Below are 57,425 nucleotides of genomic sequence, written 5' to 3' on the forward strand. Positions count from 1 at the left end.
TCTCGTCGCCGGTCGTCAGGTCGAGCGCGATGTCGTAGCTGTCGACGTCGACGAGCGCGGCACGCTCCTGCGCTTCGGCGCGGGTGAGGTTCTCTCCGGGCACGCGGGACTCCTTGTGGTCATGGTGTGACTGGTGCGACCAGCGTAGTGCCGCGCGCCAGGGCGACGGCCGGGGCACCGGGGCCCGAGACGGTCCCCGGCGCTGGCGTCGCGGCGGAGGTCCGCAAGGGCCTCCGCTCTTCGCTCCAGCGCGCGGATAGCATCGAGGCATGACTCAGCAGCGCGTGCGCATGTGGTTCGACCCGACCTGCCCCTGGGCATGGATGACCTCCCGCTGGCTCGGCGAGGTCGCCGAGGTGCGCGGGTTCGAGGTCGACTGGCAGGTGATGAGCCTGGCCGTGCTCAACGAGGGCCGCGACCTGCCCGAGGCCTATCTCGCGCGCATGCCGCGCTCCATGCGCATGACGCGACTGGTCACCGCTGCTCGCGCGGCGGGCGGCGACCAGGTCGTGAAGCCCCTGTACGACGCGCTGGGGGAGCGCATCCACCACCAGCGCCGCAAGGACGACGACGCCATCATCGCCGAGGCGCTCGACGCGGTCGGCCTGGATGCGTCGCTGGCGGTCGAGCACGACGCTCACGACGCGACGCTGCGGTCGACGCACCAGGCGGCGATCGACCTCGTCGGCGACGACGTGGGCACCCCGGTGGTCGCGGTCGACGACGTCGCGTTCTTCGGCCCGGTCGTCAGCCCCGCACCCACAGGCGAGGAGGCCCTGCGCCTGTTCGACGGCGTGGTGGCCGCGGCCTCGGTCGACGGCTTCTTCGAGCTGAAGCGCTCCCGCACGCGCGGGCCCGTCTTCGCCACCGACGCGGTCCTGGCCGCAGGACCGCAGGAGGCATGATGCGCATCCACGTCGCGACCGACCACGCCGGCTTCGAGATGTCGAAGCGGCTCATCGAGCACCTCACCGACCGCGGCCACGACTGCGTCGACCACGGGCCGAGCCTCTACGACGCCGAGGACGACTACCCCTCGTTCTGCATCAACGCTGCCCGCGCCGTGGTGCGCGACCAGCGTGCGGGCGTCGACGCGCTCGGCGTCGTGTTCGGCGGCTCCGGCAACGGCGAGCAGATGGCGGCGAACAAGGTGGAGGGCGTGCGCGCGGCGCTCGCCTGGAGCCTCACGACCGCGGAGCTCGCCCGCGAGCACAACGACGCCAACGTCGTCGCCGTGGGTGCGCGCCAGCACACCGAGGAGGAGATGCTCGCGATCATCGACGCCTTCATCGCGACCCCGTTCACCGGCGTGGAGCGGCACGCGCGGCGCATCGCGCAGCTCGGCGAGTACGAGACGACGGGCGGCATCGCGGGCCACGAGATCCGCTGATGCCCGGTCGTGCCTGATGCCGGAGGGCCTGCCTGATGCCGGAGCGCCTGCGCTGATGCTTGAGAGCTCACCCGATGCCTGAGGGCCACTCCGTCCATCGCATCGCCCGCCAGTTCGGCGCGAACTTCGTCGGCTCGACGGCGGCCGTGACGAGCCCGCAGGGGCGCTTCGACGTCGGCGCCGCCGAGCTCGACGGCCGGCTCATCACCTCGTCGGAGGCGATCGGCAAGCACCTGCTGCTCGGCTTCGACGGCACCGCGACGCACCCCGATCGGGTGCTGCACGTGCACCTGGGCATCTACGGCGCGTGGGACTTCGCTGGCGCCATCTCGGTCGACCCGACGATCGCCGCGGCCGACGGGCGGATGGGGCAGACGGGGATGCTCGGGGTGCCGTTGGGCGGCGCCGGCACCGAGGGCGAGAACGAGGCCTCGATCGCCTCGATCGGGGCGCCGCGGCTCGCCCGTCTGCGGGCGGGGGAGCGGGAGACGGCGACGACGGCTGCGACGGCGACCGCCTTCCCGCCGGACTCGGTCGGTCAGGTGCGCGTGCGCATCCTCACCGACCGCGCCGTCGCCGACCTGCGGGGGCCGACGGTCTGCGAGGTGCTCGAGCCCGCCGAGGTGGTGGCGCTCGCGCAGCGGCTGGGGCCCGACCCGCAGGCGCTCGGCGCGACCGGCCCGCTGGGGGAGACGAAGCAGCAGGCGGAGGATCGCTTCGTCGAGCGGGCGTCGCGCTCGAAGCAGCCGATCGGGCAGCTGCTCATGGATCAGTCGGTGGTCGCCGGGATCGGCAACGTCTATCGGGCCGAGCTGCTGTTCAGGGCGGCGATCGATCCGCTCCGCCCGGGCGCGCAGCTGACCGTCGACGAGCTGCGGGCGCTCTGGCGCGATTGGGTGAAGCTGCTGCGCATCGGCGTCGAGACGGGGCAGATGCTCACGATCGACGGGCTGCGCGGTGCCCGGCGGGCTGCGGCGCTCGCGAACCGCGCCGATCGGCACTGGGTCTACAAGCGCGAGGGGCTGCCGTGCCACCGCTGCGGCACGCCGGTCGCGCTCGAGACGATGCAGGGGCGCAAGCTCTACTGGTGCCCGGGCTGCCAGCTCTGAGTGCGCTGCCGAAGCGGTGCAGCGCCACCGCTGAGCGCGCTGCCGAAGCGGTTCAGCGCCAGCGGTAGAGCGTCGCGCCGTCGATGCCGGTGGCCGACGGGCTGACGACCCACGATCCGGTGGGGTCGTCCTCGCGGACGGCGACGATCACCTGCGCCGTCTCGCGGCCGCCGGGAGCCATCTCGAAGACGTAGCCGAGGTCGTTGGGCGCGGCTGCGGTCGAGGCGGAGTTCTGGTCGGAGAAGGGGCCGCCGTCGGGCTGGTAGGCGAAGGTCATGTCGAACATCGGATGCGTCGTCACGACCCCGACGTTCTCGATCTCGAGCTCGAGGATGACGAAGCGCTCCCCGGCGCGCGGGATCCCTCCCGTCTGCGCGGCGAGGCCGTCGGCGGGGTCGATGCTGCGCAGCGCCGTGATCTCCCACGTCGAGCCGCGATCCGTGTGGATCGTGACGGTGTCGCCGTAGGAGAACTCGCCGGGGGCCGTCGTCGGCACCGGCGGCGTTGTCGGCCCGTTCGTCGTGGGCGGCGGGTTGAGGTCGGTGAAGACGGGACCCTGCGACGCGGGGATCGCCGGGTCGTCGGGCGTCGACGGCGGCAGGGCGACGCAGGCGGCGAGCGTCAGGGCCGCGACGGTGCCGGCCACGAGGGCGGCGCCGAGGCGGTTGGAGCCGCGCGCGGGGCGCCGGGTGACGATCGGGGACACGGCAAGCACGCTACCGCGAGGGGCTGTGAGCGGGGCCTCTGGTCGCGCGGTGACGACGCTGCTGTCGTGCCGTCCTCGCGCTCGGTCGTCAGTACGGCAGGTCGGGCGGCGGCTCGGGCGGCGGAAGCGCGGCTCCCCATCGATCGGGCGGCAGTGCGCGCTCGATGTCGGCGAACGTCGGCCCGATGGGCTCGGGCACGGTGCTGACGACGTCGCCGAGCGGCGTCGTCCACTCGATGACGCCGTGGTCGAGCTGCCGCATGCTCCAGCGGGAGGCGTGCTTGAGCGTGTGGTCGCCGCGGCACAGCACGGCGAGGTTGTCGAGCGACGTGGTGCCGCCCTTCGCCCAGTCGAGCGTGTGGTCGAGGTCGGCGCGTCTGCCGCCGCACGCGCAGCCGGGGAAGCGGCATCCGCCGTCGCGCGCGTGCAGCCATCGCTGCTGCTCGGCTGCGGGCCGGTAGGTGTCGACGGTGACGGCCACGCCGGTGACGGGATCGGTGAACAGCCGCTCCCACATCGCGACGCCGCCGGCGAGGCGGCGTGCGGTCTCGCCGTCGATCAGCACCCGGCCGTCGAGCGCGGCGGGGAAGCGGAGCTGCGACGTCTCGCCATCGTGCAGCAGCTCGGTGGCCGGCATCGTGATGGCAACGTGCGCCTTGAACAGCGAGGTGCCGTGCAGGTCCTCCGGCACCGAGCCGCCGAGCAGCAGCTCGCAGAGCGCGTCGGCCCGGAACTGGTCGAAGGTGCGAGGGTCGTCCTTCGGCTTGGCGCGTGCCGCCTGCGTCAGGCGGTCGTAGAGCCCGACGGCGAGCACCGCAGGCACTCGCGCGACCACGTCGCACATGCCGTCGCCGGCGTCGAACAGCTCGACCCGGCGGCGATCCCGTGCGGCATCGTGCCGCTGCTGCAGCGGCTCGGTGAGCGCCGCATCGACGATGCGCTTGGCACGTCGCCGCAGCCGGCCGGGTGTCGTCGTCTCGGCGATGGCGACCAGCTCGGCCTCGACGGCAGCCCGGTCCTCGGGCGTGACGCGCTGGTCGAGCCGCACCGCGCGGGTCTCGGCCTCGATGACGCGGAGGTGGCCGACCGTGATGCGGCCGGCCTTCGCCGACTCGTGCGCCGCCGGCAGCTCGCGGACGAGGCTCCACGCATCCGTCATCTGCTTCTCGAGCCCACGATGGGAGACGCCGATGTCGACGGCGGCGATCGAGGCGAGCTCGCGCACGCCGACCCCGCTGTCGCCCGGCTGCTCGAGCACGCGCTGCAGGTGCTCGGCCATCAGCGCGCGCTGCTCGCCCGCGATGCGGGCCGACTGGCGCTCGAGGGCACGCATGCGGGCGGCGAACTCGCGGTCGAGCTGGAGCCGTCGGGTGGCGGCATCGTCGTCGAGGGGCGGCCGCGACGGCAGGCTGCGGCCGGTGCGGACGAGCTCGTCGATCTCGGCGTCGGAGAGCGACGCCATCAGCGCGCTCTGCTCCTGCTCGAAGGCGATCAGCGACTCGTCGAGCTCGGCTGCGGTCGCGCCGAACGGATCGACCGCACCGGCGCGCACGGCGGCGATGTAGCCGTCGGCGTCGATGCCCATCTCGTCCATGCGGCAAGTGAACACCGCACCACTGACACGACCGGCTGGGCTGTGGAGAACGGCAGCTAGCCCGATCCGAAGTGCTGCCGGTGCTGGCCGGGCGTCGTGCGCAGTCGCCTGCGGAAGGCACGGTGCATGGTCTCGGGCACGCCGAACCCGCAGGCCGCCGCGATCTGCTCGGTCGTCCTCGATGTCGTCTCGAGCAACCCGCAGGCAGCGTCGATGCGCAGGGCCTCGACCTGCTCCGCAGGCGTGACGCCGACTGCGGCCTTGAACACTCGGCTGAACTGGCGCTCGGAGAGGTTCGCGCGCATCGCCAGCGCCGGGATCGAGAGGTCTGCGGCGAGGTTGGCCGTCAGCCACTCGAGCACCTCGCGCACCGGCTCGTGCTCCTCCGACTGCGCGGCGAGCGCGGCGGAGAACTGGCGCTGCCCGCCAGACCGCCTGAGGTAGACGACCAGCTGACGGGCCACTGCGGCAGCCGCTCGCCGACCGCGGTCCTCGGAGACGAGCGCGAGGGCGAGATCGATCCCGGCGGTGACGCCGGCCGAGGTCCAGAGGTTGCCGTCGCGCACATAGATCGCGTCGGTCTCGACGGCCACGCGGGGGAAGTCGCGCGCCAGCATGGCGCACTCGGCCCAGTGGGTCGTCGCCCGCCTGCCGTCGAGGAGCCCTGTCGCGGCGAGGAGGAACGCCCCGGAGCACACAGAGGTGATCCTGCGAGCCCGTTCGCCGAGCAGCCGCACGTGGTGCACGAGGTGCTCGTCGGCGATGGCTGCGTCCATGTCGCGACCGCCGGAGACCACGAGGGTGTCGATCTCACCGCGCACGTCGGCGATCGGCGTGGAGCCGAACTCGAGCCCGCTGGTGGAGAGCACCGGTCCGCCGTGAGCACTGACGACCTCGGTGCGGTAACGCGGCTCGGGCAGCATGCGCGACGCAGTCGAGAACACCTCGAGCGGGCCCGTCACGTCGAGGATCTGGGCGGACGGGAACGCCACGATCACGATGTGCGGCTCGATCACGGCGGCTCCACTGGCGAGGCTGCTGGGGCGCGGGTGGCCGAGATCGTCAACGACGTGTCCTAGGGGCCCCGGAGGTCGGAGCCTACGGTGAATGTATCCCCGAACGGAACGAGATGCTCGTGCCAACTTTGTCGGTTTCCAGACGCCTCGGCGTCATCGCAGTCAGCGTCGTCGTGGCGACGACCTCGATCGTTGGCCTCACGGCCGCTCAGGCCGACGGTGAACCGCCTACGCTGAGGCAGCTGACCGAGCGGCTCGACCGAGAGCAGCCGCTGATCATGGGCGAGTACGGCGTGCCCGGCGCCGCGGTCGCGGTCGTGCGGCAGGGCGAGGCGGTGTGGTCGACCGGGTACGGCGACGCCGCCGCGGGCGAGCCCATGACGGCAGACACGGTGTTCCAGGTGGCATCGATCTCGAAGACGCTGACCGCGTGGGGTGTGATGCGCCTGGTCGAGTCGGGGCAGGTCTCCTTGGAGGCTCCGATCGCCGACTACGTCACCCGATGGTCGCTGCCGCCTTCCGACCACGACGCGAGCGGCGTCACCGTCGCCCGCGTCATGAGCCACACCGCCGGGTTCAACCGCGTCGACGGCCACCCCCTGCCGGTGGGTGAGCAGCTGCCGACCCTCGAGGAGTCGCTCTCCGGAGACAACGGGGGCGGTCAGAGCCTGCGGATCGAGTTCGAACCGGGGCGGGGCTTCCACTACTCGAACGCGGGCTACACGCTGCTCCAGCTCATGATCGAGGAGGTGACGGGCGAGCGCTTCTCCGACTACATGCAGGCGGCGATCCTCGACCCGCTCGGCATGACCGACAGCACCTACGACCCGACACGGGTGACGGCTCAGGCCACCGGCCACTACGCGAGCGGTCAGCCGCTGCCGCACTACCGCTTGACCGAGCAGGCCGCAGGCGGCCTCTACTCGACCGCGAACGACCTGGCGCTGCTCGTGGCCGCCAGCATGGCCGGGCCGGCCGGGGAACCGGTCGGGCGCGGGGTGCTCACGAGCGAATCGGTGCGCACGATGATGGCGCCGCAGCAGATGCCCGACGGATCCGTCGTCAGCCTCGGCCACCTGAACGACCAGCTCGACGACGGCTTCACCACGACGGGAAACAACGGCCACAACATCGGATGGATCACCAACATGGTGATCGTCCCTGAACTGGGGGAGGGCATCGTGATCCTGACCAACAGCGACGTCGAGACGACAGGGCTCGGCCTGCGGGCATGGACGCAGTGGCTCGGCGTCTCCGACACCTTCACGACGCAGGCTTCGATGGTCGCCCTCGACGAGACCAGCACGATCATGCTCGTGGGCGCCGGACTGCTGCTGGCACTGGCGGGGGCGCTGCTCGTGGTCGCGCTCGTGCAGGCGCTGGTGGGCCGACGCCGACGCCGATGGCTCTGGCGGTCGCGGCACCCGGCGCCGCGCATCGCGATCCGAGGATCGCTTGCCGCGCTGGCGATCGCCGGCCTGATCGCCGTGCTCGTGCTGCCGGAGCGGCCCGTGTACGAGACGCTCCTGCCGATCGAGACGGCAGCGGTGCTCGTCGCTGTCGTCTGCTCCGCCGCTGCCGCGCTCGTCTTCGCGAGCACCCGACGGGCGCACCGATGAAGCGCGCGTGGCTCGTCGGCGCTCTGGCCGCCGCACTGATGCTCTCCGGGTGCGCAGCGAACAGCCCCTTCGACCTGGCCGACGGGCAGGCGAGCCTCGACTGCGAGGGCGACGGCGCGACCACGGTCGTGCTCCTGGCGGGCATGGGAGACGACGCGTCGACGTGGCGCCCGCTGCGGGACGCGCTCGGGCCGAACGTCAGGACCTGCGCGTGGGACTACCCCGGCGTCGGCGGATCGACCGGCTCGGCCGCGCCGATGACGGCGGGCGTCGCAGCTGCCTCGCTCGACGCGACGCTCACTGCGGCCGGTGTCGACCGGCCGGTCATGCTCGTCGGCCACTCCATCGCCGGCCTCACCGTGCGCCTCTTCGTCGGGCAGCATCCTGACGACGTGGCCGGCGTGGTGCTGTTCGACCCGACCGTCTCGTCGTTCGCCCACCGCTATGACCTCAAGTCGTTCCAGCCGAGCTGGGACGGCGCGGGCAGCGCGCACGAGGTCGACGAGATCACCGTCTGGCCCGACATCCCCTTCGAGATCCTGCGCCACGACTCCGCGGTCTACGCCGAGCAGGGGATGTGGGATGCCCAGGTCGAAGTCGCGTGGATCGTCGGCCAGGCCGACTTCGCGTCGCTGGCGCCCTCGGGCGTCGTGACGGAGGTGCCGGGCGCCGGGCACTACGTGCATCGCGATCAGCAGCAGACGGCGGTCGACGCTGTGCTGCGCGTGCTCGGCCAGATCGAGTAGCTGGGACATCGACCGCGACCGGAGTGGAGCGGGCGACGGGCGCGGAGGTCCGGTGGGCCTCCGCGTGATCCTGCCAGTGCGGCCGAAGGCCGCGCGTCTGTTCGATTGCCGGCGATCGCGACCCAGGGGAGCGGGCGTCGGGCGCGGAGGTCCGGTGGGCCTCCGCGTGATCCTGCCAGTGCGGCCGAAGGCCGCGCGTCTGTTCGATTGCCGGCGCTCGCGACCCAGGGGAGCGGGCGACGGGCGCGGAGGGCCGGTGGGCCTCCGCGTGATCCTGCCAGTGCGGCCGAAGGCCGCGCGTCTGTTCGATTGCCGGCGCTCGCGACCCAGGGGAGCGGGCGACGGGCGCGGAGGGCCGGTGGGCCTCCGCGTGATCCTGCCAGTGCGGCCGAAGGCCGCGCGTCTGTTCGATTGCCGGCGATCGCGACCCAGGGGAGCGGGCGACGGGCGCGGAGGTCCGGTGGGCCTCCGCGTGATCCTGCCAGTGCGGCCGAAGGCCGCGCGTCTGTTCGATTGCCGGCGATCGCGACCCAGGGGAGCGGGCGACGGGCGCGGAGGTCCGGTGGACCTCCGCGTGATCCTGCCAGTGCGGCCGAAGGCCGCGCGTCTGTTCGATTGCCGGCGATCGCGACCCATTGGAGCGGGCGACGGGAATCGAACCCGCGTAATCAGTTTGGAAGACTGAGGCTCTACCATTGAGCTACGCCCGCGTGCCCCGCACTCGCGTGAGCGGCGGGACTGGACGAATCTACCGCATCCACCGGCACCATCCGCCCCGCTACGCTCATGGCGTGCAGCGAAGCATCCCCCACGACCTCGTGCTCGGCGCCGCCACGGCGGCCTACCAGATCGAGGGCGCAGCGGCCGAGGACGGCCGCACGCCCAGCATCTGGGATGCGTTCAGTCGCGTCCCCGGGGCGGTGATCGACGCGCACAACGGCGATGTCGCCTGCGACCACTACCACCGCATGCCCGAGGACGTCGCGATGATGCGCGAGCTCGGGCTGCAGACCTACCGCTTCTCGACCAGCTGGGCACGCGTCTGCCCCGACGGCGGCGCCCCGAACGCCAAGGGCCTCGACTTCTACTCGCGGCTCGTCGACGAGCTGCTCGACGCCGACATCCTGCCGTGGCTGACGCTCTACCACTGGGACCTGCCGCAGACGCTCGAGGAGGCCGGCGGCTGGCCGAGCCGCGACACCGCCCACCGCTTCGTCGACTACGCGCTCGCGGTGCACGAGCGGCTCGGCGACCGGGTGCAGAACTGGACCACCCTCAACGAGCCCTGGTGCTCGTCGTTCCTCTCCTACATCGCCGGCGCGCACGCGCCGGGTCGGCAGAGCGTCGAGGCCGGCCTGCAGGCGGGCCACCACCTGCTGCTCGCCCACGGCATGGCCGTGCAGGCGCTGCGCGATGCGGGCGCCGAGCGCCTCGGCATCACCCTGAACTTCACCGTCGCCGACCCCGTCGACCCGAGCAGCGCATCCGACCTCGATGCCGCCCGGCGCATCGACGAGCAGTACAACCGGTTCTTCGTCGACCCGATCCTGCGCGGCTGCTACCCCGAGACGCTGCTCGCCGACGTCGGCCACCTGGGCCTCGACGCGGTGGTGCAGGAGGGCGACCTCGCGATCATCGCGAGCCCCATCGACGTGCTGGGCGTCAACTACTACCACGGCGACGCCTGCTCGTTCGAGCCGCCGGCCGAGCCGATGCTGCAGGATGCGCCGACCGATCGCGCGATCCGCAGCCCGTTCCCGGCGGCCGACGGCGTGCAGATCCACCCGCGCGGCCTGCCCGTGACGACGATGGGCTGGGAGGTGCAGCCCGACGGCCTCACCCGACTGCTCACCCGGCTGCACGAGGAGTACGCGGGGCCGAAGGGCGTCGAGCTCTGGGTCACCGAGAACGGCGCCGCCTACGACGACGAGGTGGTGCTCGAGACGCCGTGGGTCGCGGAGGATGCCGCGACGGAGGCAGACGGTGCGGATGCGTCCACGGATCAGGCGGGCACGCTCGCACCGCGCATCCACGACCCCGAGAGGGTGGACTTCCTCCGCGCGCACGTGGGCGCCGTGCTCGACGCGATCGACGCGGGGGTGCCCGTCAAGGGCTACATGTACTGGTCGCTGATGGACAACTACGAGTGGGCCTGGGGCTACCACAAGCGATTCGGCATCGTGCGGGTCGACTACGACACGCAGGAGCGCACCGTGAAGGACTCCGGGCTCGAGCTCGCGCGCATGATCCGCGAGCGCACGCTGTAGCGGGCGGGCGGGCGGGCGCACGCTGCGACCGGACGGGCGCACCCGGGCCGCGTCGCGCATCCGCCCCTGCACAGACGAAGGGCCGGCCCACCCGGCCGGCCCTTCGAGCTTGTGTGCCCTGATCGTGCGGTGATCAGCCCATCGACGGCGGCATCAGCACCGTGTCGATCAGGTAGACCGTGGCGTTGGCGGTCTGCACGCCGCCGCAGACGACGGTGGCGCCGTTGACCATCAGCTCGTCGCCCGAGCCCTCGACCATGAGCGTCTCGCCCTGCACGGTCGTCTGCTCGCCCACGATCGCGTCAGGCGCGATCTGTCCGGGCACCACGTGGTAGGTCAGCACCGAGCTGAGCGTCTCGGCGCCCTCGGGGGTGCCGAGCGCCTCGACGGTCTCGGCGGGCAGCGCCGCGAAGGCGTCGTCGACCGGCGCGAAGACCGTGAACTCGGAGCCGTTGAGCGTGTCGACCAGGTCGACCTCGGGGTTCAGCTGGCCAGAGACCGCGGCGACGAGCGTCGTGAGGATCGGGTTGTTCGAGGCCGCGACCGCGACCGGGTCCTGCGACATGCCGACGATCGAGCCGGCGCCGTCTGGCACCTGCTCGTCGTACATCGCGCAGCCGGCGCCGACGAGGCTGTCGTAGGCCGGGTCCATCGCGGCGTCCGACTCCATCGGCGCCTGCGTCATGCCGGTCGGCTCCGAGGCCTCGGGTGCCGCAGCGGTGCTGCCGCCCATCGAGCAGCCGGCGAGCGCGAGCGTCGCCGCGCCGACGAGCACGAGCCCTGCCATGGTGGGGTTCTTCTTGGTGAGCATCGCTGCTCTCCTTCCCTGTGGGGTAGCCGGCCCGTGCGAGCCGGTGATGCCAGGGGTTCGGAGCCTCCTGCAGACCGGATTGGACGAGTCGCGCCGACCGCGAACCCCATCCGCGAACGCCTCCGTGCCGAACCCTGTGCAACCTGCCTAGGAGGCACCATGCTCGCCCTCATCGGATTGCTCGGTGGTTTCATCACCGGCATCTCGCCCTGCATCATCCCGGTGCTGCCGGTCATCCTCTTCTCGGGCGGCATGCAGTCCGCGCGCGGCGGGCAGACGACGGATGCGCCTGCCGACGCGGGCACGGAGGCCTCGGGCGAGAGCGCGGTGGCGACCGCGACCGCGGTGCGGACCCGACGCATCCGCACCGTCTCGCGCTGGCGCCCGTACCTGGTGATCGCGGGCATCGTCGTGAGCTTCACGCTCATGACGCTCGCGGGCAGCCTGTTGCTGAGCCTGCTGGGGCTGCCGCAGGATGTGCTGCGCTGGGCCGGCATCATCGTGCTGAGCCTGATCGGCATCGGCCTCATCGTGCCCCGCTTGCAGCACCTGCTCGAGAAGCCGTTCCAGAAGATCCCGTGGCTGAACGCGGCCAGCGAGAGGTCGGGCAAGCTGCAGGGCTTCCCGCTCGGCCTCGCGCTCGGCGCCGTCTACGTGCCGTGCGCCGGCCCCGTGCTGGCCGCCATCACCGTCGCCGGATCCACGGGCCAGATCGGCCCCGACACGATCGTGCTCACCGTCTCGTTCGCGATCGGCGCGGCGCTGCCGCTGCTGTTCTTCGCGCTCGCGGGCCGCGGCCTCGCCGAGCGCATCGCGGCGTTCCGCAAGCGCCAGGGCGTGATCCGCATGGTCTCCGGCGCGCTCATGATCCTGCTCGCGCTCGGCCTCGTCTTCGACGTGCCGGCCAGGCTGCAGCGCCTCGTGCCCGACTACACCTCGGCGATCCAGGGCTTCATCGCCGACAACGAGGAGGTGCAGGACGCGATCGCGATCGGCGGCCTCGAGACCGAGGAGAACAAGGATCTCGACCTCTGCGACCCGGGCGCGACCCAGCTGCAGGAGTGCGGCACGGCCCCGAGCATCCGCGGCATCGAGTCGTGGTTCAACACCGAGGGCGACCAGCCGATCGACCTGGCCGAGCTGCGCGGGCAGGTCGTGCTCATCGACTTCTGGGCCTACTCCTGCATCAACTGCCAGCGGTCGGCGCCCCACATGAACGCCTGGCAGGACGCCTACGCCGACGCGGGGCTGCAGGTGATCGGCGTGCACAGCCCCGAGTATGCGTTCGAGAAGGTGCGGCAGAACGTCGTCGACGGCGCGGCCGCGCTCGGCATCGAGTACCCGGTGGCGATCGACAACTCGCTCTCGACCTGGACCAACTACCGCAACGCCTACTGGCCCGCCCGCTACCTGGTCGACGCCGACGGCACCGTGCGCAACGTGCACTTCGGCGAGGGCTCGTACCGGGAGGGCGAGCAGATGATCCGCGAGCTGCTGCAGCAGGCGAACCCCGACGTCTCGCTGCCGCCGGCCACCGAGCTCTCGGACGAGACGCCCGAGAACGCATCCATCACCCCCGAGTCGTACCTCGGCACCACCAAGATGCAGAACTTCGGCGGAGAGGAGCGCTACTCGACGCTCACCGAGGCGTTCGCGTACCCGGCGGAGCAGGCGCCCGACACCTTCGCGCTCGACGGCGCCTGGCGCCTCGAGACGCAGTTCGTGACGCCGCGGGACGGCGAGGCGCGGATCCGTCTCGAGTACCGCGGGCAGGAGGTGCGACTGGTGCTGGCCGGCTCGGGCACGGTCGTCGCCGACGTCGATGGCGAGCGGGTGGAGCTCGAGGTGTCGGGCACGCCCCGCTCGTACCAGCTGCTCGGGGCGGATGCGTCGCAGCAGGGAGTGATCGAGGTAACGGTGCCCGCGGGCGTCGAGGCCTACTCGTTCACGTTCGGGTGATCGGGCGGGAGCGCCGGCCGAGCGCTCCGCGGACCCCTTCCGCCAAATTCGACCTGGTGCACCAGGTCGCCATTGGTGGAAGGGGTCGAGCGGGCGTGCGATCACCTGCTGGCAGCGCCGATAGACTCGCCATTCGTATGGGAGCGATCCCTTACGGGGCGTAGCTCAGCTTGGCTAGAGTGCCCGCTTTGGGGGCGGGAAGTCGCAGGTTCGAATCCTGTCGCCCCGACGAGTCGGCTGCTGTCGCAGGTCCTTCGGCCCGGCGGGCAGCGCGTCGCGGTGCGACGCGGGTTCGAATCCTGTCGCCCCGCCGGTCCGACGCTGTCGCGGGTCCTCACGCCCGCGGCCAGCGCGTCGCGGGGCGCAGCGGGGTCGAATACTGTCGCCCCGACGGTCCGACGCTGTCGCGGGTCCTCACGCCCGCGGCCAGCGCGTCGCGGTGCGACGCGGGTTCGAATCCTGTCGCCCCGACGGTCCGACGCTGTCGCGGGTCCTCAAGCCCGCGGCCAGCGCGTCGCGGTGCGACGCGGGTTCGAATCCTGTCGCCCCGACGGTCCGACGCTGTCGCGGGTCCTCAAGCCCGCGGCCAGCGCGTCGCGGTGCGACGCGGGTTCGAATCCTGTCGCCCCGACGAGCGGTTGCTGTCGCGGGGCCCGGGCCGAGCCGGCAGCGCGCTACCGCGCGTCGACGCGCAGCGTCGTGCCGCGCGCGGGCTCCGCGTTCAGTCGCCGGGTCGGGGCGCCGTTGCCGTAGCGCGCCACGTAGGCGGCGTCGAGCTCGTCGTCCAGCGAGTCGTCCAGTACGAAGGCGACGTCGCGCTCCTCGCCGTCCCAGGCGACCCCGCCGCGCAGCTGCCGCAGCACGCCCACGTACCACTGCGCCTCCGGCCCGTTCACCGAGCGCACGAGCAGCTGCCCGTCGACGACCGCGTGCCAGACGATGCGCCACGATCGCAGCGAGCCATCCCTGCGCGCGCCCGCGACCCGGATCTCGGAGACGCGCTCGAACGCATCCAGCTCGTCCTTCGTCCATGCGGTCGTGGCGATCTCCATCCCTCGGGGTGCGACTCCACGATCCACCACGAGCGCTCCGGGTGCCAGGCCCCGCCAGCCTCGACGGCGCGGGAGGGCCTGCCGCTACCTGTCGCCGCGCGCCGCGCGCTGCTGCGCGACCAGCACGATCACCACGCCCACTGCGGCGACGACCAGGCCGACGACGCCGACGCCCGTGACGGGCACGCCGAACACCAGCCACACCCAGAGCATCGCGGTCGGGGGCGTCAGGTAGAGCAGCGTGCTGACGAAGGTCGCGCCGTGCGAGCGCGTGACCGTCACGTAGAGCACGTACCCGCCGAGGCTCGCGAGCACGACGAGCCACAGCACCGCGAACCACAGCTCGGCGGTGGCGGGCGGCGCCGCCTGCCCGCGCACGAGCGCGACGGCCATGAACACCGCGGTCGCCACGACCGCCTGCATCGTGATCGTCTGCAGCAGGTCGTCCTGCAGGTGCCAGCGGCGCTGCAGGACCGTGCCGCTGCCGAGGCACAGCACGCCCACGAACGGCAGCAGGTAGGCCCACAGCGGCGCCCCGGACTCGCCGAGCTGCCCACTGACGACGAGCGCGACGCCACCGAGCCCCACCGCCATGCCGCACCACATCCACCCGGTGGCACGCTCGCCGAGCAGGCGACCGGCGATCGTGGCGACGAGCATCGGCTGCAGCGCGGCGATGAGCGCGGCGGTGCCGCCGTCGACGCCGGCGCGCACGCCCTCGAAGATCATCAGCAGGTAGCCGGCCTGGCTGAGCAGCGCGATGGTGCCCTGCCGCAGCCAGCTGCGGCGGCCCGGCCAGCGGCGGCGCAGCACGAGCATCGCCGCGACGAGCAGGCCGGCGAGCACGACGAAGCGCCAGGCGAGCACCGTGATCGGCTCGCCGCCGGCGCGTGCCGACAGCTCGGCGCCGATGAACCCCGAGCTCCACGTGACCACGAGCGCGATCGACGCCACCACGATCGCCGTGGGGCCGAGCCTGGTGCGCGGCGCGTCGCCGGTGCTGTCTGACACCGCTCGATCATGTCAGCCCTCGCGTGCGCTGCCGCGCGCCCTGGCCGAAGCGGGCGGATGCGTCAGGTCTGGACGACGAGGATCGGCTCGGTGGTCGGTGCCTCAGACCCGCCCTCCGGCTCGACGGTCACGCCGACGGCGGTGCCCGCCGTCAGCTCGCCGTCGAGCAGGAACGCCGTGCTGGTGCCGCTCGCGTCGAAGGTGCCGGCCGGGTGGGCCCCGGCCGCGTCGATGTACCAGGCCTGGTAGGTCTGGCCCGCGGGAGCCGCGTCGAGGCCCTCGAAGAGGATCGCCGACTGGCCCTGCTCGGGCGACCAGATGACCGTCGCGACGGTGCCGTCGGCCAGCTCGACCTCGCTGCGCTGGGCGTCGTCGGCCGCGACGACCGCGCCGAGCGCCTCCTGCGTCGATGCGCCGCCGAGCTGCGTGCCGATGGCGACGCCGCCCAGCAGGATCGCAGTGCCGGCTGCGACGGCGCCCAGCACGCGCAGCGGCTGCCAGCGGGCGCGTGCACGCCGCTCCGCCGGGCCGGGTCGACGGGTCTCCTCAACCCGAGTGGGCTCGATCGGGAGCGCCGCGGGCGCCGCGAACGGCAGTGCGGGCTCGACCGCGGGCGCCGTCGAGGCGGGTGCCGCGGTGTCGACCGCCGGCAGCTGCGGCTCGAGGGCGATGGCGTCGAGCACGCTCGCGCGCAGCGTCGGCGGCGGCGCGACCTCGTCGCCGGCGAGCAGCGCGGCCGTGTCGGCCAGGCTCGCCGCCTCAGCCCGAGCCTCGGGCGATGCCTCCGCGTCGAAGCGCTCACGCTCGGCCGGGCTGAGCGCGTCGAGCGCATAGGCCGCGGCGAGGTCGTCGATCGACCGCTGGTCGTCGCTCATGCCGTCACCCCCAGGATGCCGCGCAGGCGCTGCATGCCGTCGCGCAGGCGTGTCTTGACCGTGCCGAGCGGCGCATCGAGCCGCTCGGCGATCTCGGACTGCGTGAGCCCGTCGAAGTAGGCGAGCTCGATGGCCTTGCGGTGCGCGTCGCTCAGCTGCCCGAGCGCGCGCCGCGCCCGTGCGGCGTCGAGCGAGATCTCGGCCTGCTCGGCCACCAGGTCGACCGGCACGCCGATGTCGCGCACGCCGATGCGGGCGTCGCGGTTTCGCTGCGACTGCGAGGCGCGCACCCGGTCGACCGCGCGGGCGTGGGCGATCTGCAGCAGCCAGCTGATGGCGGCGCCGCGGCTCGGGTCGAAGCGCTTGGCCTGCCGCCAGGCCTCGAGGAAGACCTCCTGCGCGACCTCCTCGGCCTGCGCGCGATCGACCAGGATGCGCAGCACCAGCCCGAAGACGCGGGACGACGTCAGGTCGTACAGCTGCGCGAACGCGCGCTGATCGCCCTCGGCGGCGCGCACCAGGCACGTCTCTGCGTCAAGCTCCACGCGCCTGAGTATTGCAGGCGGAGCGACGAGGGCGAGGGCGGTCATGCCGGTGGTTCGTCGCGGGCGAACGGATGGATTGGGGCGGGCCGGTGCGCAGGCCGGTAGACTCGGACGGTGGTCCGCCCTCACGCGGCGGATCCGGCGTGCTCTGCGCGCCCCGGCCGAAGTGCCGAACACACCCCCGAACCTCAGGAGACCACCTCGTGAAGACCACGGTCGAGAAGATCGAGAACACGCGCAGCAAGCTCGTCATCAACGTCGAGCCCGCAGAGCTGCGCCCCGCGATCGACCAGGCGTACAAGACCGTCGCCGAGCAGATCAGCGTCCCCGGCTTCCGCAAGGGCAAGGTGCCTTCGGCGATCATCGACCAGCGCGTCGGCCGCGAGGAGATCCTGAACCAGGCCGTCTCGGAGTCGATCGACGAGTTCTACCGCCAGGGCGTCGCCGAGGCCGGCATCCGCCCGCTCGGCCGCCCCCAGGCCGACGTCACCGCCTGGCCCGAGGTCAAGGACTTCTCGGGCGACCTGGTGCTCGAGATCGAGGTCGACGTGCGCCCCGACTTCGACCTGCCCGAGGTCGACGGCCGCACCATCACGGTCGACGCCATCGAGGTCGACGACGCCGCCGTCGAGACCGAGCTGAACGAGCTGCGCTCGCGCTTCGGCACGCTCGTGACGGTCGACCGTCCTGCGGCGAACGGCGACTTCGTCACGCTCGACCTGACCGCCACCATCGAGGGCGAGACGGTCGACACGGCCAGCGGCATCTCCTACGAGGTCGGCTCGGGCGAGCTGCTCGAGGGCATCGACGAGGCCGTCGAGTCGCTCACCGCCGGTGAGGAGACCACCTTCACCTCGAAGCTGGTCGGCGGAGACCACGCCGGCAAGGACGCCGAGGTCCAGGTCTCCGTGCAGGCCGTCAAGGAGCGCGAGCTGCCCGAGGCCGACGACGACTTCGCGCAGATGGCCAGCCAGTTCGACACCATCGACGAGCTGAAGGCCGACCTCGCCGAGCAGGCCGGCCGCAGCCGCAAGCTGGGCCAGGCCGAGCAGGCGCGCCAGCGCCTCCAGGACGAGCTCGTCGAGGCCGTCGAGATCGAGGTCCCGACCGCCGTCGTCGAGGACGAGGTCGTGCGCCACCTCGAGGCCGAGAACCGCGCCGACGACGAGGCGCACGGCGAGGAGGTCCGGCAGGAGACCCGCAAGCTCCTCAAGCAGCAGATGCTGTTCGACCGCTTCGCCGAGGAGGCGAACCTCGAGGTGACGCAGCAGGAGCTCACGCAGATCGTCGTGCAGCAGGCCGCCCAGTACGGCATGGCTCCGCAGGAGCTCGTGCAGGCGCTCGAGGCCAACGGCCAGCTGCAGGTGCTGCTGGGCGACATCCTGCGCGGCAAGACGCTGTCGACCCTGCTCGGCCGCGTCACCGTGGTCGACGACAAGGGCGAGACCGTCGACCTCACCGACTTCCTCCCGCCGGCCGAGCAGGCCGACGAGGACGACGTCGAGGGCGCCATCCGCGAGGCCGAGGCGAAGCTCGCCGCGCAGCACTCCGAGGACTGATCCGCGACGAGGGGCCGGGCGCGAGCCCGGCCCCTTCCGCATGCCTCCGCCTGCGGCGAACACGGCCCGGTGGGGCCATCCTGCTCGCCTAGGGTGGGAGCAATCGAGAGAAGGAGTCACCCGTGGCTGAACCCGTCTTCGCGCAATCGGTCTTCGACCGACTGCTGCGCGATCGCATCATCTGGCTGGGCGAGGAGGTGCGTGACGACAACTCGAACGAGATCTGCGCGAAGATCCTGCTGCTCGCCGCAGAGGATCAGAACAAGGACATCTACCTCTACATCAACTCGCCCGGCGGCTCGATCACGGCCGGCATGGCGATCTACGACACGATGCAGTTCGTGCCCAACGACATCGTCACCGTCGGCATCGGCATGGCGGCCTCGATGGGCCAGCTGCTGCTCACCGCCGGCGCTCCGGGCAAGCGCTACATCACGCCGAACGCGCGCGTGCTGCTGCACCAGCCGCACGGCGGCTTCGGCGGCACCTCGAGCGACATCCAGACGCAGGCGCAGCTCATCCTCGACATGAAGAAGCGCCTCGCTGAGATCACCGCGGAGCGCACGGGCAAGACCGTCGAGCAGGTCAACGCCGACGGCGACCGCGACCGGTGGTTCACCGCCGATCAGGCGCTCGAGTACGGCTTCGTCGACCACGTGCGTGCGTCGGCAGCCGACGTCACCGGTGGCGGCGGCACGGATCAGGACGGCAACGCCGGCCAGGAGGGCAACTGATGGAGACTCCCACGTTCCAGGCGGCAGGCAGCGCGCTGCAGGCGCCGGGCTCGCGCTACATCCTCCCCAGCTTCGAGGAGCGCACCCCCTACGGCTTCAAGCGCCAGGACCCGTACGCGAAGCTCTTCGAGGACCGCATCATCTTCCTCGGCGTGCAGATCGACGACGCATCCGCCGACGACATCATGGCCCAGCTGCTGGTGCTCGAGTCGCAGGATCCTGACCGCGACATCGTCATGTACATCAACTCGCCCGGCGGCTCGTTCACGGCCATGACGGCGATCTACGACACGATGCAGTACATCCGGCCCGCGGTGCAGACCGTCTGCCTCGGCCAGGCGGCCTCGGCCGCCGCCGTGATCCTGGCGGCGGGCGAGCCCGGCAAGCGCCTGGCGCTGCCGAACGCGCGCATCCTCATCCACCAGCCCGCGACGTCCGACGCAGGCCGAGGGCAGGCATCCGACATCGAGATCCAGGCGCGCGAGGTGCTGCGGATGCGCGCATGGCTCGAGCAGACGCTGTCGAAGCACTCGAACCACGACATCGAGAAGGTGTCGAAGGACATCGAGCGCGACACGTTCCTGTCGGCCGAGGAGTCGCTCGAGTACGGCCTCATCGACCAGGTGCTGACGAGCCGCAAGACGGCGCCGCAGCTGCTCGCCTAGGTCGAGCGCCGACGGCAGAGGACCGGTCTCCCCGCGGGGAGCCGGCCCTCTTCGCGTGCCCGATCAGGCGGCGTCGTCGCGGCGGCGGCGGTACCCGCGGTTGACGGTGTAGGCGATCACGCCCAGCACGGCGAGCAGGGCGAGGATGCCGATCGGGAGGAACGGGAACTCGCCGCCCTCGGCCCCCTCGTCGGTCTGCTCGTCGGGTGCCGCAGTGCCCTGGGTGGTGGATGCGGTGGCGTCCGGTGCGTCGGAGGTCGCGGCGGGCTCGGTGGCGGCCGGGTCGGTGGCGCCCGCCTCGGTCTCGACCGGTGCCGCGACACCGCAGACCGGCGCGGCGGCGAGGCCGGAGACGCCCTCCTGGCCGGCGACCGGCTCGAAGGCGAACCCCACGGTGCCGTCGATCGTGTGACCGTCGGCCGAGACCACCTGGTAGGTCAGCGTGTAGTCGCCGGCCGTGCCGAGCGCAGCGGCGAGCGAGATCGTGCCGCCTTCGACCGTCGTGCACCCGTCGCCGTAGAAGCGGCCCTCGGCATCGGTGAGCTGGATCTGGTTGGCGCTGTTGACACCCTCGATGGTGAGCAGCTCCTCGTTCATCGTGACGCTGAACGTGCCGGGCTGCTCGGTCATGACGGCGCCGTCGGCAGGCGTCGTGCCGGTGACGGCGGCGTGCGCGGGCAGGAGGATGACAGCCGCGATCGCGGCGAGCGGGGTGAGCATGCTCCCAGCCTACCGAAGGCGATCCGGGGCATCGCGGCGTGGTCGACGGCCGTGTCAGCCGCCTGCTCTAGGCTTTCAGCACGGGCGCGAACCGCGCTCGCAGTCTGAGGGAGGGCGCGATGGCACGACTCGGAGAGAGCGGCGATCTGCTCAAGTGCTCCTTCTGCGGCAAGAGCCAGAAGCAGGTGCAGCAGCTCATCGCTGGGCCCGCGGTGTACATCTGCGACGAGTGCGTCGAGCTGTGCAACGAGATCATCGAGGAGCGCTCGGCCGAGGCCGGCGAGACCCCGAACCACGACGGCTTCACGCTGCCGAAGCCGCGCGAGATCTACGAGTTCCTCGAGGAGTACGTGGTCGGCCAGCAGGGCGCGAAGCAGTCGCTCGCGGTCGCGGTCTACAACCACTACAAGCGCATCAACGCCGCGAAGCAGCTCGAGTCGGCCGACATGGCGGGCGACGGCGTCGAGATCCAGAAGTCCAACATCCTGATGGTCGGCCCCACCGGCTGCGGCAAGTCCTACCTCGCGGCGACGCTCGCGAAGCAGCTCAACGTGCCGTTCGCCGTCGCCGACGCCACCTCGCTGACCGAGGCGGGCTACGTGGGCGAGGATGTCGAGAACATCCTGCTCAAGCTCATCCAGGCCGCCGACTACGACGTGAAGCGGGCCGAGACCGGCATCGTCTTCATCGACGAGATCGACAAGGTGGCGCGCAAGGCCGAGAACCCGTCGATCACGCGCGACGTCTCGGGTGAGGGCGTGCAGCAGGCGCTGCTCAAGATCATCGAGGGCACGGTCGCGTCGGTGCCGCCGCAGGGCGGCCGCAAGCACCCGAACTCCGAGTTCATCCAGATCGACACGTCGAACGTGCTGTTCATCGTGGCGGGCGCCTTCGCCGGCCTCGAGGACATCATCTCGAACCGATCGGGCAAGCGCGGGATCGGCTTCGGCGCACCGGTCGCGTCGCTGAAGGCCGACCTCAACGTCTTCCAGGACGTGCTGCCGGAAGACCTGCACAAGTACGGCCTCATCCCCGAGTTCATCGGCCGCCTGCCCGTCATCGCGACCGTCACGCCGCTCGACCAGTCGGCGCTCGTGCAGATCCTCTCCGAGCCGCGCAACGCCCTGGTGAAGCAGTACCAGCGCATCTTCGAGATCGACGGCGTCAAGCTCGACTTCGAGCCCGAGGCGCTGCAGGCGATCGCCGACCTGGCGGTCGACCGCAAGACCGGCGCTCGCGGCCTGCGCGCGATCCTCGAGACGGTGCTCGCGCCGGTCATGTTCGAGGTGCCGTCGACCCCGGGGGTCGAGCGCGTGATCGTCACCAAGGAGTCGGTCGCCGGCACCGAGGCGCCGGTCATCCTGACGGCCGACGACATCCAGGAGCTCTCCGCCTGACAGCGGCGCCTCGACGAATTGCGGCGCAGGTGAGGTAAGGCTAGCCTTACCTCGTGACCACCACCGGAGCGAGCGCGCTGCGCGCCGACGACGTCAGCCTGGCCTACGGCCGTGCGCGGATCGTCCACGGCGCATCCGTCTCGCTCGAGCCCGGTCAGGTGACGGCGCTCGTAGGCCCGAACGGCAGCGGCAAGTCGACGCTGCTGCGCGGCCTCACCGCGCTGCACCGCCCCACGGGCGGCAGCGTCGTCTTCGCCGACGGCGCCGACGCCTCCGGCCTGGGGGAGCGCGAGCTCGCCCGGCGCATCGCGCTGCTGGCGCAGTCGCACCCCGATCCGTCAGGCGTCAGCGTGCGCGAGGTCGTCGCCTACGGCCGGTTCGCCCACCGCGGCCGCTTCCGTTCGGGCGACCCTCGCGGCGCCGAGGTGATCGAGCGCGCGATGGCGGCAACCGGCATCGCCGAGCTCGCGGAGCAGTCGGTCGCGCAGCTCTCCGGCGGCCAGCGCCAGCGCGTGTGGCTGGCGACCTGCCTGGCGCAGGAGACCGGCATCGTGCTGCTCGACGAGCCCACCACCTTCCTCGACGTGCGGTACCAGCGCGAGATCCTCGAGATCGTGCGCGACCTCGCTGACGACGGCGTGGCCGTCGGCATCGTGCTGCACGACCTCGAGCAGGCGGCCGAGGTCGCCGACCGGGTCGTGCTGCTCGTGCACGGCCGGATCGTGGCCACCGGCACTCCCGAGGAGGTGCTGACGGCCGAGCGGCTCAGCGCCGCCTACGAGGTGCCGATCGACGTCGAGCCCGGAGCATCCGGGCTGCGCATCCGACCGCAGCGCCTGCGCCGCCGGTCGGCCGCGTCACGCGCCGCGTGACGCGCCCCAGCATCGGGCCGAGCGTCCGAGGAAGGACTACCATGTCCAAGCGAACCCTGCTCGCCAGCGCCGCAGTGCTCTCCGCACTCGTGCTCGCCGCCTGCGGCACCACCGAGCCGAGCGGCCCCGCGGCCACCGACGAGCCCTCGGGGGAGGCGGTCACCGTGACCGACGCGCGCGGCGTCGAGGTCGAGATCCCCGCAGGTGTCGAAGACGTCGTAGCGCTCGAATGGGTGGCCGTCGAGCACCTGCAGACGGTCGGCATCGTGCCCGTCGGCGTCGCCGACGCGGCCGGCTACGTCGACTGGTCGGGCACCGGTGCGCCGCTCGAGGGCGAGCCGACCGACGTCGGCACGCGCACCGAGCCGTCGATCGACGCGATCGCCGCGCTCGCGCCCGGCCTGATCGTCGCCGTCGCGGGCCGCGACGAGGGCGCCTACGCCGACCTCGAGGCCGTGGCGCCCGTGCTCGTGCTGCAGGGCGCCGACGCCGCCGACCCGATCGGCACGATGCTCGCCGACCTGCGCCTGACGGCTGAGGCCACCGGCACCGCCGACGCTGCGGAGACCGCGATCGGCGAGTTCCAAGCGCACCTCGACGAGGTCGAGGATCAGGTCGAGGAGGCCGGGCTCACCGGTACGCCGCTCGCCCACATGGACGGCTACGAGAACGGCGGCCAGGTCGAGATCCGCCCGTACGCGAAGGGCGCGCTGCTGCCCGCGGTGCTCGAGGAGGTCGGCTTCACGAACGCGTGGCCGGGCGAGGGCGACCCGCAGTACGGGCTCGGCATCTCGGACGTCGAGGGCCTCACGGCCCTGCCCGACGATGCCCAGATCATCTACATGACGGTCGGTGAGCGCGACGTCTTCACCGAGCAGCTGGCGACCAATGCGATCTGGACGGGGCTGCCGACCGTGCAGGCCGGCAAGGTGCACCGCCTGCCCGATGGCATCTGGCTGTTCGGCGGCGTCTCGTCGATGACGGCCTACGTCGACGCCGTCGTGGCGTCGCTCGCGCCCGCACCGTGACCCGGGTCCGACCTGGAGGGCTCGCGCTCGGCGCGGCCCTCCTCGTCGCACTCGTCGGGCTCTCCGCCTGGCACGCCACGCAGGGCACCACCCAGCTCGGCGTCACCGAGCTGCTGGGCTGGCTGGCCGGCGAGCAGGGCAACACGGCGGTCATCGTCGAGAGCCGGCTGCCACGGATCGCTGCGGCGATCGTCGTCGGCCTGGCCCTCGGCGCCGCGGGCTATGCGATGCAGACGCTCACCGGCAATCCGCTCGCTTCGCCCGACACGCTCGCGGTGAACGGCGGTGCCGGCGCCGCGATCGCCCTGGCCGCGGTGTTCGGCATCAGCCTGCCGGGCATCGGCGGCGCAGGGCTCGCGTTCGCCGGCGGCCTCATCGCCGCCCTCCTCGTCGTGGCGATCGGTCGCGGCCGCGGCTCGACGACGCAGATGGTGCTCGTCGGCACGGCGCTCGCGCTCGCGCTGCAGTCGGTCACGACGGTCGCCATCATCCTCGCCGAGCAGGAGACCGCCGGGCTCTACGCCTGGGGCGTCGGCCAGCTGTCCCAGAACGGGATCGGCACCGTCGCGCAGCTGCTGCCGCTCGTGCTGCTCGGCATCGCTGCGCTGCTGCTGCTCTCGCGCAGGCTCGACGTGCTGGCGCTCGGCGAGGAGGCCGCCACCATCGTCGGCGTCGGCGTCGGTCGGCTGCGCCTGCTGACGCTCGTCGCCTCGGTGGCGCTGGCCGCCGCCGCAGTCGCCATCGCGGGACCCATCGGCTTCGTCGGCCTCGCCGCGCCCATCGTGGTGCGCCTGCTCGTCGCACGGATCCCCGGCGCCGGGAGGCACCTCGTCGCGATCCCGCTGGCGGCGTTGGCGGGCGCCGTGCTGGTGGTCGGCTCCGACGTGCTGCTGCGGGCGGTCCTGCCCGCCTCCGCCGCGCTCGACGTGCCCACCGGCGTCGTCACGAGCCTCGTCGGCGCGGTGTGCATCGTCGTGCTCTCCCGCACGATCGCCGGGGCGAACGAGACCGAGTCGATGACGGTGCTGGGCTCGCGCACCATGGCGCGGCGCGCCTGGGTGCCGATCGTCATCGCCGCACTCGTGCTCGCGACGCTCACGATCGGCGCGGTGCTGCTCGGCGACCGCATGCTGCTGCTCGGCGACGTCGCCAACTGGCTCGGCGGCCGGGCCGGCGATGCGGTGCGGGTCACGCTCGACACCCGCACGCCCCGCGTGGCGGCCGCCGTGCTGGCGGGCGTCGCCCTGGCGATCTCGGGCGGCCTCGTGCAGGCCGTCGCTCGCAACGCCCTCGCCGACCCGTATCTGCTCGGTGTCGCCGGTGGCGCCGGGTTGGGCGCCATCTCGGTCATCACGCTCGCGCCGGCGGCCGTCGGCTGGATGGTGGCGGGCGGCGCCCTCGGGGGAGGTGCGCTGGCGGGGGCGCTGGTGCTGGTGCTGGTCGGCTGGAGGCGCCTGGGCAGCCTGCGGCTCGTGCTCACCGGTCTCGCGCTCTCGGCCGGCACCGCGGCGCTGACCAGCATGCTGATCGTGGTCACCGACCCCTACAACCAGGCGAAGGCGATCGTGTGGCTCGCCGGCAGCACCTACGGCCGCGGCTTCGAGGACGTCGTGCCGGTGGCCGTCACGCTGGTCGTCGCAGTGCTCGCGCTCACGTGGATGCACCGCGATCTCGACCTCGCGCAGCTCGACGAGTCGACGCCGCGACTGCTCGGCGTGCGGCTCTCGGCCGTGCAGGTGGTCGCGCTCGTCGTCGCCGTCGCGCTGACCTCGACGGCCGTCGCCGCCATCGGCGTGGTGGCCTTCGTCGGCCTCGTCGCGCCCCATGCGGCGCGCGCCATCGTGGGTGCGAGGCACCGCGCGCTGCTGCCGCTCGCGGCGCTGCTGGGCGGCACGCTGACGCTGCTGGCCGACACGCTGGGGCGCACGCTGATCGCTCCGGCGCAGCTGCCGGCGGGCGTCATGACGGCGCTCGTGGGCATCCCGTACTTCATCTGGCTGGTGCTGCAGGCGGGCCGCGCGCGCTGACCCACGGCGGGCGCGCACCTGCTGCGGATGCTGGGGAAATCCATCACAACCTCATGCGTGCCGCAAGGAACAGTCAGCGGAGCAGGCAGAAACCGAGAACCTGCGGATGCGGTGCACAACTCCACAGGGTGGTCTGAGTCGGTGCGTCTTGAGTGTTGGGGTGCCCGAGAACGAGTCTTCTTGGCAAGCAAGCAAGGCTCATGGCACTGCAAGTTGCGACGGTCGTGGTAACGGAGCCGCGGACGACTATGGGCCTCCCTCGGCGGGCGCAGCTCGTCGAGCAACGCAACCAGGAGTATTCCCGTGCACAAGCTCAACCCCAGCAGCTGGTCCCCACCTCCACGTCGCAGTGCCAAGCTGCGGCGCAACGTCATCGGCCTGACCGCGGCCTTCGCCATGGTCGTCCCACTGGCCATCGTCAGCGCGCCCGCGCCCGCGCTCGCCGTCACCGACGAGACCCCGTCGTTCGTGCTGAACCAGAACGACCTCGAGTTCATCCTCCGGCAGGTCCAGATCTCCGAGGCGCACGCCGCCGATGAGGCCGACCCGAGCAACTACACCTACGTCTGCGCGGATCCGAGCGACCTGAGCGGCACCTGCGTCACCAACGTCGCGCAGCCCGGTGGCGTGCGCACGGTCGACGGCAGCTACAACAACCTGATCGCCGGCCAGTCGGAGTTCGGCTCCGGCGGCCTCCCCTTCCCGCGGCTGCTCGACCCCGAGTGGCTGCAGGGTGAGGCGCCGCCGCCGTTCGCGCCGCCCAACGCTCCCGGCGTCACGGCCAGCTGCGAGGCGGGGCTCACCTGCTACACGCAGACCGAGGGCTTCGTCTACGACTCGGACCCGCGAATCATCAGCAACCTGATCGTCGACCAGACCACCGGCAACCCGGCGATCGTCAACCAGCTCGACGCGGGCACGGCGACGCTGCTCCCGCAGGACCCGAACGTGCCCGACCTCGACCCCGACACCGAGATGGTGAGCACGCCCAACACAGCGCCCGACGAGGCCCTGTCCGCTCCGTTCAACACCTTCCTGGGGTTCTTCGGCCAGTTCTTCGACCACGGTCTCGATCTGGTCAAGAAGGGTGGCAACGGCACCCTCGTCGTGCCGCTCGAGCCCGACGACCCGCTGTACGAGGCCGGGTCGCCCACGAACTTCCTCGTGCTCACCCGAGCGACTCGCGCCGACGACGCCGCTGGCAACCCGACGACGGAGCACACGAACCTGACCACGCCGTTCGTCGATCAGAACCAGACGTACGCGTCGCACCCGGCGCACCAGGTCTTCCTGCGCGAGTACGCCCCGGGCGGCGGTGCGACCGGCAAGCTCATCGAGGGCGCCGCCGGCGGCATGGCGACCTGGACCGAGGTCAAGGACCAGGCCCGGACCATCCTGGGCATCGACCTCACCGACGCCGACGTGCTGGCCGTGCCGCAGCTGGTCGTCGACCCGTACGGCAACTTCGTGCCGGGACCGCTGCGCGGCATGCCCCAGCTCATCGTCTCGACCGGACCGGGTGTCGACGACATCGCGTTCCGCGAGGGCGACCCGGGTGCCCCCGTCTCGACGGCCGGCGCGCTCACCACGGGCACCGCCTTCCTCGACGACATCGCGCACGGCGCCACCCCGGTGTTCGACGCGAACGGCAACCTCGTCCCGCAGTACGACGAGAACGGCCAGCCGACCACGGACATCCTCAGCGGCTACAACAACGTCGCGCTCGGCGAGCACTTCATCGCCGGGGACGGTCGCGTCAACGAGAACATCGGCCTCACCGCGGTGCACGCGGTGTTCCACGCCGAGCACAACCGCATGGTGGAGCAGATCGAGGCGCTGCTGAACGGCGACCCGAGCACGGCATTGCTGCGCAACGACCAGACGATGGCCGACCCCGCACTGCTGGCCGAGTTCGCGAAGGCGTTCCGGGGCGAGGCGCACGCCTACCCCTCGGCCGTGCCCGAGCTCGCCCTGCCGCAGCCGCAGGCCGATGACTGGACCTACGAGCAGCGCCTGTTCCAGGCGGCGAAGTTCGCCACCGAGATGCAGTACCAGCACATCGTCTTCGAGGAGTTCGGACGCACGATCTCCCCCTCGATCGATCCGGTGGTCTTCAACGAGAACAGCTACAACCCCGCCATCGACCCGGCGATCATGGCCGAGTTCGCCGATGTGGTCTACCGCTTCGGGCACTCGATGATGACCGAGGAGATCGGCCGCGAGGATGTGCCAGGCACCGCTGCCGTGGAGTCTGACGTGTCGCTGCTCGACGGCTTCCTCAATCCGGATGCCTTCGACGACGGAGGCGCGCTGACGCCAGATCAGGCGGTGGGTTCCCTCATCGACGGCATGACGTCGCGCGTCGGCAGCCAGATCGACGAGTACGTCACCGACACGCTGCGCAACAACCTGCTCGGCCTGCCGCTCGACCTCGCCACCATCAACATGGCGCGAGCTCGAGACGTCGGCATCCCGCCGCTGCAGACAGCGCGCGAGGAGTTCTTCCGGCTCACCGGCGACTCGTCGCTCGAGCCCTACAGCGACTGGGTCGACTTCGGGCTCGGGCTGCGCAACGGCAACAACTTCGGGCGTGGCGGCAACAACGCCTCGCTGGTGAACTTCGTCGCCGCCTACGGCACCCACCCGACCGTCGAGGCGGCGACCACGGTCGTCGGTCGTCGTGCGGCGGCCTCGCTGCTCGTCAACGGTGCACCGGTCGGCAGCGAGTTCATCTCGCGGTTCCCGGGCGCCAGCCGCTTCCACACCGCCGCGCTGTTCTCGCAGCGCCACTACGAGCCGGGCATCGACACGGTCTACGTGACGAACGGCCTCAACTTCCCCGACGCGCTGTCGGCCGGAGCCCTGGGCAAGCCCATCCTGCTCGTGCCGCCGGGCTCCGCGGGAACCATCCCGGCCGAGACCCACGAGGAGCTGCTGAGGCTCGCGCCCGGCCGCATCGTCGTGCTCGGCGACACGGCTTCGGTCGGCGCCAACACCGTGCTCGCGCTCAACGCGATCTCGGCGACCGACGCTCCGGTGACCCGGATCGCAGGCCCGAACCGCTACGCGACCTCCGCAGCCATCTCGGCGACCTTCACGGGTCCGGTCGAGCGGGTGTTCATCGCGAACGGCGAGAACTTCCCGGATGCGCTGGCCGGTGCAGCGGTCGCTGCGCAGGGCAACTCGCCCGTGCTGCTCGTGACGCCGAACGGGATCCCTGCGGTCATCGCCGCAGAGCTCCAGCGGCTCAACCCGCCGGAGATCGTGGTCCTCGGTGGTACGCCCTCGGTGAGCGCGGCAGTCGCCACGCAGCTCGACGCCTTCACGACCGGCCCCGTCATCCGGCTCGCCGGTGCGAGCCGGTACGACACGGCGGTCGAGATCAGCAAGCAGTTCTTCCCGACCGGAGCCGATCGCGTGTACGTGACGACCGGCACCAACTTCCCCGACGCGGTCACGGCGGCTCCGGGTGCAGGCCTCAACGGCTCGCCCATCCTGCTGCTCCCGCCGACCGGGATGACGCCGGCCATCCGGGCCGAGATCGAGCGCCTGGCACCCACCGAGATCTTCATCCTCGGTGACACCAACTCGGTCAGCGCGGCGACCGAGCTGAACCTCGCCTCGCTCGCACCGACGCCGCTCACGGCGCCGGCGGACCGGCTCGAGTTCATGAACAGCACGGGAGCCTGGGCTGACGCCAACGGCGGCACGACGACCGGTCTGGAGTCGGTCGACCTCTGGGTCGGCGGTCTGGCGGAGAAGATCGACGCCTTCGGCGGCATGCTGGGATCGACGTTCAACTACGTCTTCGAGACGCAGCTCGAGAAGCTGCAGTTCGGCGACCGGTTCTACTACCTGTTCCGCAACCCCGGCGTGCAGCTGTTCGCTGCGCTCGAGGGCAACTCGCTCTCGGATCTCATCCAGCGCAACTCCGACGCATCCAATCTGCCGGCGAACATCTTCTCGCTGAACGAACAGATCCTCGACCTCGACGCTCTGCCGAACCCGCTCCCTGCGGGTCTGCTCCAGGGCGCCGATGGCAGCTGGCGCTGGTCGGGAGTGGAGCACCTCGAGCTGCACGGCACCGCGGGACCGGACAACATGTCCGGCGACGAGGGTGACGACTCGCTCTGGGGCTACGAGGGCAACGACAGGATCGAGGGCGGCGGGGGCAACGACTCGCTCGTCGGCGGTCCTGGTGACGACATCATCACTGACTCGTTCGGCGACGATGTCATCCACGGCGACCAGGGCAACGACGCCATCCACGTCGGCGCCGGCATCGATCTCGCGATCGCGGGCCTCGGCGACGACTTCGCGGTCAATGGCGGCGGCGGCGCGGGCTCCTCGTTCTTCATGGGGATGGGCGACGACGTCGTGACCGGCACCAGCGGGCGCGCCACGGTGTTCGGCGGCGAGCAGCACGACTGGGTCGAGGGCGGCTCCCACGCCGACCTCCTCCAGGGCGACAACGCCGACCAGCAGCAGGACGACACGCTGGGTGGCAGCGACGTGGTGCTCGGCCGGCTCGGCAACGACGACATCGAGGGCGAGGGCGGTGACGACATCCTCGTCGGCGCCGCCGTCGGCACCGACCGTCACCTGGGCAACCTCGGGTTCGACTGGCTGACCTACTACGGCCAGACGGCGAACGTGACGGCTGACTTCGCGTTCACGAGCCTCGTCGATCCGAACAACCCGCTGCGGTCGCGGTTCGACCAGCTCGAGTCCCTCTCGGGCGGTGCCGGCAACGACACACTCCGCGGGCCGCTGATCGCGCCGACGGAGATCCCTGCCCACCTGCTCCCGCTGGAGCGGGCGACCGAGGCCAGCATCGATCTCGTCGACGGCCTGGAGGGCCTGCTCCGGCCGACCCCCGAGACCGACTACGCAGCGCGCCTCATCGGGCCGCCCGATCCTGCCGCCACGGGGATGAACATGGTCATCCTCGGTGGTCCCGGCGACGACACCGTGGAGGGCAGGGCCGGCGACGACTTCCTCGACGGCGACGCCATGCTCCGGGTCCAGCTGCTCGACTCCGCCACCGGCCAGCGCTACGACAGCGCGAACGACGTCGAGGCGCGCGTCTTCGCGGGCACGGTGAACCCGGGCAACCTCGACATCGTGCGGGAGATCGTCTCCGTCGATGGCGGGAGCGACACATCCGTCTACAGCGACGTGATGGCCGCGTACACGATCACGCAGGGTGCCCCCGGGTACTGGCAGGTCGAGCACGCCACGCAGGGCTCGGATGTCATCCGTGGCTTCGAGCGGCTGCAGTTCTCGGATGGCTGCGCGACGCTCAACGAGGCCGGCGACGCGTGGGAGGCCTGCGACACCACGTTCGCAGTCTCCCTGTCGACCGACACGCCGCTCGAGGGAGTCCCGGTCGTCGCGACGGTCGTGGCGCCCGACGGCACGAGCCCGCTCGACGCCAGCGCCTTCACCGGAGCTGAGTTCGTCTGGTTGGGCGGCAAGGCTGACTTCCCCGAGAACGTCACCGAGTGGGTTGAGCTCGCTCGACAGACTCCCGGGACGAGCAACGGGGCGACTCTGGCCAGCTCGTTCACACCCGGAGTGGAGGAGAACGGCATGTTCCTCCGCGTCTCGGTGACCTACAGAGACGGGTCCGGTGTCCTGCATACGGCGTCTTCCCCGGTCACCGGCAGCTTCGTCACGGTGCCCAACGAGCTGCCGGTCGGTCCGACACTCGTCTGGGACGAGGCCCCCGCCGCACCGACGGTCGGATCGTTGCTGATCGCCACCGAAGTGCTGGACGCCAACGGCCTCGAGGAGGGGACCGAGTTCGTCTACGAATGGACGAGCTCGACCGATCCGACGGTGCCGCCGGGCTCGACGGTGCTCGGCTCTGAGGTCGAGAGCTACCAGGTCGTCGCCGCCGACGTCGGCAGCTTCATACGGGTGACGGTCACCTACACCGACGCAGCCGGCTATGCCGAGACCGCGACCGCTGTGCTCGACGTGGCAGTCGTGGCGGCCACACCCTAGGGGCTGGGAACCCCGCAGGGGCGCTGCATCCTCACGGATGCAGCGCCCCTGTCGTGCGACTGCTCGGCGGCGGCGGCGCTATTCGGCCGCGTCGAGGCCGCGGCGCTTGAGCAGCGGCGCCAGCTCGGCGTCGCGGCCCAGGAAGTCGCGGAACGCGGCCAGCGGATCCTTCGACCCGCCCACGCCCAGCAGGCGCTCGCGGAAGCGCTGCCCGGCCTCGCGGATCGACGGCTGCTGCTTGAACCACTCGACCGTGTCGGCGTCCATGACCTCCGACCAGATGTACGAGTAGTAGCCGGCCGAGTAGCCTCCCGAGAACACGTGCTGGAAGTAGCCGGTCGAGTAGCGCGTCGGCACCGTCTCGCTCAGGAGGCCCACGCGGTCGAGGGCGTCCCGCTCGAACGCCGCGACATCCGTCACCTCGTCGCCCGCGACGCGCGCGTGCCACGCCTGGTCGAGCAGCGCGGCCGCCAGGTACTCGCTGGTGTCGTGCCCCTGGTTGAACGACTCCGACGCCTGCAGGCGGGCGATGACATCGGCCGGCAGCGGCTCTCCGGTCTCGATGTGCCGGGCGTAGTGCTCGACGATGCCCGGCCACAGCATCCACATCTCGTTGACCTGGCTGGGGAACTCGACGAAGTCGCGGAACACGTTCGTGCCGCCGAACGACGGGTAGGTGACCTGCGCGAACAGGCCGTGCAGCGCGTGCCCGAACTCGTGGAAGAGCGTGGTGGTCTCGTCGAACGTCAGCAGCGTGGGCGTGCCGGCCGGGGGCTTCGGCACGTTGAGGTTGTTCATCACCACCGTCGGGTGCTCGAGCAGCGCGTTCTGCTGGATCAGCGGGTTCATCCACGCGCCGCCGCGCTTCGAGTCGCGGGTGTAGAGGTCGAGCAGGTACAGGCCGACCTCCGAGCCGTCGTCGTCGCGCACCTCGAACACCCGCACGTCGGGGTGGTAGCCGACCAGATCGGTGCGCTCCTCGAAGGTGACGCCGTACACCTGGGTCGCCGCGTAGAAGACGCCGTCGCGCAGCACGCGCTCGGCCTCGAAGTAGGGGCGCAGCGCCGCCGTGTCGACGTCGAAGCGGGCGGTGCGCTCCTTCTCGGTCCAGTACGCCCAGTCCCAGGCGGCGAGCTCGTAGGGCTCGCCGGCAGCGTCGATCTGCGCCTGCAGCGCGGCGGCCTCCGTGCGCGCGTTGGCGGCGGCGGGCTTCGCCAGCTTCGTCAGCATCGCCATCACGTTGTCGGGGCTGCCGGCCGTCTCGTCAGCGGTGATCGCATGCGCGTGCGTGGCGAAGCCCAGCAGCTGCGCGCGCTCTGCGCGCAGGGCGGTGAGCTCGACGACGGTGTCGCGGTTGTCGTGCTCGTTGCCGCGGGTGCCGCGGGCGAGGGATGCCTCCAGCACGCGCCGTCGGACGTCGCGGTTCGTGAGCGAGGCGAGCCACGGGTGGCCGGAGAACAGCGGCAGGGTGATGAGCCACTTGCCCTCGAGGCCGCGGTCGGCCGCCGCGGCGGCCGCCGCCTCGATCTCGCCCGAGCTGAGGCCGTCGAGCTCGGCCTCGGTGTCGATGACCACGGCCAGGTCGTTGGTGTCGGCCTGCAGGTGCTTGTCGAAGCGCGTGGTGAGCGTCGCGATCTGCTGGTTGAGCTGCTTGAGGCGGTCGCGGGCCGCCTCGTCGAGGCCCGCGCCGGCGACGGTCATCTCGGTGTGGCGGCGCTCGACCAGGTAGCGCTGCTCGTCGTTCCATGCGGGGTCGGGGCTCTGGTGCAGCGCCGCGACGCGCGCGTAGAGCGACGGGTCGAGCGTGATCGCGTCGGCGTGCGCGGCGAAGCGCGGCGCGTAGCGCTCCTCGAGCTCCTCGAGGAAGGGCGAGGAGTCGGTCGAGGTCATGCTCCAGAAGACGTGCGCGACCCGCGACAGGATCGCGCCGCTGCGCTCCAGCGGCACCATGGTGTTCTCGAACGTCGGGGCCGCGGCGTCGTCGATGACAGCGCGGACCTCCTCGAGCTGCTCGGCGAAGCCCGCCTCGAGCGCCTCCTCGTAGTGCTCCTCGCGGATCTCGGCGAACGGCGGCAGCTGGTACGGGAGCGCGCTGGGCGTCAGGAAGGGGTTGGTCATGGCACCCACCCTAGGTTCTTCCGCCCGGGGTTCCTGGTCATACACTCGCGGCATGGCGCAGGTCACCTACTCCCACGGGCACCACGCGAGCGTCGTCGCCGCGCACGCCGCCCGCACCGTCGCGAACTCGGCGGCATACCTCTCGCCGCTCGTCGAGCCCGGCATGAGGATCCTCGACGTCGGCTGCGGCCCGGGGTCGATCACGATCGACCTCGCGCGCCGGGTGGGCGACCGCGGCCGGGTCGTGGGCATCGACATGAGCGCCGAGGTGGTCGAGACCGCTCGGACGGCGGCGGCGCTCGCGGGGGTCTCGAACGTGGAGTTCCACGTCGGCGACGCGTACGACCCGACGCCGGGGGAGCGGTACGACGTGGTGCACGCGCACCAGGTGCTGCAGCACCTCGGGCGGCCGATCGATGCGCTCGCCGCCTGGCGGCGCGTGGGCGACCTCGTCGCCGCCCGTGACGTGATCTACTCGGCCACGGTCATCCATCCGCTCACCCCCGAGCTCGCCCTCTGGCGCAAGGTGATCGTCGCGCTGCAGGCGGCGAACGGCGGCGACGGCGATGCGGGCGCCAAGCTGAAGTCGTGGGCGCGCGCCGCGGGCTTCGCGAGCGTCGAGACCGACGTCGAGACGTGGTGCTTCGAGTCGCCGCACGGCCGCGCGTTCTGGGGCGGGCAGTGGGTCGAGCGCGCGCTGCACTCGGCCTTCGCCGACGGCAGCGAGCGTCATGGGCTGGCGGATGCCGCCCAGCGCCAGGCGATCTCGGACGCGTGGGGTGCGTGGCAGGCCGCCGACGACGGATGGATGGCGATGCTGCACGGCTGGATCCTCGCCCGAGGCTGACCGCGCGGAAAGCCGACCTCGGCGGTCGGCCACGGCCTTCGGCGACGGGCAATCACTTGTCAGATACCTCTTGCAAAGAGGTGTTTGCAAAGAGTATTCTGGATGCATGCCCGACGCCGCCGTCGACGGATCCGGCGGCGCGAGCGAGACCGCGGCCGTCGCTCCCGATGCCCTGAGCCTCGACTCGCTCAAGGCGCTCGCCCACCCGCTGCGCGTGCGGATCCTGCACGAGCTGACGACCCGCGGCCCGCAGACCGCCTCGTCGCTCGCCGCGACGCTCGGCGAGTCGACGGGCTCGACCAGCTATCACCTGCGGCAGCTCGAGGCGAAGGGCTTCATCGCTGAGGACTCCGAGCGCGGCACCGCGCGCGAGCGGTGGTGGCGCCGCGCCGTCGACCAGCTGCAGGTGTGGACGAAGGAGCTCGCCGACGCGCCCGAGGGCCGTGCGGCCTCAGCGACCGTGCTCGGCGCCTGGGCGCAGCACGACAGCGCGCTGCTCGCCGCCTTCGTCGCCACCGGCGAGGAGCGCTACGACGAGCCCACGCTCGACGCCGCGCGCGTCTCGAGCCGCTCCGCGACGCTCAGCGCGAGCGAGCTGCACCGGCTGACCCGCCAGGTCGACCGGCTCGTGCGCGACGCCATCGCGGCGTCGGGCGCCGAGGCCGGCGAGCACGACTCCGCAGACCCCGTCCCCGCAGACCCCGTCCACCGCATCCAGATCCAGTTCAACGCCTTCCCGATCGACTGATCGGGAAGCACCCAGGAGGAGACACCATGCCCAAGCACGAGCCGCACCCCGTCACCATGCCCATCGCCGTCGTCAACGACGCGTTCGTGATGGCGCAGATCCTCACCCGCCCGATGCGGTAGGCGGGTCTGCCGCGTCAGTCGCGGCCGACCACCACGTCGTCCCCGTCGAGGCGGATCGTCGTGCCGTCGTCGAGCTCGACGACCGGCTGACCCTCGAGCCACGTGAGCGTCCAGCGCCACGCCGAGGTGTCGGCGCCCAGCTCGACGAGCGTGCGCTCCTCGTCGTCGATCGCCGCGCGCATCGCGACCGGCACCGACTGCGGGGCCTCGCCGCCGACGCTCCACCGGGTGCCGATCTGCATCAGGCCTCCTCGAGCACGATCTCGCCGACGGCGAGCTCCGCGCCGTCGACGATCGAGAGCTCGCGGATGCGTCCCACGGCCTTCAGGTCGTCGGCTGCGGCCTCCAGGTGCTCGCGCAGCGCCTCGGGCACCGCGATGACCGCGGAGGCGACGGGCGTCTTCTGGCTTGCCTTCGCATCCGTCTTCGCCCGTCGGATGCCGATGAGCGCCTGGCCCACGGAGGCGAGCATGCCGGTGGCGCTGAGGCCCTCGCCGAGCTCGTCGGCCGTCGGCCACGCGGCGACGTGGATCGACGAGTCGTGCGACCACGACCAGACCTCCTCGGTCGCGAACGGCAGGAACGGCGCAAGCAGTCGCAGCTGCACGTCGATGGCGGCGCGCAGGGCGGCGATCGCCGAGCCGCGGCCGGCCTCGTCGCCCGAGTACGCGCGCTCCTTGACGAGCTCGAGGTAGTCGTCGCAGAAGGTCCAGAAGAACCCCTCGGTCGCCTCGAGCGCCTTCGCGTGGTCGTAGCCCTCGAACGCGCGGGTGGCGGTGCGCACGACGCCCGCGAGCTCGGCGAGCATCTCGCGATCGAGCCGCTCGGTGATCTCGCCCGGCGCGCCCTCCATCGAGAGCACGAACTTCGCCGCGTTCAGCACCTTCATCGCGAGGCGCCGGCCGATCTTGATCATCTTCGGGTTCTGCGGGTCGAGCGTGGCGTCGACGCCCAGGCGCGACGAGGCCGCCCAGTAGCGCACGCCGTCGGAGCCGTGCTCCTCGAGCATGCCCAAGGGCGTCACGACGTTGCCCTTCGACTTCGACATCTTCTTGCGGTCGGGGTCGAGGATCCAGCCCGAGAGCGCGGCGTGCTGCCACGGGGCGCGGCCGTCCTCGAACTTCGAGCGCAGCAGCGTCGAGAACAGCCAGGTGCGGATGATGTCCTGGCCCTGCGGGCGCAGGTCGAAGGGGGTGAGCTTCGACCACAGCTCGGGGTCGTCGCACCAGCCGCCCGCGAGCTGCGGGGTGAGCGACGAGGTCGCCCAGGTGTCCATGATGTCGAGCTCGCCGACGAAGCCGCCGGGCACGCCGCGCTGCGCCTCGTCGAAGCCGTCGGGCCCATCGATCGAGGGGTCGAGCGGCAGCTGGTCGGGGCGGGGCAGCAGCACGCGGTCGAAGTCGGTCTGCCCCTCCTCGTCGAGCCCGTACCAGACGGGGATCGGCACGCCGAAGAAGCGCTGGCGCGAGATGAGCCAGTCGCCGTTGAGGCCGTGCACCCAGTTCTCGTAGCGGGTGCGCATGTGCTCGGGGTGCCAGACGATCTCGCGGCCGAGGCGCACGAGCTCCTCACGCAGCTGCTCGTCGCGGCCGCCGTTGCGGATGTACCACTGGCGCGTCGAGACGATCTCGAGCGGCTTGTCGCCCTTCTCGAAGAACTTCACCGGGTGCTGCACGGGCTTGGGGTCGCCGATCATCTTCCCGGCCTCCTGCAGCAGCTCGACCATGCGCTTCTTGGCGCTGAAGGCGGTCTTGCCGGCGAGCTCGCCGTAGGCGGCCTTCGCCGCCTCGCTCGAGAGCGCCTCGGGCGGCTCGGCGCCGAAGCGGCCGTCGAAGCCGATCACCGAGCGGTTCGGCAGGTCGAGCTCCCGCCACCAGGTGACGTCGGTGACGTCGCCGAAGGTGCAGATCATCGCCACGCCGGTGCCCTTGTCGACCTGCGCGAGCTCATGCGCGACGAACGGCACCTCGACGCCGAACACCGGGGTGGTCACGGTGGTGCCGAACAGGTGCTGGTAGCGCTCGTCGGACGGATGCGCGACAACGGCCACGCAGGAGGGCAGCAGCTCGGGGCGGCTCGTCTCGATGCGCAGGTCGCCGTCCTCCGAGGTGAACACGATCGTGTGGTAGGCGCCGGGCTGGTCGCGATCCTCGAGCTCCGCCTGGGCCACGGCGGTGCGGAACGTGACGTCCCACAGCGTCGGCGCATCCGCCTGGTACGCCTCGCCGCGCTCGAGGTTGCGCAGGAACGCGAGCTGCGACGTGCGGCGCGCGTCGTCGGAGATCGTGCGGTAGGTCTGCGACCAGTCGATCGAGAGGCCGAGGGTGCGCCAGAGGTGCTCGAAGCGCTCCTCGTCCTCCTCGGTCAGCCGCTCGCAGAGCTCGATGAAGTTGCGGCGCGAGATGGGCAGCTGGTCGGCCGCCTTCGAGCTCTTGCCGTCGCCGCCCTCCTGCGGGGGCGTGAAGCCGGGGTCGTACGGCAGCGTCGGGTCGACGCGCACGCCGTAGTAGTTCTGCACGCGGCGCTCGGTGGGGAGGCCGTTGTCGTCCCAGCCCATCGGGTAGAAGACGTGCTTGCCGCGCATGCGCTGGAAGCGGGCGACCAGGTCGGTGTGCGTGTACGAGAACACGTGCCCGACGTGGAGCGAGCCGGAGGCGGTCGGCGGCGGCGTGTCGATCGAGTAGATCGCGTCGCGGTCGAGGCCTGCCGCATCGAAGCGATAGGTGCCGGCCTCCTCCCACTGCTGACCCCACTTCTCCTCGAGTCCTTCGAGGGCGGGGCGGTCCGGCATCCCGGGGCCTGCGGGCATGGCGCTCATGGCGTCTCGCTTTCGATGTGCGCGGCATCGCGTCGCGCCGGATCCTCGGGTCGAGGGCTCGGCTTGATGCCTGGTTGTGCTGGGGAACAGTCTACGACCGGTGCTTGCGCGGCCCTACTGCTGCTTGCGACGCATCCGCCACTGCAGCACCGCGGTGAGGGCGAGCGCGGCGGCGGCCACCAGGAACAGCGTGCGCGTCAGCGCGCTGTCGTTCAGGAGCCCGGCGATCGCGAAGCACGCGGCGGCGACGATCCAGATCCAGAGCGGTGCGGGCTTGCGCGAGATGGCCATGCCTCCACGCTAGCCGGGCGGCACGACGAGCCGTCGCACGCGGCCTGCGCGTCGCCGTGACGGCCGCACCGGGCGTCGAGCTCGCGCCCCCGTGCTCGCACCCTCGCCGTGTGCGCTGCAACCCTCACCGCTCTCCACTTTGCAGGTGACGCGGGTCGCTCGAGGGGAATGCTCCCTCGGGATACCGGGATCGCCTGCAAAACGGAACGAGGTCGCGGGCGAGGGCGGCGCGGTGGCCGGGCGGGGCAGTGGCCGGGCGGGGCAGTGGTCGGGCGGCGCGGTGGTCGGGGCGGCGACGGCGGCCGCAGCCTTCGCTCGTCTCGCACTGTGCAGGTGATCCGGGCCGATCGAGGGGAATGCTCCCTCGAGAGGCCCGGATCGCCTGCAGAACGGAACGGGTCGGCTTCGGTGCCGGTCAGCCGCAGCCGACGCCGCTCAGGCGGGCTCGGGCACGCGCTCCGGGGTGACCGCCTGTGCGGCGTCGGCGTCCTCGTCGCCGAGGTGCCGCATCCGCTGCGCGATGATCGCGCCGACCAGCGTCAGCGCCGACAATGCGGCGAGCACCAGGCCCGGGTGCCACCAGGCGCCGCCGGTCGCCGTGCCGAGCTCTGCGGTCAGGTAGGGGATGAAGCCCGACAGCACCGCGGCGATCGCGTACGCGACCGACAGGGCCGAGTAGGCGTGGCGCCCGCGGAAGAGCTCCTGCATGGTGCCGCCGAGCGCCGCCCACGAGGCGGTCGGCAGGATGCCGCCGACGACCATGAGCGCGACGAGCACCGCGAAGGTGGCGCTGCCCAGCAGCCAGTAGATGGGGAACGCGATCAGCAGCGTGCCGAGCGCGCCCAGCGCCACCACGCGGGCCGAGCCGATGCGCACCGCGAGCACGCCGAACAGCGGCACGGTGACGAACTGCAGCAGGCCGCCGATCGTGGCGGCGGCGAGCAGCTGCATCTCGTCGAAGCCCAGCGAGACCACGCCGTAGCCCATCGTGTAGGTGTTCATCAGCGAGTAGGAGCCGATGCCGAGCAGCGCGACCAGGATCGCGACGCCGAAGGCTGCCGGCTGCGTGCGGATCGCCGCCCACACGGGGTTCTTCTCGCGCTCGCCCTTGGCCGCGAGCTCCTTGAACACCGGCGTCTCGTCGATCGACCAGCGCAGGTAGAGCGAGACGGCGATCAGCGGGATCGCCAGCAGGAACGGCACGCGCCAGCCCCAGGCGACCATCGCCTCCGGGCCGAGCCCGAAGAACATCGCCAGCATCAGCCCGCCCGCGGCGACCGAGCCGATGGGGGAGCCCAGCTGCGGCAGCGAGGCGAAGAAGGGTCGTCGTCGGGCGTCGGCGTGCTCGGTCGCGAGCAGCACGGCGCCGCCCCACTCGCCGCCGAGCGACAGACCCTGCGCGATGCGCAGCACGACGAGCGCGACCGCGCCGAACATCGCCGTGCTCTCGCCGGTGGGCAGGAACCCGACGAGGCCCGTCGCTACGCCCATCAGTGCGATCGTGATGAGCAGCGTCGAGCGGCGGCCGATGCGGTCGCCGAGGTGGCCGAACAGCACGGCTCCGATGGGGCGCACGACGAACGCGATGCCGATCGTCGCGAACGAGGCGAGCAGTGCGCCGGTGTCGCCGAGCGCCGAGAAGAAGAAGGGGCCGGCGAAGAACGCGGCGAAGTAGGAGTAGGTGTAGAAGTCGTAGGACTCCAGCGCGGTGCCGACGGTGGCAGCTGCGGCGACGCGGCGGGTGCTGGTCGAGCGGTGCGGTGTCGACTTGGTGGTGACGGTCACGGGTGCTCCTTGGCGGCGCCGCTGTCGGCGAGGTTTCTATACGGTGTGCAACATTAGTCCTGGAAGGAGATTCCCATGGCATCCACGTCAGCGCGAGGTCCGGGGCGACCGAGGGCGTCGAGCAGGGCGACGATCCACGAGGCCGCCCTCGAGCTCTTCCTCGAGCGCGGCTACGACGCGGTGAGCCTCGACGACATCGCCCGCCGTGCCGGCGTCTCGCGCGGCACGCTCTTCGCCTACGTCGACGCGAAGGCCGATGCGCTCTGGGGGTCGCTCGACGCCGCGATCGAGCGGGCGTCGGATGCGTTCCAGTCGACGACCGACGACCCCCAGGCGGGCAAGGCGGTCACCAGGCTCATCGACGCGGCGGTGCGCGCGGTGGAGCCCTGGGGCACGGCGCCGCCGACGGTGCTCCGCGACGCGGCGGCGATGGGTGCCGCGGCACCGCTGCGCGACGGTGCGGCGGCCCGCCTGCAGCCCCTCGCCGACCGGGCGGCGCTCGCGATCGCGCTCGAGTGCGACGAGCTCCCCGAGTCGCCGGAGGCCGCCGTCGCGCCGGTCGCGATCCTCGCCGCCGCGTGCGCTGCCCTCGTCGCGTGGGCGGCCACGCCCGCCAGGCCGCCCGCGGCCGAGGCGCTGCGCGCGGCGCTCGCGCCGCTGGCGGCGCTGGCTGAGACGGCTCAGGCGTAGACAGCGGGCCGGGACGGCCCCGCCGAGACGGGCCGGGACGGCCCCGCCGGGACAGCCCGGTCGAGACCGCCCGGGCCGGGACAGCCTTGCCGGGACAGCGCCGCCGAGACAGCCCGGTCGAGACCGCCCGGGCCGGGACGCCGAGACCGCTCGGTCCTAGACCTCGAGGATGCGTCGCAGCGCGGCGTCGAGCGGCGACCGCGGCAGCTCGGTGCCGTCGACGCTCGTCACCGCGGCGAGCAGCCGGCCGGAGGAGAGCAGCCACGCGCCATCGGCGGTGCGCAGGTCGGCGGCGACCATCGGCGCGAACGCGACCTCGATGCCCGCGGCCGGCGCGTCGCGCATCAGGTGCTCGAGCGTCAGCGAGGCGAGGATGCCGTCCTGCGGCGGCGTGAGCAACCGCCCGCCGCGGTCGACGACGAGCGTCGACGTCGGCCCCTCGAGCAGCTGGCCCGACGGCGCCACGAACACGACGTCGTCGAAGCCGCGCTGCGCCGCGTGCCGCTTGGCCGCCATGTTGATCGAGTACGACAGGCTCTTCGCGCCCGGCAGCAGCCACGGCATGCTCGCGACCTCGTCGCCGTCGTGGCCCCGCCCCAGCAGCGTGATCGCCACGCCGTGCTCCCGCTCGCGGGCGACGGATGCGCCCAGGGGCGCCATGAGCGCGAAGGCCGTCGCGTCGCCGCCCCCCTCGGGCCCGCGCGTCAGCACGAGCCTGATGACGGCCTCCGGGTGCTCGGCGAAGTCCCAGGCGGCGACGAGCGCGTCGATCGCGCGCCCGTAGCCTGCGCGGTCCGGCGCCGGCAGCTGCAGGATCTCGGCCGAGCGCTCGAGCCGGTCGAGGTGCTCCTCGCGGTCGCGCACGTGCCCGGCGCCGTCGGGGCCGCGCCGCGCGAGCGTGGCGTCGAAGACGCCGTCGCCGCGCACCACGCCCAGGTCGTCGGCACGGATCAGCGGGTGGGCGACGTCGACGATCGAGCCGTCGAGGAGGGCGAGCAGGGGCGTGCTCATGCGGTGCCCGCGCAGAACTCCTGCAGCGCCGAGACCTGCTCGCCGAGCTCGGTCAGGCCGGCGACGACGCGCTCGAGCCCCGCGGCGTCGCCGCTGGTCAGCGAGCCCTGCGCGTCGGCCACGACGGCGTCCCATCCCGACTGGATCTCGGCGATGCGCTCGAGCAGCTCCGGGTCGGTGACGCGCACCTGCAGATCGCCGACGCGGTTCGAGATGCTCCCGACGAGCGCGAGGGCGCCGAACGGGTCGGAGCCGACCATCTCGACGACGCGACCGACGTCGGTCGCGATGCCCTGCACATCCGCCACCACCTGCGCGCACTGCTGCGCCTGCGTCTGCTCGCCCGCGGGCTCGCTGGTCGAGGGGTCAGGGACGGGCGTCGGCGACGGCGTGGGCAGCAGCCCGCACCCGGTGAGCAGGAGCCCGGTCGCGACGATCAGGCCTGCTGCGGCATGGCGGATGCGGGTGTCGGTCATGCGATCGAGGGTAGTGCCGGGGTCTGTGGGCCGGGCCTGACCCGGGCCCGCGGGCGGGCACAGCGGATGGGTCGGCAGTGGGGGTCCGGCGGTGGGGGATAGCCCCCGGAAGCCGTCGGGATCTCCACCGGGCGCGGGCTCCCGGCGCGGCCTAGCGTGGAGCCATGCAACGCACCCGCTCCATCCTCGCGACGATCGCGCACCTGGTCGTGCTCGGCTCCGTCGGCATCCCCGTGCTCGTGAGCATCGTGGTCGTCGCCGCGACCGGCATCGCCCTGCTGGTCGTGATCGTGGGCGTGCTGCTGCTGCTGCTGGCCATGCTGATGATGCTCGCCGTCTCGTGGTTCGAGCGGGAGCGGGTCGCCGGCCTCTACGGCGCGCCGGTGCCGCCCGCCGTGCTGCGGACCTCGCACCGCACCGACTGGCTGCGGCCTCTGCACCGGGTGCTGCGCATCACCACCGACGGCGCCAACTGGCGCGCGCTGCTCAGCTTCTTCATCGCCAGCCTGCTGGGCGCCATCACGCTCACGCTCCTCTCGCTCGCAGGCCTCGGCGTGCCGCTCGCGTTCGCGGGCCTCGGCGACGCCGAGGTGGTGCGCGTGCCGCTCACCTCGATCCCCGTGCCGGTCGAGTGGGCGCCGCTGCTCGGCATCCTCTCGGTGGTCGCCGGCATCGCCGGCACCATCGGCCTGGCGCTCGCGCACCGCAACGTCACGCTCGGCCTCCTCGTGCCCGACGAGCGCGAGCAGCTCGAGGCGCGGGCCCGCGACGAGCGCGAGCGCCGCCAGGGCGCGGTGCAGGCCGCCGACTACGACCGCACCCGCATCGAGCGCGACCTCCACGACGGCGTGCAGCCGCGGCTGGTCTCGATCGCGATGCAGCTGGGCATGGCCCGCGACCGCATCGAGCAGGATCCGGAGGGCGCGCGCCGGCTCATCGACGAAGCCCACGCGTCGTCGAAGACGGCCGTCACCGAGCTTCGTCAGGTGGCGCGCGGCATCCACGTCGCCGTGCTCGACGACCGCGGCCTCGACGCCGCCGTGTCGGCCATCGCCGCCCGCAGCGTCATCCCGGTCGAGATCGACGCCAGGATCGAGCAGCGGTGCTCCCGCGAGACCGAGACCGCCGTCTACTTCGCCATCGCCGAGGCGATCACCAACGCGCAGAAGCACGGCCGCGCGAGCCGCATCCGGGTCGCGATCCGCACCCGCGAGCACTCGCTGTGGGCCCGCATCGAGGACGACGGCATCGGCGGCGCCGAGCGCCTGCCCGGCGGCGGCATCGACGGCCTCGCCAACCGCATCGCCGGCGTCGGCGGCACCCTCACCCTCACCAGCCCCGCCGGGGGCCCGACCGCGATCGAGGTGGACGTCCCGTGCGCATCCTGATCTGCGAGGACAGCGTCCTCCTCCGCGAAGGCATCGCCCGCCTCCTCACCGACGCCGGCCACGACGTCGTCGCCCAGCTGCCCGACGCCACGGCGATCGAGGCCGCGGTGCGCGACACCGACCCGGATCTCGCCATCCTCGACGTGCGGATGCCCCCCACTCGCACCAACGAGGGCATCCTCGCCGCCATCGGCATCCGCTCGCGCGGCGACCGGCCGCGCGTGCTCGTGCTCTCGCAGTACGTCGAGGAGCGCTACGCCGCCGACCTGATCGCCAGCAGCCCGGCCGGCTTCGGCTACCTGCTGAAGGACCGCGTCGCCGACGTCGCCGACTTCCTGCAGGCCGTCGAGCAGGTGGCCGGCGGGGGCACCGTGCTCGACCCCGAGGTGGTCAGCCAGCTGCTCGCCCGGCGTCGCCGCGACGCCCGCATGGAGCGGCTCACGCCGCGCGAGCGCCAGGTGCTGGCGCTCATGGCCGAGGGCGGCGCGAACCAGACCATCGCCGACCGCCTCTACATCTCTGCGGGCAGTGTCGAGAAGCACATCTCTGCGGTCTTCCAGAAGCTCGAGCTCGAGCCCGAGGACGGCAACCGCCGCGTGCTCGCGGTGCTCGCCCACCTCGACGCACCCCTCACCGACCAGAACGACGTGCCCGGAGGCATCCGATGACCACCATCAACCCCACGCCGAGCGCTCCCGCCTCGACCCGCCCCGGTCGCTGGATCAGCGTGCTGCTGATCGTGCTCGGCAGCATCGGACTCGTCTTCGGCGTCACCGGCGGCGTGGTGCGCGGCTTCGCCTCGCACGGCGCGACCGACCAGTCGTGGACGGCCGACGCCGAGGGCGTGCGCGAGCTGCGCATCGAGAGCTCGGCGAGCCGCTTCGAGCTGCTCTTCGCCGACGTCGACGAGGCGACGCTCGTCGCGGAGTCCGACGGCGGCCCGGTGCAGCGGTGGAACCTCGAGCGTCGCGGCGACACTCTGGTCGTCGGCACCGACTGGCGCTGGGACTGGGTGGGCTTCGGGCGGCTCTTCGACGACGGCATCGGCGACGAGCGCGCCACCCTCACGGTGCCCGAGGAGCTGCAGGCCGGCGGCCTCGACCTCGACGCCGACATCTCGGCGGGCAGCTTCACCGCCGACGCCGACCTGGCGCTCGCGCGGATCGACCTGAGCGCCGGCGAGTTCGACCTCGCGGGCTCGGCCGAGCAGCTCGAGCTGCACGTCAGCGCCGGCGACGGCCGGGTCGAGATCGACTCGGCGTCGAGCGTCGTGCTCGACGTCAGCGCCGGCCGCATCAGCGGCGCGCTGACCGGCAAGCAGCCCGACTCGATCGTCGCGAGCGTGAGCGCCGGCGACATCGACATGATGATCCCCGACGGCGAGTACGCCGTCACCGAGGACGCCTCGGCGGGCAGCTCCGACGTCGACGTCGTCAGCGACTCGCGCGCCGCGGCCACCATCGACGTCGACGTGAGCGCCGGCAGCGTGACGCTGCGGGGCGTCTCGCGGTAGCATCGAGGCACACGCATCGATCCGGCCATCACCGGGGAGCGGTCGGGAGAACAGCGGCTCAGCATCGGCAGGTGCGGCGCCACCCAGTAGATCCGAACGGGGCAGGCCCGTCACAGCCGCAGGCCTGAGGCTCAGGCACGAAGCGGCAGATCTGCGATCTGCAAGCGGGGTGGTACCGCGCGAGAGCGTCCCCGCATCCGTCAGACCCGAGGATGCAGGAGACCCAGCGTGACCGATCAGACCCAGCCCCGTGGCCGCTACCCGCTCTCCGGTGACGCGAGCGTCGTCGCCAGCCCCGACCTGCCGGCGATCGAGACCGGCATCCTCGCCTTCTGGAAGGGCGACGACACCTTCAGGGCGTCGCTCGAGCAGCGCCAGGGCTGCGAGGAGTGGGTCTTCTACGACGGCCCGCCGTTCGCGAACGGCCTGCCGCACTACGGCCACCTGCTCACCGGGTACGCGAAGGACGTCTTCCCGCGCTTCCACACGATGCGCGGCAAGCAGGTGCCGCGCGTGTTCGGCTGGGACACCCACGGCCTGCCGGCGGAGCTCGAGGCGATGAAGCAGCTGGGCATCACCGAGAAGGCCGAGATCGAGGCGATGGGCGTCGACGTCTTCAACGCGAAGGCGCGCGAGTCGGTGCTGCAGTACGTCGACGAGTGGCAGGCCTACGTCACCCGCCAGGCGCGCTGGGTCGACTTCGAGGGCGGCTACAAGACGCTCGACCTCACCTACATGGAGAGCGTCATCTGGGCGTTCAAGACGCTCCACGACAAGGGCCTCGCCTACGAGGGCTACCGGGTGCTGCCGTACTGCTGGCGCGACGAGACGCCGCTGTCGAACCACGAGCTGCGCATGGACGACGACGTCTACCAGGACCGCCAGGACACCACGCTCACCGTCACCTTCCCGCTCTCGGGCGAGCGGGCGGATGCGTTGGGACTGACGGGCGTGAAGGCCCTGGCATGGACGACGACACCGTGGACGCTGCCCACGAACCTCGCGCTCGCGGTCGGCCCGGGCGTGCAGTACGCCGTCGTGCCCGCCGGCCCCGAGGGCACCAGCGCCGGCCACCCAGGCGCCGGCGAGGGCGACTTCCTGCTCGCCGCCGACACGGTCGCCGGCTACTTCAAGGACCTCGGCTACGGCTCCGCCGAGGACGCCGTGGCCGCGGCGACGCGCACGCTGCCGGGCAGCGAGCTCGCGGGCATCACCTACGAGCCCCTCTTCGATTTCTTCGCCGACGCATCCGTCTGGGGCACCGAGCACGCGTTCCAGATCCTCGTCGACGACTACGTCGCCACCGGCGAGGGCACCGGCATCGTGCACCAGGCGCCGGCCTACGGCGAGGACGACCAGCGCGTCGCCACCGCCGCCGGCATCCCCACCATCCTCTCGGTCGACGACGGCGGCCGGTTCCTCGACGTCGTCGCGCCGGTCGCCGGCCAGCAGGTCTTCGACGCGAACAAGCCGCTGTCGAAGCTGCTGAAGGACGCCGGCCGGGTGCTGCGCCAGGCCTCGTACGTGCACTCCTACCCGCACTGCTGGCGCTGCCGCAACCCGCTCATCTACAAGGCGGTCTCGAGCTGGTTCGTGAAGGTCACCGACTTCAAGGACGACCTGCTCGCCGCCAACGAGCAGATCAACTGGGTGCCCGAGAACGTCAAGCACGGGCAGTTCGGCAAGTGGCTCGAGGGCGCCCGAGACTGGTCGATCAGCCGCAACCGCTACTGGGGCAGCCCGATCCCGGTGTGGAAGAGCGACGACCCCAACCACCCGCGCGTCGACGTGTACGGCTCGCTCGACGAGCTCGAGCGCGACTTCGGCGTGCGCCCGACCGACCTGCACCGGCCGGCGATCGACGAGCTCACCCGCCCGAACCCCGACGACCCGACCGGCAGGAGCACCATGCGCCGCATCGAGGACGTGCTCGACGTCTGGTTCGACTCGGGCTCGATGCCGTTCGCGCAGTTCCACTACCCGTTCGAGAACGAGGCCTGGTTCGAGGCGCACAGCCCCGCCGACTACATCGTCGAGTACATCGGGCAGGCGCGCGGCTGGTTCTACGTCATGCACGTGCTGTCGGTGGGCCTGTTCGGGCGGCCGGCGTTCGAGAACGTCATCAGCCACGGCATCATCCTCGGCGACGACGGCTTCAAGGCGTCGAAGTCGCGGCGCAACTACCCCGACGTGAACGAGTCGTTCGACACGTACGGGTCGGATGCGGTGCGCTGGAACCTGATGCAGGGCTCGATCCTGCGGGGCGGCAACTTCGTCGTCTCGGAGGAGGGCATCCGCGAGGCGCTGCGGCAGTTCCACCTGCCGCTGTGGTCGACCTGGTACTTCTTCTCCACCTACGCGAACCGCGCCGCCGACGGCGCGCCGTACCTCGCGAAGCGCAGCACCGCATCCGCCGACGTGCTCGACCGCTACATCCTCGCCAAGCTGCGGCAGACGGTCGAGGCGGCGACGGCGAGCCTCGAGCGGCTCGACGCGACCGGCGCGACGCTCGCGGTGCGCGAGTTCCTCGACGTGCTCACCAACTGGTACGTGCGGCGCTCGCGCGACCGCTTCTGGCAGGGCGTCGCCGCCGACGGCCCGGCTGGGACGAGCGCGGGCGCCGAGGCGTTCGACACCCTCTGGACGGTGCTCGAGACCCTCACCCGCATCGCCGCGCCGCTGTCGCCGCTCGTCACCGAGGAGGTCTGGCGGGGACTGACCGGCGGCCGCTCGGTGCACCTGACGGACTGGCCGGATGCGTCGGCGCTGCCGGCCGACGACGCCCTCGTCGCGCAGATGGATGCGGTGCGCGCGGTCGCGAGCGTCGGCAACGCCCTGCGCAAGCAGGCGCGGAAGCGCGTCAGGCTGCCGCTGCCGACCCTCACGGTCGTCGGCGACGTCGATGTGGCGGCATTCCGGGCCGTGCTGCAGGACGAGCTGAACGTGCGCGAGGTCGTGCTCGAGCCCGCCGGCCCCGACGCGCTCGAGCGCTACGGCATCTCGCGGCGGCTGCAGGTCAACGCCCGCGCGGCCGGCCCGCGCCTCGGCAAGGACGTGCAGCGGGCGATCCAGGCGGCGCGCGCCGGCGACTGGAGCGTCGACGGCGAGGCGGTCGTGGCGGGCGGCATCGCGCTCGAGGAGGGCGAGTACGAGCTGGCGCTCGAGGTCGCCGACGAGACGGCTGCGGTCGGGTTCCTGCCCGGCGGCGGCTTCGTCGTGCTCGACACCGCCACCACGCCGGAGCTCGAGGCCGAGGGCCTGGCCCGCGACGTCGTGCGCGCCGTGCAGTCGGCGCGCAAGGATGCCGGCCTCGACGTGAGCGACCGCATCCGCCTCGTGCTCGGCTCCGACGCCCACGGCGTCGCCGCGCTCGAGGCCAACCGCGAGCTGGTGATGGGCGAGACGCTCGCCGTCGAGCTCGACCTCGAGCGCGTCGACGACACCATGGGCGAGCTGGCCGACGGCCGCACCGCGCACCGCGTGGGCGACGGGTCGCCGCTCGCCATCACGATCGAGCGGGCCGAGGGCGCCGCGGCCTCCTCCGCCGGCACGCACGCCACCGCCTACACCGCCGAGGGGGCGCAGGCATGACCGGCGAGACCGAGGGCCGCGAGCCCGACATCGACGACCGGATCCTCGAGGCGCTCGAGCACCGCGAGGCGGCCGAAGCGGCCTATCAGGCGCTGCTGGCCCGGGCGGGGGAGCAGGCGATCGAGCCGCGCATCGAGGCGACCCGTCGCGCCGTCGAGCTGCTCGGCGACCCGCAGCGCGCGTACCGCGTGATCCACATCACCGGCACCAACGGCAAGGGCTCGACGGCCCGCATCGCCGACGCGCTGCTGCGCGCGCACGGGCTGCGCACCGGCGTGCTGACGAGCCCGCACCTCGAGCGCGTCAACGAGCGCATCATGCTCGACGGCGAGCCGATCAGCGACGAGGCGTTCGCGCGCGGCTACGACGACGTCGTGCCGTTCCTCGAGATGGTCGACGCCGAGCTCGAGGCCGCGGGCGAGCGGACGCTGACGTTCTTCGAGGCGTTCACCGTGCTCGCGCTGGCCGTGATGGCCGACACCCCGGTCGACGTGGCCGTGCTCGAGGTCGGCATGGGCGGCACCTGGGACTCCACGAACGTCGCCGACGGCGACGTCGCGGTGCTCACGCCCATCGCGCTCGACCACACCAGCCGGCTCGGCACGACCGTCGAGGCGATCGCGCGCGAGAAGGCCGGCATCATCAAGCCCGACGCGATCGTGGTCTCTGCCGCGCAGGAGCCCGAGGCGCTCGCCGTCATCGAGGCCCGCGCCGACGAGGTCGGCGCCCGGCTGCTCGTCGAGGGGCGCGACTTCGCGCTCTCGGCCCAGTCGGTGGCGGTCGGCGGCCAGCTGATCACCGTGCGCGGCCTCGCCGCCGAGTACCTCGACCAGCTCGTGCCGCTGCTGGGCGCGCACCAGGGCGCCAACGCCGCGCTCGCGCTCGTCGCGGTCGAGGCGTTCCTCGGCGGCGGCACCCAGCCGATGACCGCCGAGGTGCTGGCCGACGGCTTCGCCGCCGCGACCTCGCCCGGCCGCCTCGACGTCGTGGGCGCGCAGCCGCTCGTCATCCTCGACGCCGCGCACAACCCGCACGGCGCCGAGGCGCTGCGGGCGGCGCTGGGGGAGTACTTCGGCCTCGAGCGCGTCACGCTCGTGCTCGGGGTGCTCGCCGGCAAGGACGCCTCGGGCGTGCTGCGCGCGCTCGAGCCGGTCATCGACGAGGTCATCGTCACCCAGTCGACCTCCGAGCGCGCGATGGACGCCGACGCGCTCGCCGCGCAGGCGGTGGAGGTGCTCGGCGCCGACCGCGTGCTCGTCGAGCCCGACCTCGGCACGGCCGTCGAGACCGCGCGGGAGTCGGCGACCGACCGTGGCGGCGCCGTCGTCGTGACCGGCTCGATCACCCTGCTCGGCGACGTGCTCGGCCACGCTCGCGAGGCCGGCTGGCTCACGCGGCCCGACGCGCGCCGCCAGGCCGCCACGGTCGAGATCACCGACGAGGAGCAGCGATGAGCACCCGTGCGCCGCGCCAGCGGCCCGCCCGCGGCGCGATGGAGTCGCTGCTGCGCATCACCCACACGCTGCAGTTCGCCGCGATCCTGTTCGGCGCGCTCGCCACCTGGGGCGTCACGCGCGACTGGCCCGCGCCGGTCGCGTTCCTCGGCGTGGGCGTGCTGCTGCTGGCGACCATGCCGGTGCTCAGCCGCCCGTGGGGGTGGCTCGTGAGCCTGCTGCTGCAGGTCGCGATCGGCGCGCTGACGGTGTTCGAGCCCGTCTGGGGCGTCGTCGCGGCGGTGCTCATCGGCCTGTGGATCTTCTGCTTCGTGAAGGCGCGCGGCATCGAGCAGCAGCGCCGCGCAGCCGGCCTCGATCCGCGCGGTGCGCCGGGCAGCTGAGTCGGCTCGAGGGGCGGCGCTCGGTAGGCTGGCAGCCATGCAGACCACCCTCGTCCTCATCAAGCCCGACGGCGTCCAGCGCCAGCTCACCGGCGCCATCCTGGCCCGCATCGAGGCGAAGGGCTATCGTCTCACCGACCTGCGCCTGGTGCAGCCCGACCGCGCCCGCCTCGAGGAGCACTACGCCGAGCACCAGGGCAAGCCCTTCTTCGAGCCGCTCGTCGAGTTCATGATGTCGGGCCCCTCGGTGGCGATCCGCCTCGAGGGCGACCGCGTCATCGAGGGCTTCCGCTCGCTCGCCGGCACCACCGACCCGACGACCGCCGCGCCCGGCACGATCCGCGGCGACCTCGGCCGCGACTGGGGCCTCAAGGTGCAGCAGAACCTCGTGCACGGCTCCGACTCCGAGGAGTCGGCAGAGCGCGAGCTCGCGCTCTGGTTCGCCTGAGCCGACGTGGTCTGACCGACCCGGACGACGAACGGCGCGGCTCCCGACAGGGGCCGCGCCGTTCGTCGGCAGACGCTAGAACGCGAAGAGGTAGCGGGGGATGCCCGGCAGCACGATCATGATCGTCACCACGACGACCACCGCGAGCGCGAGCGACAGGACCCATCCCCATGACGAGAAGCGCGCGGCGGTGCGCCTGAGGCCGGCGGGTGCGGGGATCGCGCCGGCGCCGAACGCCCAGACCCAGAGCGGGAACGACATCGTGTACATCGCCATCCACACCAGGAAGCACCAGGGGCAGACGAAGCCGAGCACGAACACCGACTGCTGCGCGAGGAAGAGCACGATCGCCATGCCGCCGAGCACGCCGATCGAGAAGGTCGTCCACACCCAGCGCGGCATCGCGACGCGGCCGAGCGTGAGCGCGCCCATGATGATCGGCGCGGGGAAGGTCATGAGCCCGAGGAACGGGTTGGGGAAGCCGAACAGCTCGCCCTGCTCCGACTCGATCGCGCCCGAGCACGAGAGGAAGGGGTTCAGGTCGCAGCTGAGCGCCTCCTCCGGGTTGAGCAGCAGCTCGATGCGCTCGACCGAGAGCGAGAACGAGCCGAGCAGGCCGAGCAGGCCGGTCACGATGAGCACCACGCCGAGCCAGATGGGCGCGGCGATGTGGGCGGGACGAGTATCAGACATGGTGCCTCCTGACGGTCATCATGTCAGCCCGGAGCACGCGTGAGCTTCGACGCGGCGACACTCACAGCCTTCACATTGGGCGCGATCGCGATCGTGCTGCTGCCCGGCGCCAACAGCCTCTTCGTCGCGACCACCGCGCTGCGCGCAGGCCCGCGCGCCGGCTTCGGGGCGATGTCGGGCGTCTTCCTCGGCGACGCGATCCTGATGGTGCTCGCGGTGCTGTCGGCGCAGGCGCTGTCGGCGAACCCGATCGTCTACCTGGCGCTGACGTGGGCGGGCGCGCTCTACCTCTGCTGGCTCGCGCTCGGGCTGGTGCGCAGCGCCGTCGCGCGCATCCGCGCGAAGCTGCGCGACCGCGCCGAGCCCGAGCCGACCGAGAGCCCGATGAGCCCGGCGACGGCGCCGAACCCGATCATCGCGCAGCCGCGGCTGCGGCCGTTCCGGACGGCACTGGTCACGAGCGTGCTCAACCCGAAGGCGATCCTGTTCGTCGCATCCTTCTTCGTGCAGTTCATCGACCCCGGTTCGGCCACGCCCCTGGTCGACGTGCTGGTGCTCATGCTGATCCTCGAGCTGCTCTCGGGCGCCTACCTGACGGTGCTGGTCGTGGTGGGGGCCCGCATCGGCCGGAGGGTCTCGCCGCACGGCTGGCCGGCGATCGTCGGCACGCTGCTCGCGGCCGCCGCCTTCGTCGCCCTCGCCGTGCGCGTCGTGCTCCCATGATCGGCGGCGCACAGGTGGGGTAGACTCCTGCCCAGCGCGCCCGACGGGCGCACCACAGGTTTTCCGGGTGGCATCACGTAGCCCGGGCCGCCCCCGAGAGGGGGTGCCAGGACGAAGGCTTCGCGCCGGGGCGAGCCCCGCCGCGACAGAGATTGCGACCGGCGACGCCGGTTGCGGCAGGAGTGCGCCAGCGATGGCTGACAACGAGACGAACCTCCACGACGAGGCGACCAGCACCGAGACCCAGGCCGTCGAGGCTCCGGTGGAGGACAAGCCCAAGCGCAAGCGCGTGTCGACCCGGCGCAAGGCGGCGGCTCCCGTCGACGATGCGGCGGCGGAAGGGGCGGATGCGTCGGCAGAGCCGAGCGCGCAGGCCGGCGTCGCAGACGCCCCGGCCGAGGCGGCCGCTGAGCCCGCCGCTGCGGCCGACGACGTCGCCGGTGCGGCAGCGGCCGTCGAGGCCGCCGCTGCGACCGACGCCGAGCAGCCGGCAGCGTCGGCCGAGGCGGCGGAGCCGGAGCCTGGCCAGGAGCCCGGCCTGACCGGCCCGACCGAGGCGACGGCCGCTGCCGAGCTCGAGCCCGCGCCCGCCGACGACCCGCTGGCCGCGGCGCGGCAGCTGCCCGCGATGCCCGCCGGCCCCTTCGGCCTGCTGTTCCACGCGCCCGACCTCGCCGCGCTGCCCGCCCTGCCCTCGCTGCAGGACGACCGCGATGACGACGACGACGATGACGACGACGACGCGCAGGGCGGCTCCCGCTCGACCTCGCGCCGCTCGCGCTCCCGGTCGCGCTCGCGCCGCAGCGCCGACGACGAGGACGACAAGCCGCTCATCACCGAGCCCCAGAAGGTGCGCGGCTCGACGCGCCTGGAGGCGAAGCGCCAACGCCGCCGCGAGGGCCGCGACGCGGGCCGCCGCCGCACCGTCGTCACCGAGACCGAGTTCCTCGCCCGTCGCGAGGCCGTCGAGCGCCAGATGATCGTGCGCTCGAAGCACGACCGCGTGCAGCTCGCCGTGCTCGAGGACGGCGTGCTCGTCGAGCACTACGTCGCGAAGTCGTCGGAGTCGAGCCTGATCGGCAACGTCTACCTCGGCCGGGTGCAGAACGTGCTGCCGAGCATGGAGGCCGCCTTCGTCGACATCGGCAAGGGCCGCAACGCCGTGCTCTACTCCGGCGAGGTCGACTGGGATGCGGCAGAGCTCGAGGGCCAGCCGCGCAAGATCGAGCTGGCGCTGAAGCCGGGCGACACGGTGCTCGTGCAGGTCACGAAGGATCCCGTCGGCCACAAGGGCGCACGCCTCACCAGCCAGATCTCGCTGCCGGGCCGCTACCTGGTCTCGGTGCCCGGCGGCTCGATGAACGGCATCTCGCGCAAGCTGCCCGACACGGAGCGCGCGCGCCTCAAGAAGATCCTCAAGCAGGTGCTGCCGGAGGGCGTGGGCGTCATCGTGCGCACCGCGGCCGAGGGCGCCACCGAGGAGCAGCTGACCGACGACGTCGAGCGCCTGACGCGCCAGTGGGAGCGGATCCAGCAGCAGCGCCAGACGGGCACCTCGCCGCAGCGCCTGCACGCCGAGCCCGACCTGCTCGTCAAGATCGTGCGCGACGTCTTCAACGAGGACTTCGGCAAGCTCGTGATCCAGGGATCCGAGGCGCTCACCACGATCCGCGACTACCTCGAGTCGATCGCTCCCGACCTGCTCGACCGGGTCGAGGCATTCGACGGCAGCGACGACCCGTTCGACCGCTTCCGCATCTCGGAGCAGATCGACAAGGCGCTCGACCGCAAGGTGTGGCTGCCCTCCGGCGGCTCGCTCGTCATCGACCGCACCGAGGCCATGACGGTCGTCGACGTGAACACGGGCCGCTTCGTCGGCGCCGGCGGCAACCTCGAGGAGACGGTCACCAAGAACAACCTCGAGGCGGCCGAGGAGATCGTCCGGCAGCTGCGGCTGCGCGACATCGGCGGCATCATCGTGATCGACTTCATCGACATGGTGCTCGAGTCGAACCGCGACCTCGTGCAGCGCCGCCTGATCGAGTGCCTCAGCCGCGACCGCACGAAGCACCAGGTGGCAGAGGTGACGAGCCTCGGCCTGGTGCAGATGACGCGCAAGAAGCTGGGCCTCGGCCTGCTCGAGTCGTACTCGGAGCCCTGCGACGTCTGCGCCGGCCGCGGCGTCATCGTGCACCACGAGCCGGTCTCGCGCTCGCAGCGTCAGCAGCAGCAGCAGGAGAGCGGCAACGGCGGTCGCCGTCGTGGCCGCGGCGGCAAGCAGAACGAGCAGCAGCCGCAGTCCGAGCAGCACCAGCAGCACCAGCAGGCCGGCGGCGCGCACGGCGGCACGCACGCGATCACCGAGGACCTCCGCAAGGGCCTCTCGCAGATCGCGGCGGCGGCCAAGGGCAAGCCGGTCGAGGGCGAGCAGCAGCCGGCCGCGCAGCCCGAGACGGCCGAGGTCGAGCAGGCTGCCGAGGCTCCGCAGCGCGATGGCCAGCGGGATGGCCAGCGCGAGGGCCAGCGCGAGGGCCAGCGCGGCGGTCGAGGCCGCGGCGGCCGCGAGGGCCGCCAGCAGCGCGGGCAGCAGTCCGAGCGCGGGCAGCAGCCCGAGCGCGAGCAGCCCACGGGCATCGTCACGCCCTCGCGCGCGGCGGTCGAGTCGGTCGCGGCCGAGCCGGTCGTGACCATCCTCGACATCCCCGTCGAGCCGAAGCGCGACCTGCCGACCCAGACGGCGACCGAGCGCGACCTCGACGGCCTGCTCGGCGGCGCCCTCGACGCGCTCGCCACGCCGGCACCCGGCACCGGCCGCGCTGCGCGCCGGTCGCGCCGCGCCTCCTCCGGCGTCATCACGGCGAAGCCCGAGGACGCCTGAGCTCAGTGCAGCGATGATCGAGCGGGACCGGCACGGCTATCCGTGCCGGTCCCGCTCCTTCACGCGCAGGCCGCTCGCGATGAGCCGCCGCACGAGCTCCTTGGGCGGCACGTGCTCCGCGCCCCTGGCGATCAGGTCGGGGATGCGCGACTCCGGCACGTCGTAGTGGTCGTGGTCGAAGCCGCGCGCGGGCAGCCCGGCGGCGCGCGCGAAGGCGTGCAGCTCGTCGAGGCTCGCGTCGCTGATCAGGTGCGCCCACATGCCGCCGTGCGCCGGCCAGAGCGGGTCGTCCACCAGGATCGCCATCCGCCCACGGTAGCGGCGCGCCGCGCAGGCGCCTATGTTGACCGACGCCTCAGATGCCGTGTATCGTTGTTCGCTGGCGCAAGTCGCGGAATAGCGCGCGCTACAAGCTTCGTCCCGGCTGGGCCGGGAGTCGTTCCAACAGTGAGGATCCAACGTGGTGTACGCAATCGTGCGCGCCGGCGGCCGGCAGGAGAAGGTCGAGGTCGGCACCGTGCTCGTCGTCGACCGCATCGCCGGTGACGACAACGGCAACGTCGAGCTCGCCCCCGTGCTGCTCGTCGACGGCGACAAGGTGACGACCGACGTCGACGCCCTCGCCAAGGTCAAGGTGACGGCCGAGGTCGTGACCGACCTCCGCGGCCCGAAGATCCGCATCCAGCACTACCGCAACAAGACCGGCTACAAGCGCCGCATGGGCCACCGCTCGGAGCTCACGCGCCTCAAGGTCACCGAGATCAAGTAAGGGGTCGAAGACATGGCACATAAGAAGGGCGCATCGTCCACCCGCAACGGTCGTGACTCGAACGCGCAGTACCTCGGCGTGAAGCGTTTCGGCGGCCAGGTCGTCAAGGCCGGCGAGATCCTCGTCCGCCAGCGCGGCACCCACTTCCACCCCGGCGCAGGCGTCGGTCGTGGCGGTGACGACACGCTGTTCGCCCTCGAGGCAGGCGCGGTCCAGTTCGGCCAGAAGGGCGGCCGCAAGGTCGTCAACATCGTCGCAGCTGCCGAATAAGCAGCGCGAGACAGGCATCCCGATGAACGGGGCGGGCTTCGGCTCGCCCCGTTCTCGCATCGACAGGAGAGAACCATGGCGACATTCGTCGACCAGGTGACGCTGCACCTGAGCGCCGGCAACGGCGGGCACGGCTGCGTGTCGGTGCGCCGCGAGAAGTTCAAGCCGCTGGGCGGCCCCGACGGCGGCAACGGCGGCAACGGCGGCGACATCGTGCTCGTCGCCGACCCGCAGGTCACCACGCTGCTCGGCTACCACCGCGCCCCGCACCGCTCGAGCGAGAACGGCCAGCCGGGCCAGGGCGACCTCAAGGCCGGCACCACCGGCCACGAACTGCTGCTGCCGGTGCCCGTCGGCACCGTCGTGCGCGACGCGTCGGGCGAGCAGCTGGCCGACCTCACCGAGCCGGGCATGCGCGTCGTGGTCGCCGAAGGCGGCCAGGGCGGCCTCGGCAACGCCGCCCTGTCGAACACCAAGCGCAAGGCGCCCGGCTTCGCGCTGCTCGGCACCCCCGGCGGCGAGGGCGACATCACGCTCGAGCTGAAGACCGTGGCCGACGTGGCGCTCGTGGGCTTCCCCAGCGCCGGCAAGTCGAGCCTGGTCGCGGCCATGTCGGCCGCCCGGCCGAAGATCGCCGACTACCCCTTCACGACCCTGCACCCCAACCTGGGCGTCGTGGAGTCGGGCCAGACCCGCTA

At 72.1% G+C, this 57,425-nt stretch carries 49 protein-coding genes and 2 tRNA genes (2 of these 51 running past the window's edge); 31 read left to right on the top strand and 20 right to left on the bottom strand.

What is annotated here, in order from left to right:
* A protein-coding gene (pepN, locus tag Q9250_RS01360) for an aminopeptidase N (protein ID WP_306232784.1) crosses the window boundary here: on the bottom strand, window positions 1-103 show its beginning. 2,438 nt of this gene lie to the left of the window's left edge; the window shows 103 of its 2,541 coding nt (coding positions 1-103); the start codon lies at window positions 101-103; its stop codon lies beyond the left edge, outside the window.
* Window positions 104-269: 166 nt separating this feature from the next.
* On the opposite strand from pepN, the gene Q9250_RS01365 reads away from it, so the two are divergent.
* The 3 genes from Q9250_RS01365 (at window position 270) to Q9250_RS01375 (ending at window position 2,499) form a co-directional block, all read left to right on the top strand.
* Complete coding sequence (locus Q9250_RS01365; protein ID WP_306232785.1) at window positions 270-905, top strand: mycothiol-dependent nitroreductase Rv2466c family protein; 636 nt, start codon at window positions 270-272, stop codon at window positions 903-905.
* Entirely contained in the window at window positions 905-1,390 is a 486-nt protein-coding gene (locus Q9250_RS01370; protein ID WP_306232786.1) for a ribose-5-phosphate isomerase, read from the top strand. Before Q9250_RS01365 ends, Q9250_RS01370 begins: the two co-directional genes overlap by 1 nt.
* 74 nt (window positions 1,391-1,464) lie before the next feature.
* The gene (locus tag Q9250_RS01375) at window positions 1,465-2,499 is read left to right on the top strand and encodes an Fpg/Nei family DNA glycosylase (RefSeq protein ID WP_306232787.1); all 1,035 of its coding nucleotides are present in this window, start codon (window positions 1,465-1,467) and stop codon (window positions 2,497-2,499) included.
* Window positions 2,500-2,551: 52 nt separating this feature from the next.
* Here Q9250_RS01375 and Q9250_RS01380 read toward each other — a convergent pair whose 3' ends face one another.
* From Q9250_RS01380 to Q9250_RS01390, 3 genes are all read right to left on the bottom strand, one after another.
* Window positions 2,552-3,205: a hypothetical protein gene (locus Q9250_RS01380; RefSeq protein WP_306232788.1), complete on the bottom strand. Its 654-nt coding sequence runs from the start codon at window positions 3,203-3,205 to the stop codon at window positions 2,552-2,554.
* An 88-nt stretch (window positions 3,206-3,293) separates the two neighbouring features.
* Window positions 3,294-4,799: an HNH endonuclease signature motif containing protein gene (locus Q9250_RS01385; protein WP_306232789.1), complete on the bottom strand. Its 1,506-nt coding sequence runs from the start codon at window positions 4,797-4,799 to the stop codon at window positions 3,294-3,296.
* A 56-nt stretch (window positions 4,800-4,855) separates the two neighbouring features.
* The gene (locus tag Q9250_RS01390; RefSeq protein ID WP_306232790.1) at window positions 4,856-5,815 is read right to left on the bottom strand and encodes a GlxA family transcriptional regulator; all 960 of its coding nucleotides are present in this window, start codon (window positions 5,813-5,815) and stop codon (window positions 4,856-4,858) included.
* Between the two features lie 173 nt (window positions 5,816-5,988).
* On the opposite strand from Q9250_RS01390, the gene Q9250_RS01395 reads away from it, so the two are divergent.
* Window positions 5,989-7,434: a serine hydrolase domain-containing protein gene (locus Q9250_RS01395; RefSeq protein ID WP_306232791.1), complete on the top strand. Its 1,446-nt coding sequence runs from the start codon at window positions 5,989-5,991 to the stop codon at window positions 7,432-7,434.
* Window positions 7,431-8,180: an alpha/beta fold hydrolase gene (locus tag Q9250_RS01400; protein ID WP_306232792.1), complete on the top strand. Its 750-nt coding sequence runs from the start codon at window positions 7,431-7,433 to the stop codon at window positions 8,178-8,180. Before Q9250_RS01395 ends, Q9250_RS01400 begins: the two co-directional genes overlap by 4 nt.
* A 636-nt stretch (window positions 8,181-8,816) precedes the next feature.
* On the opposite strand, the gene Q9250_RS01405 is transcribed toward Q9250_RS01400, so the two are convergent.
* Window positions 8,817-8,890, bottom strand: a tRNA-Gly gene (locus tag Q9250_RS01405).
* A gap of 81 nt (window positions 8,891-8,971) precedes the next feature.
* On the opposite strand from Q9250_RS01405, the gene Q9250_RS01410 reads away from it, so the two are divergent.
* Entirely contained in the window at window positions 8,972-10,447 is a 1,476-nt protein-coding gene (locus Q9250_RS01410; protein WP_306232793.1) for a glycoside hydrolase family 1 protein, read from the top strand.
* A gap of 133 nt (window positions 10,448-10,580) precedes the next feature.
* Here Q9250_RS01410 and Q9250_RS01415 read toward each other — a convergent pair whose 3' ends face one another.
* Window positions 10,581-11,258 (bottom strand): fasciclin domain-containing protein, encoded by a 678-nt coding sequence (locus Q9250_RS01415; RefSeq protein ID WP_306232794.1) that lies wholly within the window; start codon window positions 11,256-11,258, stop codon window positions 10,581-10,583.
* 159 nt (window positions 11,259-11,417) lie between these two features.
* On the opposite strand from Q9250_RS01415, the gene Q9250_RS01420 reads away from it, so the two are divergent.
* Complete coding sequence (locus Q9250_RS01420; protein WP_306232795.1) at window positions 11,418-13,217, top strand: cytochrome c biogenesis protein CcdA; 1,800 nt, start codon at window positions 11,418-11,420, stop codon at window positions 13,215-13,217.
* Between the two features lie 154 nt (window positions 13,218-13,371).
* Window positions 13,372-13,446, top strand: a tRNA-Pro gene (locus Q9250_RS01425).
* Window positions 13,447-13,891: 445 nt separating this feature from the next.
* On the opposite strand, the gene Q9250_RS01430 is transcribed toward Q9250_RS01425, so the two are convergent.
* The 4 genes from Q9250_RS01430 to sigK all read right to left on the bottom strand — a co-directional run bounded on the left by Q9250_RS01430 (window position 13,892) and on the right by sigK (window position 16,700).
* Window positions 13,892-14,269: a DUF2255 family protein gene (locus Q9250_RS01430; protein WP_306232796.1), complete on the bottom strand. Its 378-nt coding sequence runs from the start codon at window positions 14,267-14,269 to the stop codon at window positions 13,892-13,894.
* Between the two features lie 84 nt (window positions 14,270-14,353).
* Window positions 14,354-15,280: a DMT family transporter gene (locus Q9250_RS01435; protein WP_306232797.1), complete on the bottom strand. Its 927-nt coding sequence runs from the start codon at window positions 15,278-15,280 to the stop codon at window positions 14,354-14,356.
* 62 nt (window positions 15,281-15,342) lie between these two features.
* Complete coding sequence (locus tag Q9250_RS01440) at window positions 15,343-16,155, bottom strand: anti-sigma factor (RefSeq protein WP_306232798.1); 813 nt, start codon at window positions 16,153-16,155, stop codon at window positions 15,343-15,345.
* The gene (sigK, locus tag Q9250_RS01445; protein WP_306232799.1) at window positions 16,152-16,700 is read right to left on the bottom strand and encodes an ECF RNA polymerase sigma factor SigK; all 549 of its coding nucleotides are present in this window, start codon (window positions 16,698-16,700) and stop codon (window positions 16,152-16,154) included. The genes Q9250_RS01440 and sigK overlap by 4 nt, the downstream gene beginning before the upstream one ends.
* A 203-nt stretch (window positions 16,701-16,903) precedes the next feature.
* On the opposite strand from sigK, the gene tig reads away from it, so the two are divergent.
* The 3 genes from tig to Q9250_RS01460 all read left to right on the top strand — a co-directional run bounded on the left by tig (window position 16,904) and on the right by Q9250_RS01460 (window position 19,658).
* On the top strand, window positions 16,904-18,259 hold the full coding sequence (gene tig, locus Q9250_RS01450) for a trigger factor (RefSeq protein ID WP_422665058.1): 1,356 nt from the start codon (window positions 16,904-16,906) through the stop codon (window positions 18,257-18,259).
* A 122-nt stretch (window positions 18,260-18,381) separates the two neighbouring features.
* Window positions 18,382-18,993: an ATP-dependent Clp protease proteolytic subunit gene (locus tag Q9250_RS01455; RefSeq protein ID WP_306232800.1), complete on the top strand. Its 612-nt coding sequence runs from the start codon at window positions 18,382-18,384 to the stop codon at window positions 18,991-18,993.
* A complete protein-coding gene (locus tag Q9250_RS01460; protein WP_306232801.1) occupies window positions 18,993-19,658 on the top strand; it encodes an ATP-dependent Clp protease proteolytic subunit in 666 nt (221 codons plus the stop codon). Before Q9250_RS01455 ends, Q9250_RS01460 begins: the two co-directional genes overlap by 1 nt.
* 63 nt (window positions 19,659-19,721) lie before the next feature.
* Here Q9250_RS01460 and Q9250_RS01465 read toward each other — a convergent pair whose 3' ends face one another.
* On the bottom strand, window positions 19,722-20,378 hold the full coding sequence (locus tag Q9250_RS01465; RefSeq protein ID WP_306232802.1) for a copper resistance CopC family protein: 657 nt from the start codon (window positions 20,376-20,378) through the stop codon (window positions 19,722-19,724).
* A 119-nt stretch (window positions 20,379-20,497) separates the two neighbouring features.
* Between Q9250_RS01465 and clpX the strand changes: the two genes are divergently transcribed.
* The 5 genes from clpX to Q9250_RS01490 all read left to right on the top strand — a co-directional run bounded on the left by clpX (window position 20,498) and on the right by Q9250_RS01490 (window position 31,711).
* The gene (clpX, locus tag Q9250_RS01470) at window positions 20,498-21,775 is read left to right on the top strand and encodes an ATP-dependent Clp protease ATP-binding subunit ClpX (RefSeq protein WP_306232803.1); all 1,278 of its coding nucleotides are present in this window, start codon (window positions 20,498-20,500) and stop codon (window positions 21,773-21,775) included.
* A gap of 53 nt (window positions 21,776-21,828) precedes the next feature.
* Window positions 21,829-22,647 (top strand): ABC transporter ATP-binding protein, encoded by an 819-nt coding sequence (locus Q9250_RS01475; RefSeq protein ID WP_306232804.1) that lies wholly within the window; start codon window positions 21,829-21,831, stop codon window positions 22,645-22,647.
* Between the two features lie 41 nt (window positions 22,648-22,688).
* Window positions 22,689-23,675 carry an ABC transporter substrate-binding protein gene (locus tag Q9250_RS01480; protein ID WP_306232805.1) on the top strand — a complete coding sequence of 329 codons (987 nt, stop codon included), beginning with the start codon at window positions 22,689-22,691 and terminating at the stop codon, window positions 23,673-23,675.
* A complete protein-coding gene (locus tag Q9250_RS01485) occupies window positions 23,672-25,702 on the top strand; it encodes an iron ABC transporter permease (RefSeq protein ID WP_306232806.1) in 2,031 nt (676 codons plus the stop codon). The genes Q9250_RS01480 and Q9250_RS01485 overlap by 4 nt, the downstream gene beginning before the upstream one ends.
* A 303-nt stretch (window positions 25,703-26,005) precedes the next feature.
* The gene (locus Q9250_RS01490) at window positions 26,006-31,711 is read left to right on the top strand and encodes a peroxidase family protein (protein WP_306232807.1); all 5,706 of its coding nucleotides are present in this window, start codon (window positions 26,006-26,008) and stop codon (window positions 31,709-31,711) included.
* 78 nt (window positions 31,712-31,789) lie between these two features.
* Here the strand turns inward: Q9250_RS01490 and Q9250_RS01495 are convergent, their stop codons facing one another.
* Entirely contained in the window at window positions 31,790-33,829 is a 2,040-nt protein-coding gene (locus Q9250_RS01495) for a M3 family metallopeptidase (protein WP_306232808.1), read from the bottom strand.
* A gap of 52 nt (window positions 33,830-33,881) precedes the next feature.
* Here Q9250_RS01495 and Q9250_RS01500 point away from each other — a divergent pair, with 52 nt between their 5' ends.
* Entirely contained in the window at window positions 33,882-34,676 is a 795-nt protein-coding gene (locus Q9250_RS01500; protein WP_306232809.1) for a methyltransferase domain-containing protein, read from the top strand.
* Between the two features lie 106 nt (window positions 34,677-34,782).
* Entirely contained in the window at window positions 34,783-35,424 is a 642-nt protein-coding gene (locus Q9250_RS01505) for an ArsR/SmtB family transcription factor (RefSeq protein WP_306232810.1), read from the top strand.
* A gap of 136 nt (window positions 35,425-35,560) precedes the next feature.
* Here Q9250_RS01505 and Q9250_RS01510 read toward each other — a convergent pair whose 3' ends face one another.
* The 4 genes from Q9250_RS01510 to Q9250_RS01525 all read right to left on the bottom strand — a co-directional run bounded on the left by Q9250_RS01510 (window position 35,561) and on the right by Q9250_RS01525 (window position 40,440).
* Window positions 35,561-35,788 (bottom strand): hypothetical protein, encoded by a 228-nt coding sequence (locus Q9250_RS01510; RefSeq protein ID WP_306232811.1) that lies wholly within the window; start codon window positions 35,786-35,788, stop codon window positions 35,561-35,563.
* Window positions 35,788-38,364 carry a valine--tRNA ligase gene (valS, locus tag Q9250_RS01515; protein WP_306232812.1) on the bottom strand — a complete coding sequence of 859 codons (2,577 nt, stop codon included), beginning with the start codon at window positions 38,362-38,364 and terminating at the stop codon, window positions 35,788-35,790. The genes Q9250_RS01510 and valS overlap by 1 nt, the downstream gene beginning before the upstream one ends.
* A 114-nt stretch (window positions 38,365-38,478) precedes the next feature.
* Entirely contained in the window at window positions 38,479-38,655 is a 177-nt protein-coding gene (locus Q9250_RS01520) for a hypothetical protein (RefSeq protein WP_306232813.1), read from the bottom strand.
* Window positions 38,656-39,090: 435 nt separating this feature from the next.
* The gene (locus Q9250_RS01525) at window positions 39,091-40,440 is read right to left on the bottom strand and encodes an MFS transporter (protein WP_306232814.1); all 1,350 of its coding nucleotides are present in this window, start codon (window positions 40,438-40,440) and stop codon (window positions 39,091-39,093) included.
* Window positions 40,441-40,515: 75 nt separating this feature from the next.
* Here Q9250_RS01525 and Q9250_RS01530 point away from each other — a divergent pair, with 75 nt between their 5' ends.
* Window positions 40,516-41,130 (top strand): TetR/AcrR family transcriptional regulator, encoded by a 615-nt coding sequence (locus Q9250_RS01530; RefSeq protein ID WP_306232815.1) that lies wholly within the window; start codon window positions 40,516-40,518, stop codon window positions 41,128-41,130.
* Between the two features lie 156 nt (window positions 41,131-41,286).
* Here the strand turns inward: Q9250_RS01530 and Q9250_RS01535 are convergent, their stop codons facing one another.
* Both Q9250_RS01535 and Q9250_RS01540 read right to left on the bottom strand, forming a co-directional pair.
* Window positions 41,287-42,141, bottom strand: a complete 855-nt coding sequence (locus tag Q9250_RS01535) for an aminotransferase class IV (protein ID WP_306232816.1) — start codon at window positions 42,139-42,141, stop codon at window positions 41,287-41,289.
* On the bottom strand, window positions 42,138-42,617 hold the full coding sequence (locus Q9250_RS01540; RefSeq protein ID WP_306232817.1) for a hypothetical protein: 480 nt from the start codon (window positions 42,615-42,617) through the stop codon (window positions 42,138-42,140). The genes Q9250_RS01535 and Q9250_RS01540 overlap by 4 nt, the downstream gene beginning before the upstream one ends.
* Before the next feature lie 164 nt (window positions 42,618-42,781).
* On the opposite strand from Q9250_RS01540, the gene Q9250_RS01545 reads away from it, so the two are divergent.
* The 7 genes from Q9250_RS01545 (at window position 42,782) to ndk (ending at window position 51,394) form a co-directional block, all read left to right on the top strand.
* A complete protein-coding gene (locus Q9250_RS01545; RefSeq protein WP_306232818.1) occupies window positions 42,782-44,005 on the top strand; it encodes a sensor histidine kinase in 1,224 nt (407 codons plus the stop codon).
* Window positions 43,993-44,673 (top strand): LuxR C-terminal-related transcriptional regulator, encoded by a 681-nt coding sequence (locus Q9250_RS01550; RefSeq protein ID WP_306232819.1) that lies wholly within the window; start codon window positions 43,993-43,995, stop codon window positions 44,671-44,673. Before Q9250_RS01545 ends, Q9250_RS01550 begins: the two co-directional genes overlap by 13 nt.
* The gene (locus tag Q9250_RS01555; protein ID WP_306232820.1) at window positions 44,670-45,518 is read left to right on the top strand and encodes a hypothetical protein; all 849 of its coding nucleotides are present in this window, start codon (window positions 44,670-44,672) and stop codon (window positions 45,516-45,518) included. The genes Q9250_RS01550 and Q9250_RS01555 overlap by 4 nt, the downstream gene beginning before the upstream one ends.
* Window positions 45,519-45,746: 228 nt before the next feature.
* Window positions 45,747-49,109 carry an isoleucine--tRNA ligase gene (ileS, locus tag Q9250_RS01560; RefSeq protein WP_422665059.1) on the top strand — a complete coding sequence of 1,121 codons (3,363 nt, stop codon included), beginning with the start codon at window positions 45,747-45,749 and terminating at the stop codon, window positions 49,107-49,109.
* Complete coding sequence (locus tag Q9250_RS01565) at window positions 49,106-50,563, top strand: bifunctional folylpolyglutamate synthase/dihydrofolate synthase (protein WP_306232821.1); 1,458 nt, start codon at window positions 49,106-49,108, stop codon at window positions 50,561-50,563. Before ileS ends, Q9250_RS01565 begins: the two co-directional genes overlap by 4 nt.
* Complete coding sequence (locus tag Q9250_RS01570) at window positions 50,560-50,946, top strand: DUF4233 domain-containing protein (RefSeq protein ID WP_306232822.1); 387 nt, start codon at window positions 50,560-50,562, stop codon at window positions 50,944-50,946. Before Q9250_RS01565 ends, Q9250_RS01570 begins: the two co-directional genes overlap by 4 nt.
* A gap of 37 nt (window positions 50,947-50,983) precedes the next feature.
* Window positions 50,984-51,394, top strand: coding sequence for a nucleoside-diphosphate kinase (gene ndk / locus Q9250_RS01575; RefSeq protein WP_306232823.1), 411 nt, complete (start codon window positions 50,984-50,986; stop codon window positions 51,392-51,394).
* A 75-nt stretch (window positions 51,395-51,469) separates the two neighbouring features.
* Here the strand turns inward: ndk and Q9250_RS01580 are convergent, their stop codons facing one another.
* Complete coding sequence (locus Q9250_RS01580) at window positions 51,470-52,087, bottom strand: vitamin K epoxide reductase family protein (protein ID WP_306232824.1); 618 nt, start codon at window positions 52,085-52,087, stop codon at window positions 51,470-51,472.
* Window positions 52,088-52,126: 39 nt separating this feature from the next.
* Between Q9250_RS01580 and leuE the strand changes: the two genes are divergently transcribed.
* Both leuE and Q9250_RS01590 read left to right on the top strand, forming a co-directional pair.
* A complete protein-coding gene (leuE, locus tag Q9250_RS01585) occupies window positions 52,127-52,810 on the top strand; it encodes a leucine efflux protein LeuE (protein ID WP_306232825.1) in 684 nt (227 codons plus the stop codon).
* 193 nt (window positions 52,811-53,003) lie between these two features.
* Window positions 53,004-55,688, top strand: coding sequence for an Rne/Rng family ribonuclease (locus Q9250_RS01590; RefSeq protein ID WP_306232826.1), 2,685 nt, complete (start codon window positions 53,004-53,006; stop codon window positions 55,686-55,688).
* 36 nt (window positions 55,689-55,724) lie between these two features.
* Here the strand turns inward: Q9250_RS01590 and Q9250_RS01595 are convergent, their stop codons facing one another.
* Window positions 55,725-55,994 (bottom strand): DUF4031 domain-containing protein, encoded by a 270-nt coding sequence (locus Q9250_RS01595; protein ID WP_306232827.1) that lies wholly within the window; start codon window positions 55,992-55,994, stop codon window positions 55,725-55,727.
* A gap of 154 nt (window positions 55,995-56,148) precedes the next feature.
* On the opposite strand from Q9250_RS01595, the gene rplU reads away from it, so the two are divergent.
* The 3 genes from rplU to obgE all read left to right on the top strand — a co-directional run.
* Window positions 56,149-56,457 carry a 50S ribosomal protein L21 gene (gene rplU / locus Q9250_RS01600; protein ID WP_306232828.1) on the top strand — a complete coding sequence of 103 codons (309 nt, stop codon included), beginning with the start codon at window positions 56,149-56,151 and terminating at the stop codon, window positions 56,455-56,457.
* Between the two features lie 12 nt (window positions 56,458-56,469).
* Complete coding sequence (gene rpmA, locus Q9250_RS01605; protein WP_306232829.1) at window positions 56,470-56,727, top strand: 50S ribosomal protein L27; 258 nt, start codon at window positions 56,470-56,472, stop codon at window positions 56,725-56,727.
* Window positions 56,728-56,802: 75 nt separating this feature from the next.
* Window positions 56,803-57,425, top strand: partial view of a GTPase ObgE gene (obgE, locus tag Q9250_RS01610; RefSeq protein WP_306232830.1) — the beginning only. The gene runs 910 nt beyond the window's last position; the window shows 623 of its 1,533 coding nt (coding positions 1-623); it begins with the start codon at window positions 56,803-56,805; its stop codon lies beyond the right edge, outside the window.

Source organism: Agrococcus beijingensis (assembly GCF_030758955.1).
Taxonomy (GTDB): Bacteria; Actinomycetota; Actinomycetes; order Actinomycetales; family Microbacteriaceae; genus Agrococcus; species Agrococcus beijingensis.

Coding starts and splice junctions, on each gene's coding strand:
- Q9250_RS01365 (WP_306232785.1), top strand. CDS start 270: ATGACTCAGCAGCGCGTGCGCATGTGGTTCGACCCGACCTGCCCCTGG.
- Q9250_RS01370 (WP_306232786.1), top strand. CDS start 905: ATGCGCATCCACGTCGCGACCGACCACGCCGGCTTCGAGATGTCGAAG.
- Q9250_RS01375 (WP_306232787.1), top strand. CDS start 1,465: ATGCCTGAGGGCCACTCCGTCCATCGCATCGCCCGCCAGTTCGGCGCG.
- Q9250_RS01385 (WP_306232789.1), bottom strand. CDS start 4,799: ATGGACGAGATGGGCATCGACGCCGACGGCTACATCGCCGCCGTGCGC.
- Q9250_RS01400 (WP_306232792.1), top strand. CDS start 7,431: ATGAAGCGCGCGTGGCTCGTCGGCGCTCTGGCCGCCGCACTGATGCTC.
- Q9250_RS01415 (WP_306232794.1), bottom strand. CDS start 11,258: ATGCTCACCAAGAAGAACCCCACCATGGCAGGGCTCGTGCTCGTCGGC.
- Q9250_RS01420 (WP_306232795.1), top strand. CDS start 11,418: ATGCTCGCCCTCATCGGATTGCTCGGTGGTTTCATCACCGGCATCTCG.
- Q9250_RS01430 (WP_306232796.1), bottom strand. CDS start 14,269: ATGGAGATCGCCACGACCGCATGGACGAAGGACGAGCTGGATGCGTTC.
- Q9250_RS01440 (WP_306232798.1), bottom strand. CDS start 16,155: ATGAGCGACGACCAGCGGTCGATCGACGACCTCGCCGCGGCCTATGCG.
- Q9250_RS01460 (WP_306232801.1), top strand. CDS start 18,993: ATGGAGACTCCCACGTTCCAGGCGGCAGGCAGCGCGCTGCAGGCGCCG.
- Q9250_RS01465 (WP_306232802.1), bottom strand. CDS start 20,378: ATGCTCACCCCGCTCGCCGCGATCGCGGCTGTCATCCTCCTGCCCGCG.
- clpX (WP_306232803.1), top strand. CDS start 20,498: ATGGCACGACTCGGAGAGAGCGGCGATCTGCTCAAGTGCTCCTTCTGC.
- Q9250_RS01480 (WP_306232805.1), top strand. CDS start 22,689: ATGTCCAAGCGAACCCTGCTCGCCAGCGCCGCAGTGCTCTCCGCACTC.
- Q9250_RS01495 (WP_306232808.1), bottom strand. CDS start 33,829: ATGACCAACCCCTTCCTGACGCCCAGCGCGCTCCCGTACCAGCTGCCG.
- Q9250_RS01500 (WP_306232809.1), top strand. CDS start 33,882: ATGGCGCAGGTCACCTACTCCCACGGGCACCACGCGAGCGTCGTCGCC.
- Q9250_RS01505 (WP_306232810.1), top strand. CDS start 34,783: ATGCCCGACGCCGCCGTCGACGGATCCGGCGGCGCGAGCGAGACCGCG.
- Q9250_RS01510 (WP_306232811.1), bottom strand. CDS start 35,788: ATGCAGATCGGCACCCGGTGGAGCGTCGGCGGCGAGGCCCCGCAGTCG.
- valS (WP_306232812.1), bottom strand. CDS start 38,364: ATGAGCGCCATGCCCGCAGGCCCCGGGATGCCGGACCGCCCCGCCCTC.
- Q9250_RS01520 (WP_306232813.1), bottom strand. CDS start 38,655: ATGGCCATCTCGCGCAAGCCCGCACCGCTCTGGATCTGGATCGTCGCC.
- Q9250_RS01530 (WP_306232815.1), top strand. CDS start 40,516: ATGGCATCCACGTCAGCGCGAGGTCCGGGGCGACCGAGGGCGTCGAGC.
- Q9250_RS01535 (WP_306232816.1), bottom strand. CDS start 42,141: ATGAGCACGCCCCTGCTCGCCCTCCTCGACGGCTCGATCGTCGACGTC.
- Q9250_RS01540 (WP_306232817.1), bottom strand. CDS start 42,617: ATGACCGACACCCGCATCCGCCATGCCGCAGCAGGCCTGATCGTCGCG.
- Q9250_RS01545 (WP_306232818.1), top strand. CDS start 42,782: ATGCAACGCACCCGCTCCATCCTCGCGACGATCGCGCACCTGGTCGTG.
- Q9250_RS01555 (WP_306232820.1), top strand. CDS start 44,670: ATGACCACCATCAACCCCACGCCGAGCGCTCCCGCCTCGACCCGCCCC.
- Q9250_RS01565 (WP_306232821.1), top strand. CDS start 49,106: ATGACCGGCGAGACCGAGGGCCGCGAGCCCGACATCGACGACCGGATC.
- Q9250_RS01570 (WP_306232822.1), top strand. CDS start 50,560: ATGAGCACCCGTGCGCCGCGCCAGCGGCCCGCCCGCGGCGCGATGGAG.
- ndk (WP_306232823.1), top strand. CDS start 50,984: ATGCAGACCACCCTCGTCCTCATCAAGCCCGACGGCGTCCAGCGCCAG.
- Q9250_RS01580 (WP_306232824.1), bottom strand. CDS start 52,087: ATGTCTGATACTCGTCCCGCCCACATCGCCGCGCCCATCTGGCTCGGC.
- Q9250_RS01590 (WP_306232826.1), top strand. CDS start 53,004: ATGGCTGACAACGAGACGAACCTCCACGACGAGGCGACCAGCACCGAG.
- Q9250_RS01595 (WP_306232827.1), bottom strand. CDS start 55,994: ATGGCGATCCTGGTGGACGACCCGCTCTGGCCGGCGCACGGCGGCATG.
- rpmA (WP_306232829.1), top strand. CDS start 56,470: ATGGCACATAAGAAGGGCGCATCGTCCACCCGCAACGGTCGTGACTCG.